This is a genomic window from Hyphomonas sp. CACIAM 19H1 (assembly GCF_003325995.1).
Classification (GTDB): Bacteria; Pseudomonadota; Alphaproteobacteria; order Caulobacterales; family Hyphomonadaceae; genus Hyphomonas; species Hyphomonas polymorpha.
The window spans coordinates 2,846,794-2,903,134 of the sequence record NZ_CP016437.1 but is presented as its reverse complement, the minus strand read 5'-3'; the positions used below and the strand labels follow the sequence as shown (position 1 = coordinate 2,903,134).

52 protein-coding genes and 2 tRNA genes (2 of these 54 running past the window's edge) are annotated in these 56,341 nt (G+C 62.6%); 29 read left to right on the top strand and 25 right to left on the bottom strand.

Translation table 11 applies throughout. The features are described from left to right. Both BBF93_RS13435 and ctrA read left to right on the top strand, forming a co-directional pair. Nucleotides 1-320: the 3' portion of an AAA family ATPase gene (locus BBF93_RS13435; protein ID WP_035599637.1), read on the top strand. Its footprint begins 517 nt before the window's first position; the window shows 320 of its 837 coding nt (coding positions 518-837); its start codon lies off the left edge, out of view; the stop codon is at nt 318-320. 134 nt (nt 321-454) lie between these two features. After that, complete coding sequence (gene ctrA / locus BBF93_RS13430; RefSeq protein WP_035599634.1) at nt 455-1,168, top strand: response regulator transcription factor CtrA; 714 nt, start codon at nt 455-457, stop codon at nt 1,166-1,168. A 98-nt stretch (nt 1,169-1,266) separates the two neighbouring features. Here the strand turns inward: ctrA and rnhA are convergent, their stop codons facing one another. From rnhA to BBF93_RS13405, 5 genes are read right to left on the bottom strand one after another with little or no spacing between them, the layout of a single operon-like run. Continuing rightward, nucleotides 1,267-1,716 (bottom strand): ribonuclease HI, encoded by a 450-nt coding sequence (gene rnhA, locus BBF93_RS13425; RefSeq protein ID WP_035599815.1) that lies wholly within the window; start codon nt 1,714-1,716, stop codon nt 1,267-1,269. 43 nt (nt 1,717-1,759) lie between these two features. Then, the gene (locus tag BBF93_RS13420) at nt 1,760-2,350 is read right to left on the bottom strand and encodes a hypothetical protein (protein WP_035599632.1); all 591 of its coding nucleotides are present in this window, start codon (nt 2,348-2,350) and stop codon (nt 1,760-1,762) included. Further along, complete coding sequence (locus BBF93_RS13415) at nt 2,347-3,333, bottom strand: homoserine kinase (protein ID WP_035599630.1); 987 nt, start codon at nt 3,331-3,333, stop codon at nt 2,347-2,349. The genes BBF93_RS13420 and BBF93_RS13415 overlap by 4 nt, the downstream gene beginning before the upstream one ends. A gap of 11 nt (nt 3,334-3,344) precedes the next feature. After that, entirely contained in the window at nt 3,345-4,844 is a 1,500-nt protein-coding gene (locus BBF93_RS13410; protein ID WP_035599627.1) for an MFS transporter, read from the bottom strand. Nucleotides 4,845-4,883: 39 nt separating this feature from the next. Continuing rightward, entirely contained in the window at nt 4,884-6,380 is a 1,497-nt protein-coding gene (locus BBF93_RS13405; RefSeq protein ID WP_035599625.1) for an MFS transporter, read from the bottom strand. A gap of 272 nt (nt 6,381-6,652) precedes the next feature. Between BBF93_RS13405 and BBF93_RS13400 the strand changes: the two genes are divergently transcribed. Further along, a complete protein-coding gene (locus tag BBF93_RS13400) occupies nt 6,653-8,236 on the top strand; it encodes an ABC-F family ATP-binding cassette domain-containing protein (RefSeq protein ID WP_114106264.1) in 1,584 nt (527 codons plus the stop codon). On the opposite strand, the gene radC is transcribed toward BBF93_RS13400, so the two are convergent. Both radC and map read right to left on the bottom strand, forming a co-directional pair. Then, complete coding sequence (gene radC / locus BBF93_RS13395) at nt 8,229-8,975, bottom strand: DNA repair protein RadC (protein WP_114106263.1); 747 nt, start codon at nt 8,973-8,975, stop codon at nt 8,229-8,231. The genes BBF93_RS13400 and radC overlap by 8 nt on opposite strands. Nucleotides 8,976-9,144: 169 nt before the next feature. After that, a complete protein-coding gene (gene map / locus BBF93_RS13390) occupies nt 9,145-9,969 on the bottom strand; it encodes a type I methionyl aminopeptidase (protein WP_035599621.1) in 825 nt (274 codons plus the stop codon). 103 nt (nt 9,970-10,072) lie between these two features. Here map and BBF93_RS13385 point away from each other — a divergent pair, with 103 nt between their 5' ends. From BBF93_RS13385 to BBF93_RS13370, 4 genes are all read left to right on the top strand, one after another. Further along, nucleotides 10,073-11,386, top strand: coding sequence for a serine hydrolase (locus BBF93_RS13385; RefSeq protein ID WP_162786569.1), 1,314 nt, complete (start codon nt 10,073-10,075; stop codon nt 11,384-11,386). Then, nucleotides 11,383-12,141, top strand: a complete 759-nt coding sequence (locus tag BBF93_RS13380; RefSeq protein ID WP_035599617.1) for a molybdopterin-binding protein — start codon at nt 11,383-11,385, stop codon at nt 12,139-12,141. Before BBF93_RS13385 ends, BBF93_RS13380 begins: the two co-directional genes overlap by 4 nt. 99 nt (nt 12,142-12,240) lie before the next feature. Beyond that, a complete protein-coding gene (locus BBF93_RS13375; protein WP_114106261.1) occupies nt 12,241-12,726 on the top strand; it encodes a hypothetical protein in 486 nt (161 codons plus the stop codon). A 78-nt stretch (nt 12,727-12,804) separates the two neighbouring features. Further along, nucleotides 12,805-13,587: an enoyl-CoA hydratase gene (locus BBF93_RS13370; protein ID WP_114106260.1), complete on the top strand. Its 783-nt coding sequence runs from the start codon at nt 12,805-12,807 to the stop codon at nt 13,585-13,587. Between the two features lie 92 nt (nt 13,588-13,679). On the opposite strand, the gene BBF93_RS13365 is transcribed toward BBF93_RS13370, so the two are convergent. Continuing rightward, nucleotides 13,680-14,456, bottom strand: coding sequence for a class III extradiol ring-cleavage dioxygenase (locus tag BBF93_RS13365; protein ID WP_199288412.1), 777 nt, complete (start codon nt 14,454-14,456; stop codon nt 13,680-13,682). 173 nt (nt 14,457-14,629) lie between these two features. On the opposite strand from BBF93_RS13365, the gene BBF93_RS13360 reads away from it, so the two are divergent. Further along, nucleotides 14,630-15,841, top strand: coding sequence for an acetyl-CoA C-acetyltransferase (locus BBF93_RS13360; protein WP_035599610.1), 1,212 nt, complete (start codon nt 14,630-14,632; stop codon nt 15,839-15,841). A 212-nt stretch (nt 15,842-16,053) separates the two neighbouring features. Next, nucleotides 16,054-16,263: a cold-shock protein gene (locus BBF93_RS13355; protein ID WP_035599606.1), complete on the top strand. Its 210-nt coding sequence runs from the start codon at nt 16,054-16,056 to the stop codon at nt 16,261-16,263. Nucleotides 16,264-16,349: 86 nt separating this feature from the next. Here the strand turns inward: BBF93_RS13355 and BBF93_RS13350 are convergent, their stop codons facing one another. The 5 genes from BBF93_RS13350 to BBF93_RS13330 form a co-directional block, all read right to left on the bottom strand. Further along, nucleotides 16,350-17,015 (bottom strand): DUF2490 domain-containing protein, encoded by a 666-nt coding sequence (locus BBF93_RS13350; protein WP_114106258.1) that lies wholly within the window; start codon nt 17,013-17,015, stop codon nt 16,350-16,352. Between the two features lie 124 nt (nt 17,016-17,139). Then, nucleotides 17,140-18,585, bottom strand: a complete 1,446-nt coding sequence (locus BBF93_RS13345; protein ID WP_051612608.1) for a DASS family sodium-coupled anion symporter — start codon at nt 18,583-18,585, stop codon at nt 17,140-17,142. 59 nt (nt 18,586-18,644) lie between these two features. Beyond that, nucleotides 18,645-18,730, bottom strand: a tRNA-Leu gene (locus BBF93_RS13340). A gap of 147 nt (nt 18,731-18,877) precedes the next feature. Beyond that, the gene (locus BBF93_RS13335) at nt 18,878-19,504 is read right to left on the bottom strand and encodes an FMN-dependent NADH-azoreductase (protein WP_114106257.1); all 627 of its coding nucleotides are present in this window, start codon (nt 19,502-19,504) and stop codon (nt 18,878-18,880) included. Nucleotides 19,505-19,646: 142 nt separating this feature from the next. Continuing rightward, complete coding sequence (locus BBF93_RS13330) at nt 19,647-20,927, bottom strand: FAD-dependent oxidoreductase (RefSeq protein ID WP_114106256.1); 1,281 nt, start codon at nt 20,925-20,927, stop codon at nt 19,647-19,649. Nucleotides 20,928-21,111: 184 nt separating this feature from the next. Between BBF93_RS13330 and BBF93_RS13325 the strand changes: the two genes are divergently transcribed. Next, nucleotides 21,112-22,680, top strand: a complete 1,569-nt coding sequence (locus BBF93_RS13325) for a HAMP domain-containing histidine kinase (protein WP_162786568.1) — start codon at nt 21,112-21,114, stop codon at nt 22,678-22,680. Nucleotides 22,681-22,682: 2 nt separating this feature from the next. On the opposite strand, the gene BBF93_RS13320 is transcribed toward BBF93_RS13325, so the two are convergent. Beyond that, nucleotides 22,683-23,549 carry a pirin family protein gene (locus tag BBF93_RS13320; protein ID WP_035601857.1) on the bottom strand — a complete coding sequence of 289 codons (867 nt, stop codon included), beginning with the start codon at nt 23,547-23,549 and terminating at the stop codon, nt 22,683-22,685. Between the two features lie 120 nt (nt 23,550-23,669). On the opposite strand from BBF93_RS13320, the gene BBF93_RS13315 reads away from it, so the two are divergent. After that, the gene (locus BBF93_RS13315; RefSeq protein ID WP_114106254.1) at nt 23,670-24,980 is read left to right on the top strand and encodes an amidohydrolase family protein; all 1,311 of its coding nucleotides are present in this window, start codon (nt 23,670-23,672) and stop codon (nt 24,978-24,980) included. A gap of 93 nt (nt 24,981-25,073) precedes the next feature. On the opposite strand, the gene ald is transcribed toward BBF93_RS13315, so the two are convergent. From ald to BBF93_RS13300, 3 genes are all read right to left on the bottom strand, one after another. Then, on the bottom strand, nt 25,074-26,195 hold the full coding sequence (gene ald / locus BBF93_RS13310) for an alanine dehydrogenase (protein WP_114106253.1): 1,122 nt from the start codon (nt 26,193-26,195) through the stop codon (nt 25,074-25,076). Between the two features lie 158 nt (nt 26,196-26,353). Further along, nucleotides 26,354-27,025, bottom strand: coding sequence for a TorF family putative porin (locus BBF93_RS13305; protein ID WP_233349129.1), 672 nt, complete (start codon nt 27,023-27,025; stop codon nt 26,354-26,356). Between the two features lie 197 nt (nt 27,026-27,222). After that, complete coding sequence (locus BBF93_RS13300; protein WP_114106252.1) at nt 27,223-28,035, bottom strand: SDR family NAD(P)-dependent oxidoreductase; 813 nt, start codon at nt 28,033-28,035, stop codon at nt 27,223-27,225. A 174-nt stretch (nt 28,036-28,209) separates the two neighbouring features. Here BBF93_RS13300 and BBF93_RS13295 point away from each other — a divergent pair, with 174 nt between their 5' ends. After that, complete coding sequence (locus tag BBF93_RS13295; RefSeq protein ID WP_114106251.1) at nt 28,210-28,632, top strand: BLUF domain-containing protein; 423 nt, start codon at nt 28,210-28,212, stop codon at nt 28,630-28,632. On the opposite strand, the gene BBF93_RS13290 is transcribed toward BBF93_RS13295, so the two are convergent. Then, nucleotides 28,629-29,579 (bottom strand): hypothetical protein, encoded by a 951-nt coding sequence (locus BBF93_RS13290; protein ID WP_114106250.1) that lies wholly within the window; start codon nt 29,577-29,579, stop codon nt 28,629-28,631. The two genes, BBF93_RS13295 and BBF93_RS13290, sit on opposite strands and share 4 nt — an antisense overlap. A gap of 143 nt (nt 29,580-29,722) precedes the next feature. Here BBF93_RS13290 and BBF93_RS13285 point away from each other — a divergent pair, with 143 nt between their 5' ends. From BBF93_RS13285 to ribF, 4 genes are all read left to right on the top strand, one after another. Beyond that, nucleotides 29,723-30,289, top strand: coding sequence for a hypothetical protein (locus tag BBF93_RS13285; RefSeq protein WP_114106249.1), 567 nt, complete (start codon nt 29,723-29,725; stop codon nt 30,287-30,289). Nucleotides 30,290-30,322: 33 nt separating this feature from the next. Beyond that, entirely contained in the window at nt 30,323-31,174 is an 852-nt protein-coding gene (locus tag BBF93_RS13280; protein ID WP_035601842.1) for a TIGR01459 family HAD-type hydrolase, read from the top strand. Nucleotides 31,175-31,279: 105 nt separating this feature from the next. Next, the gene (locus tag BBF93_RS13275) at nt 31,280-31,711 is read left to right on the top strand and encodes a MaoC family dehydratase (RefSeq protein ID WP_035601839.1); all 432 of its coding nucleotides are present in this window, start codon (nt 31,280-31,282) and stop codon (nt 31,709-31,711) included. Beyond that, nucleotides 31,711-32,637: a riboflavin biosynthesis protein RibF gene (ribF, locus tag BBF93_RS13270; RefSeq protein WP_114106248.1), complete on the top strand. Its 927-nt coding sequence runs from the start codon at nt 31,711-31,713 to the stop codon at nt 32,635-32,637. Before BBF93_RS13275 ends, ribF begins: the two co-directional genes overlap by 1 nt. Before the next feature lie 15 nt (nt 32,638-32,652). Here the strand turns inward: ribF and BBF93_RS13265 are convergent, their stop codons facing one another. Beyond that, entirely contained in the window at nt 32,653-33,759 is a 1,107-nt protein-coding gene (locus BBF93_RS13265; protein ID WP_114106247.1) for a helix-turn-helix transcriptional regulator, read from the bottom strand. Between the two features lie 1,173 nt (nt 33,760-34,932). On the opposite strand from BBF93_RS13265, the gene BBF93_RS13260 reads away from it, so the two are divergent. The 9 genes from BBF93_RS13260 to BBF93_RS13220 all read left to right on the top strand — a co-directional run bounded on the left by BBF93_RS13260 (nt 34,933) and on the right by BBF93_RS13220 (nt 45,839). After that, nucleotides 34,933-35,187, top strand: coding sequence for a hypothetical protein (locus BBF93_RS13260; protein WP_114106246.1), 255 nt, complete (start codon nt 34,933-34,935; stop codon nt 35,185-35,187). A 320-nt stretch (nt 35,188-35,507) separates the two neighbouring features. After that, on the top strand, nt 35,508-38,525 hold the full coding sequence (gene ileS, locus BBF93_RS13255; protein WP_114106245.1) for an isoleucine--tRNA ligase: 3,018 nt from the start codon (nt 35,508-35,510) through the stop codon (nt 38,523-38,525). Between the two features lie 225 nt (nt 38,526-38,750). Further along, a complete protein-coding gene (lspA, locus tag BBF93_RS13250; protein WP_114106244.1) occupies nt 38,751-39,287 on the top strand; it encodes a signal peptidase II in 537 nt (178 codons plus the stop codon). Nucleotides 39,288-39,321: 34 nt separating this feature from the next. After that, nucleotides 39,322-39,819, top strand: coding sequence for a DUF3035 domain-containing protein (locus BBF93_RS13245; RefSeq protein ID WP_035601824.1), 498 nt, complete (start codon nt 39,322-39,324; stop codon nt 39,817-39,819). 61 nt (nt 39,820-39,880) lie between these two features. Then, nucleotides 39,881-41,239 (top strand): pitrilysin family protein, encoded by a 1,359-nt coding sequence (locus tag BBF93_RS13240; protein WP_114106243.1) that lies wholly within the window; start codon nt 39,881-39,883, stop codon nt 41,237-41,239. Next, nucleotides 41,239-42,630, top strand: a complete 1,392-nt coding sequence (locus BBF93_RS13235) for a pitrilysin family protein (protein WP_035601818.1) — start codon at nt 41,239-41,241, stop codon at nt 42,628-42,630. The genes BBF93_RS13240 and BBF93_RS13235 overlap by 1 nt, the downstream gene beginning before the upstream one ends. Nucleotides 42,631-43,029: 399 nt before the next feature. Next, a tRNA-Val gene (locus tag BBF93_RS13230) sits at nt 43,030-43,105 on the top strand. Nucleotides 43,106-43,209: 104 nt separating this feature from the next. Then, nucleotides 43,210-44,256: an META domain-containing protein gene (locus BBF93_RS13225; protein ID WP_114106242.1), complete on the top strand. Its 1,047-nt coding sequence runs from the start codon at nt 43,210-43,212 to the stop codon at nt 44,254-44,256. Nucleotides 44,257-44,321: 65 nt separating this feature from the next. Further along, nucleotides 44,322-45,839, top strand: a complete 1,518-nt coding sequence (locus tag BBF93_RS13220) for an NAD(P)/FAD-dependent oxidoreductase (RefSeq protein WP_233349127.1) — start codon at nt 44,322-44,324, stop codon at nt 45,837-45,839. Nucleotides 45,840-45,993: 154 nt separating this feature from the next. On the opposite strand, the gene BBF93_RS13215 is transcribed toward BBF93_RS13220, so the two are convergent. From BBF93_RS13215 to BBF93_RS20080, 3 genes are all read right to left on the bottom strand, one after another. After that, nucleotides 45,994-46,839: a crotonase/enoyl-CoA hydratase family protein gene (locus tag BBF93_RS13215; protein ID WP_114106240.1), complete on the bottom strand. Its 846-nt coding sequence runs from the start codon at nt 46,837-46,839 to the stop codon at nt 45,994-45,996. A gap of 79 nt (nt 46,840-46,918) precedes the next feature. Beyond that, entirely contained in the window at nt 46,919-48,142 is a 1,224-nt protein-coding gene (locus BBF93_RS13210; protein ID WP_162786567.1) for an AGE family epimerase/isomerase, read from the bottom strand. After that, nucleotides 48,139-48,417, bottom strand: coding sequence for a PilZ domain-containing protein (locus BBF93_RS20080; protein ID WP_162786566.1), 279 nt, complete (start codon nt 48,415-48,417; stop codon nt 48,139-48,141). Before BBF93_RS20080 ends, BBF93_RS13210 begins: the two co-directional genes overlap by 4 nt. A 382-nt stretch (nt 48,418-48,799) precedes the next feature. On the opposite strand from BBF93_RS20080, the gene BBF93_RS19565 reads away from it, so the two are divergent. From BBF93_RS19565 to BBF93_RS20075, 4 genes are all read left to right on the top strand, one after another. Then, nucleotides 48,800-48,985 (top strand): hypothetical protein, encoded by a 186-nt coding sequence (locus tag BBF93_RS19565; protein ID WP_157532909.1) that lies wholly within the window; start codon nt 48,800-48,802, stop codon nt 48,983-48,985. Nucleotides 48,986-49,298: 313 nt separating this feature from the next. Beyond that, complete coding sequence (locus tag BBF93_RS13200) at nt 49,299-51,014, top strand: nitrogen regulation protein NR(II) (protein WP_162786565.1); 1,716 nt, start codon at nt 49,299-49,301, stop codon at nt 51,012-51,014. Nucleotides 51,015-51,525: 511 nt separating this feature from the next. Continuing rightward, nucleotides 51,526-52,575: a mannose-1-phosphate guanylyltransferase gene (locus BBF93_RS13195; protein ID WP_162786564.1), complete on the top strand. Its 1,050-nt coding sequence runs from the start codon at nt 51,526-51,528 to the stop codon at nt 52,573-52,575. 137 nt (nt 52,576-52,712) lie between these two features. Next, on the top strand, nt 52,713-53,090 hold the full coding sequence (locus BBF93_RS20075; RefSeq protein WP_370454383.1) for a VanZ family protein: 378 nt from the start codon (nt 52,713-52,715) through the stop codon (nt 53,088-53,090). On the opposite strand, the gene BBF93_RS13190 is transcribed toward BBF93_RS20075, so the two are convergent. The 3 genes in view from BBF93_RS13190 to BBF93_RS13180 are tightly spaced (each overlapping or abutting the next) and all read right to left on the bottom strand, a layout consistent with a single transcriptional unit that may run on beyond the window. Then, nucleotides 53,046-54,446 carry an O-antigen ligase gene (locus BBF93_RS13190; protein ID WP_114106235.1) on the bottom strand — a complete coding sequence of 467 codons (1,401 nt, stop codon included), beginning with the start codon at nt 54,444-54,446 and terminating at the stop codon, nt 53,046-53,048. The genes BBF93_RS20075 and BBF93_RS13190 overlap by 45 nt on opposite strands. Continuing rightward, nucleotides 54,443-55,558, bottom strand: a complete 1,116-nt coding sequence (locus tag BBF93_RS13185; RefSeq protein WP_114106234.1) for a hypothetical protein — start codon at nt 55,556-55,558, stop codon at nt 54,443-54,445. Before BBF93_RS13185 ends, BBF93_RS13190 begins: the two co-directional genes overlap by 4 nt. After that, nucleotides 55,548-56,341, bottom strand: partial view of a polysaccharide biosynthesis tyrosine autokinase gene (locus BBF93_RS13180; protein WP_114106233.1) — the 3' portion only. 1,471 nt of this gene lie beyond the right edge of the window; only the last 794 of its 2,265 coding nucleotides appear in the window; its start codon lies off the right edge, out of view — the gene reads right to left on this strand; it ends in the stop codon at nt 55,548-55,550. The genes BBF93_RS13185 and BBF93_RS13180 overlap by 11 nt, the downstream gene beginning before the upstream one ends.

Below are 56,341 nucleotides of genomic sequence, written 5' to 3'. Positions count from 1 at the left end.
CCTCGATGACCGATGCCTACGCCTTCATCAAGGTGCTGCGCGGCTATGCCCCGTCGGTTGAGCCGCTGATCTGCATCAACCAGGCCGATACGCGCGCGGCGGGTCAACGTACCTATGAAGCCATTGCGCGCGCCTGCCAGACCTTCCTCGGTTTCCGGCCTCGCCTTGCAGGTACGGTCATGCGCGACCCGAAGGTTCGCGATGCAATCCGGTGTCAGAAGACGCTGATGTCAATCGATCCCCAGGCCCAGCCTGTTCAGGATGTGATCGCGGTGGCCCAGGTCATGATGGGCCAGGCCTCCGCAGAGCTTGGCAACTGATCCGTTCAGGGAAAGTGAATCATTTCGTCTGTGGTCCAACGCTTTTTTAATACCTGTTAATAAAGGTACGTTAGGATTCACAATGTTAACCAAAACAGCTACGACTGACTTTAAGATGATTCGGGAGACGAGCGATGCGCGTCCTGCTAATTGAAGATGATCGGGCGCTGGCCCGTTCGATCGAGCTGATGCTCAAAGCCGCTGGCTTCAACGTCTATCTCACTGATCTGGGGGAAGACGGCGTTGATATCGGCAAGGTCTACGAGTTCGACATGATCCTCCTGGATCTGTCGCTGCCTGACATCACAGGCTTTGAAGTTCTCAAGCAGCTCCGCATGAGCCGTGTGAACACGCCCGTCATGATCCTCTCGGGCAATCCGGACATTGAAGCCAAGGTGAAAACCCTCGGCTACGGCGCGGACGACTACCTCACCAAGCCGTTCAACAAGGACGAGCTGATCGCCCGCATCACCGCCATTGTGCGCCGCTCCAAAGGCCATGCCGAGAGCGTGATCCGCACGGGCGAGATCCTGGTGAACCTCGACGCCAAGACGGTCGAAGTGGAAGGCGAGCGCGTCCACCTCACCGGCAAGGAATACGCCATGTTCGAGCTGCTTTCCCTGCGCAAGGGAACGACGCTCACCAAGGAAATGTTCCTCAACCACCTTTATGGCGGCCTCGACGAACCAGAGCTGAAGATCATCGACGTCTTCATCTGTAAGCTGCGCAAAAAGCTGCAGCAGGCCACCGGTGGCAACCACTATATCGAAACCGTCTGGGGCCGTGGCTATGTGCTCCGTGATCCGCGTCCCGGCCAGAAGGCTGGCGAGATCGAGGAAGCCGCCTGAGCTTCCGTTGAGATTTGAAATTGAGCGCCCGGAAAGCCAGACTTTCCGGGCGTTTTCATGTCTGTTGACAGAGTATCGGCAGGCAGAGAAAGCGGCGGCTATTTCCGCCCGCGCGCCTCATCGGTGCCTTTGCGCGCGAGGGCGTCGGCGCGCTCATTGCCTTCGTCGCCATTGTGGCCCTTCACCCATTTCCAGGTGATATCATGGCGTTTGCAGGCTTCGTCCATCGCCATCCAGAGCTCCTGGTTTTTCACCGGCTTCTTGTCGGCGGTTTTCCAGCCATTGCGTTTCCAGCCCTTGATCCATTTGGTCAGGCCGTCCTTCACATAAGTGGAGTCAACATTGAGCGTGACCTTGGACGGACGCTTGAGGGCGTTCAGCGCTTCGACCACAGCGGTCATTTCCATCCGGTTGTTGGTCGTCGCCGGATCGCCGCCATAGAGTTCCTTCTCATGGCCGTTCCAGCGGATCAGCGCGCCCCAGCCACCGGGCCCGGGATTCCCGCTGCAGGCGCCATCGGTCCAGATTTCGATTACATCATCAGTCATCATCGCGAGGTGCGGGGCTTCGGCGCCTGCGTCAAGGCGGGCTTTAGAAGACGCTTACATCCAATTGCGTGAGTTGCCGGGCCGGCTGCACGATCGTGTGGAAAAGAAAGCCGCAGAAGGTGCCGGCGACGCCTCCGATGGAAGCCCCCCCAACCAGCGCGCCGAGGCCGGAGGCGAAGCTGTCGGTCAGCCCGAACAGGCAGGTTGTCCCGCCAACAAGAAAGGCGCCCCAGATGGCCCCCCAGCGAAGATAGGATTTCACCCCGGCGATACGCCGATAGGGAAAGCGGGCAACGGAAAGTCCCATCACAATTGCGGCGGCAGGGATGGTGATGAAAAACAGAATGAAATTCAGCGCTGAAAGCTGGGCTGCCAGCAGGAAGCCGCCGCCGAACTCCCCGGCGCCTGTTGGCGGTCCTGCGCCCATGCCGCCGAGGCCCGTAAAGATGGCGCTCAGCGCCAGCACCAGAAAGCCGATAATCGCGACGGACAGGCAGGCAACGAGGGCGCACAGGAAAACTGCCAGCTTGACCCGTTTGAAGCGCCTGGGCTGCATATCCAGGGTATAGGTGGGCGCCGCCTCAGCGGGCGCGGGCGTCTTGCCTTGCGGGTCGGAAGCTGTGTTTTCCGTCATGCCCCATAGCCCTCGGCGGTTTCCATCTTGCGATGGAAAGCCAGCCGAGCGGCGTATTCAAGGGGGTTTTTGGGCCGCACGAGGGCGCCCGCCGGTGTAGACGTCCAATCGGCAAGCCGCGTCAGGAAAAAACGCATCGCTGAGCCGAGGCAGAGCGCGGGCAGCGCTTCAAGCTCTGCGGCCTCCAGCGGACGCACGGACTGATAGCCCGCGATCAGCGCCGAACCTTTGGAGAAATTGTATTCCAGCCGCGAGGCGTCCGTCGCGTTGCCTTCTTCGAAGGCCCAGGAATTGAGGCAGACGGCGAGATCATAGGCGAGCGCGTCGGTGCAGGCGAAATAGAAGTCGATGGCGCCCGTGAAGGTGTCGCCCAGGAAGAAGGCATTGTCCGGGAAGAGGTCGGCGTGGATCGTGCCGCGTGGCAGGTGATCTGAGAAGGCGCGGGCGGCATTGATCCTGACGAAGCAGGCATCGACCTCATTTGAGAGGCCCGGCTGCAGCGCGTCGGCATTGCCCGCGCAGCCCTCCCACATGCGACGCCAGGAGGCGGGCCCGAGCGCGTTTTCGCGGCGCCCGTCAAAGCCTCCCAGCGCCAGATGCATCCGCGCGAGCCCTTCGCCCAGCGAGCGGCATTGCCTCGCATTCGGCCGCTTGGGCGAAAGCCCCTCAAGGAAAGTGACAATCACGGCCGGCCGGCCTTCCAGCGTGCGCAGCGCCTCTCCATCCCGGCCCATCACGGGCTGCGGGCAGGGAAAGCCCTGCGCGGAAAGATGCTGCTTGAGGCCAATGAAGTAAGGCAGGTCAGCCGCGTTCACCCGCTTTTCAAAGAGGGTGAGAATGTAGCGCCCTTTGCGGGTCTCCAGATAATAGTTTGAATTCTCGACGCCCTCGGCAATGCCCTTGAACGCCAGCGCCTCGCCGAGGTCATACTCGGCGAGGAAGGATGAGAGCGCTTCGTCTGAAACCTGTGTGTATACCGCCATAGGCGGCGCCCTTACGCAGTTTTCGGCAGCATGTCACGATGCAGTGTTTTGCCGGCCAGCAGGTAATGGATCGCTGCCCAGCCATAGAGCGTGGCAAAGATGATGATCGACCACTGCAGGCCGCGCGCATCGGCGTCGCGGCAGGCCGCAACCTGATCTGCTGCCAGCCCGGTTACATCCTTGCACATCGACAGTGTGAGCCCGAGATCATTCCCGCTGAGCATCATGGTCTTGAGGCCGGTGGACAGGAAACCGATCAGCGTTGGGCCAAGGCCGATGCCGATCAGATTGACCGCGAACAGGGTGATCGCCACCGCCGTGGCCCGCGTGCGGCTGTCCACAACGCCGGCAGAGACGGCATACATCGGCCCGAGATAGAAATAGTGCAGTGTGGCGGCCAGCATCAGCGGCGGGATCATCAGCGGCACGGTGGGGCTGAGATAGCCGAGCCAGTAAAGCGGCACCGACAGGCCCATGCCGAGGGCGGGCATCCAGGAAAGCGCCGTCGGGTAACGCACCGACAGCTTGTCAGCGAGGAAGCCGGACAGGAACACGCCCAGGGCTGCCATGAGGCCGAGCACCAGGGAGAAGATCAGCGCGGCCTGCGTCAGTGTCAGGCCATGTGTGCGCAGCAGGAAGGATGTGGAGAAAGCGGCGACGCCATATCCGGCAAAGGAAGCAATCGCAGCGCCGGCAACGACATGAACATAGGTCGGCTTCTGCATCAGATCCTTGAGCACGGTGCCGAACCCATCGGGTACAGCTTTGCGGGGCGCGCCCGGAGGGTCCGAATAGCCGCGCGGTGGTTCTTTCACGGTGAAGAAAAGAATGAGGGCAAACAGAACGCCGGGCAGGCCCACGGCAATGAACGCGATCCGCCAGCCCTCAAGGCTGTTCCAGTCAACCAGGCCTTGCGCCCAGGTCCAGCCCCATGAGCCCAGAAGGTTGTAGACGTTTTCGCCCGTCACATAGTCGTTGATCGGACCGGCCGAGAGGCCCGCTAGCATGCCGCCAAGGGGCACGCCCAGCGCATAGATCGAGGCGGCCGTCGCGCGGCTGGTCGGCTTGAAATAATCCGCGATCACCGACTGGGCCGGCGGCGTGCAGCCGGCTTCGCCCACGCCTACCAGCAGACGGAAGATGAACAGCGTGAGGAAGCTCGTCGCAAAGCCGCACATCACCGTCATCAGGCTCCACAGGGTGAGCGAGATGACAATGATCATCATCCGGCTGCGCCGCTCGGCGACACGCGCAATCGGAATGCCGAGCGTGGTGTAGAAGATCGCGAAGGCGAGCCCCCCGAGAACGCCCATATGCCAGTCTTCAAGCTGCAGGGAGAGCTTCATCGGTTCGGTCAGGATCCCGAAGATCGACCGGTCGATGAAGTTGAAGATGTAAACAATGAGAAGTGAAGACAGCACATATCCGCGGTAAAGCGGTGTCCCAAAACCGGTGAGATAGCCCGGCTGGGTCGTAGCGCTTGTCTGGCTAGGGGTGGCGGCGTCGGTCATTCGGGTCTCCACGAATAGTCAGGCAAATTTTGCGGATTTTCAGATCGCAGGGCTCCAGCGGTCCTTAAGGAAGGTGCGGGAGGCGAGGAAGTAGAATGCGGCGGCAACCACGAAGAACAGCACCGTGGCCACCATCGACTGACGCAGGCCTTCGGCGTAGGCCGAGCAGAGCGCCGGGCCGAGCTCTCCGAGCTCTGCCATACGGCTGGCGCAGAAGCCGGGATTGAAGGTGGTAAAGGCTTCTTCCAACCCGTTCCTGCGGATAATTCCGCCCATGAAGGCGCTGCTCATCATGCCGGTAAACATCGGGCCGAGACCGTTGCCGATAAGGCTGACGATCAGCAGGAGGACTGAGACCGTTGTGGCGCGCGAGCGCGGGCTGACGATGGCCGTCGACACGGTGTATTGCGCGCCGAGATACGCGTAGTGTGCAATGGCCGCGATCATCCACATCCAGAATGCCATCGTCAGCGACGGCGTCATGAAGGCGGCGATATAGGCGGGAATAGCTACCAGCAGGCCAACACCAGGAAGCCAGGCGACCACCGCCGGAAAGCGCGGAGACAGTTTTTCTGACAGGAAGCCACCGAGGAATGTGCCGAACGCGGCGACGGCTGCGAGCGGCGCGCCATAGCGGATGGCCGCTTCCGAAACGCTGACGCCATGCACGCGCATCAGGAACGGCGCCTGGAAGCTGATCAGGCCATAGCCGACGAAGGCAACGAAAGCGGCGCCCAGCGACAGCGTCCAGAAGGTTGGCTTTGCGCTGAATTCCCGGAAGGCTTCAAAGAACCCGGCCTTCTCGACCGGCGCTTTGCCCTTGGGGTCTGAATAGCCGCGCGGAGGCTCGCGCGTGGTCAGCCACAGGATCAGGGCAACAAGAATGCCCGGCGCCCCGACAATCACGAAGACCAGGCGCCAACCTTCCACCTCTTCCCAGTTGATGCCCGAGAAGAGACCGCCAAGGCCAATCGAGGCCAGGAAGTTGCCGAAATCGGGCCCCTGCAGACCCGCGAGCGCGCCGCCGAAAAGCTGAGCCATCACCCCGCCGATGGTCACGCCCATCGAATAGATGCCGATCGCATTGGCGCGGCTCTTTGGGGGATAATAGTCTGTGATGATCGAGTTGGCGGGCGGCGTACAGCCGGCCTCGCCGATCGCGACGCCCACGCGGAAGAGAAGCAGCCAGATGAAACTCGCCGCCAGGCCGCAAAAGACGGTCATCACAGACCAGATGACCACGCACAGCGAGATGATGAAGACGCGGTTGCCCCGGTCGGCCCACATGGCGATCGGTATGCCCATCAGCGCATAGAACAGCGCGAAAGGCGGCCCGGTCAGCAGACCCCACTGCGTATCGGTCAGCGAAAAGGTGTTGATGATCGGCTGGGCGACGACGGTAATCACCGTTCGATCGATGAAGTTCAGCGTGTAGATCAGCGTGAGGGCAATGAGCACATAGGAGCGGTATGGCTTGCTGCCGAAACCGGTAATGTGGCCGTTGCCAGTTTCAGCCGCGTCTGCGGATGCCGTCATGTGTCGCTCGCCTCCCAGGGAAACGCGCTTCTGCCGGCGCGCCGTTTGATGACCGAACGGTAACGGCCCCGTCGCGCCCTGCAAGTGTTATCGTGAGGGAAGGCGCAGAGGGAGCCTCTTCATTTCCGCCAGACGCGAGTTGAACTTTTCGTGAGCGATGCCTATCTGAGCAACCTTGCAAAGAATTCCACAGCCAAGCGTGAGGCCCTGCGTCATGAACGACCACCGGAAAACGACCGCCCTCGGATCAGTTTACCGGAAGAGTTCACACCATGCCCGCCTCCATAACCTTCGCCTCGCTAAACTTTGCCCTGCCTGACGGCCGGGTTCTTTTTTCAGACCTTAGTTTTAGTCTCAATCAGGAACGCACAGGGATTGTTGGCCGCAACGGCGCTGGCAAATCCACTCTGCTCAAGCTGATTTCCGGCGCGCTGAGCCCTGCGTCAGGATCGGTCACGGTCGCCGGCACGACCGGTGTGCTGCGCCAGTCTTTTGAGCCCTCTCCGGAGGAGACCCTCGCGGGCCTTTTTGCGGTAGAGACTGCACTTGCCTGTCTCCGGCGTATCGAGGCGGGCGCCGGTACCGAGACCGATTTTGCTGAGGCCGACTGGACGCTGGAATCGCGGCTGGCTGAAACGCTGGGCCGCGCGGGCTTGCAGGGCGTGGGATTGGAGACGCCACTCGCCACCCTGTCGGGAGGTCAGCGAACGCGGGCAAGCCTTGCTGCGCTCATTTTTGCAGAGCCCGACTTCCTGCTGCTGGATGAGCCGACCAACAATCTTGACCGTGAGGGACGCGCCGCTGTGGCAGAGCTGCTGGCCGGTTGGCGCGGCGGCGCCGTGGTGGTCAGCCATGACCGGGAACTGCTTGAAAACATGGATGCCATCATCGAGCTGACATCACTCGGCGCGGCGCGCTATGGCGGGGGATGGAGCAGCTATGAAGCGCAGAAGGCGCGCGAGCTCGCAGCCGCCCAGCAGGATCTGGCGCATGCAGAACGGCGCGTCGAGGAGGCCGGAGAAAAGGCGCAGACCGCCGCCGAGCGCAAGGCAAGACGCGATGGCGCAGGCAGCCGCAAGGCCGCCAAGGGCGGTGCGCCCCGCATTTTGCTCGGCACACTGAAGAACAGGGCGGAAGATTCTTCCGGAGCGCTGGGACGTCTGGCCGAGAGACAAAAGGCCGAGGCGGAGGAGGCCGCAACCGAGGCGCGCGGCCGGGTCGAAGTGCTTCAGCCCTTCATTGTGAAACTCGCCCCCACGGGTCTTCCGCCGAATAAAGAGGTGGTGCGCGTTGCCCGACTTGTGGCGGGATATGATGCGGACCGCCCCGTAATCCGTGATCTGTCATTTGATCTGCGAGGGCCTGAGCGGGCGGCGATCTCCGGGCCGAATGGAGCGGGCAAGTCCACCCTGCTCAAGGTCACAACCGGCGCCCTGCCGGCGCTTTCTGGCGAGGCGCTGGTCCACGTACCCTGGGCTCTGCTGGATCAGGAGGTGAGCCTGCTGGAGGGCGCCGGCACTATCCTTGACAACTTTCGGCGTATAAATCCGGAGGCGGATGAAAATGCCTGCAGGGCTGCGCTGGCGCGCTTCCGCTTCAGGGCGGACGCGGCGCTTCAGCCGGTGGCCACGCTGAGCGGTGGAGAACGCCTGCGTGCCGGCCTTGCCTGCGTCCTCGGCGGGGGCGCCCCGCCACAGCTTCTGATCCTGGACGAGCCGACCAACCATCTCGACATTGCGTCCCTGGAAACCGTCGAAGCCGGGCTGAACGCCTATGACGGCGCGCTGCTGACGGTCAGCCATGATGAGACCTTCCTGGAGCGCGTGGGCGTGACCCGGAAGATCAGTCTCAGATGAGGCCGGAAGTGCGGAAGCTGACAACGCCCGATGTGCCGACCACGAGATGATCATGCACGGAAATATCGAAAGGGCCGAGCACATCGATAATTTCGCGCGTAATCGAAATGTCTGCGCGTGACGGCTTGGGATCACCCGAGGGGTGGTTGTGAACGAGGATCAGGCTGGAGGCCTGAAGCTCCAGCGCGCGCCGGGCGATCTCCCGCGGGTAGACGGGCGCGTGATCCACCGTGCCATGGCCCATGATCTCGTCGACGATCAGCTGGTTCTTCCGGTCAAGGAAGATGACGCGGAACTGTTCGCGCTTTTCATGCTGAAGTTCCCGCCGGACATACGCCACCAGGGCGGACCAGGATGAGATGATTTCCCTCGCCTTGATCTCTTCGCGCGCCGCGCGGGAATGAAGCTCGGCAATGGCCTTGATGTAGGCCGCCACCGTTTCCCCCACGCCGGGCACTTTCAGAAGGTCTTCGGCAGGCGCCGCGAGAATGGCCGAGAGGCAGCCGAACTTCCTTTCGAGTGTCTTGGCAATCGGCTTCACATCCCGGCGCGGAATGAAAGCCATCAACAGCACTTCGAGGATCTCGTAATCATCCAGGGCGCCGGCGCCGCGGTTCAGCAGTTTCGTCCGCAGCCTGTCCCGGTGGCCCTGCCAGTGAGGCTTGTCGGCTAGGGCTGGTGCAATGAAAAGGCCGCCGGCCTCATTCAATCCGTCTGCGGATGAAACTTCTGAACTCATAGTGTCAGCACGCGCCCTTCTCCCGGCAGGTATGGAATGTGCTGCCCATGGACAAAGCGATGATCCAGCACGCGAAACGTGCTGGAACATTTCACGAACATTTGAGTTCGTCAAGTAGTTGCAAAAGGTTCAGCGGGGGCTTTCCCAAGGACAACCCAAGGGTATGGGCCTATCCCAGCTTCACCTTGAAAGGCTCATGCCAGCCTTTGGGCGAGGCGGAGAAAATCTCCACGCCCGTTTCGGTCACGCCGACGGAATGTTCAAACTGCGCCGAAAGCTGACGGTCGCGCGTCACAGCGGTCCAGCCATCAGGCAGGATCGCCGCGTCGCGCCGGCCAAGGTTCAGCATCGGCTCGATGGTGAAGAACATGCCGGGTTTCAGCTCAGGGCCGGTGCCCGCTTTGGCGGAGTGGACCACGTTGGGCTCGTCATGGAAAAGGCGCCCCAATCCATGGCCGCAGAAATCATCCACCACTGAATAGCGGTTGAGCCGGGCAATCTCGCTGATCGCGCCGCCGATGTCGCCAAACCGGGCGCCGGGTTTGACGGCGGCAATGCCCGCCATCATGGCTTCATAGGTCACTTCCATCAGGCGTTCAGCTTTGCGCTTCACCTCGCCCACGCCGTACATCCGGCTATGGTCACCGTGCCAGCCGTCCAGGATCAACGTCACGTCGATATTGGCGATGTCACCTTCCTTCAGCGCCTTCGGGCCGGGAATACCATGGCAGATCACATGGTTCACCGAAATGCAGGAGGCGTGGCGGTAACCCCGATACCCGATGGTTGCCGAAACGGCGCCGTGATCCTGCACGAACTCGCGCACAAGCGTATCCAGACGCTCGGTCGTTACACCGGGTTTCACTTCGGGAACCAGCATGTCCAGACATTCGGCGACGAGGCGGCCCGCGCGGCGCATCCCCTCGAAGCCTTCGGCGTCGTGAATGCGGATGTCGCCCGTGCGCATGGGCAGGAGAAGATTTGTATCGTTCATGCCCGCAATATGGCAGTCCGGGCCCCGAGATTCCACTCCCTTCTTGCCGAACACGCAGACCGCTGCCAGTTATCACCGCGACATGGCATGGGAGAGAGCGGGCATGAAGCGGTTCAAGGGACAATTCATGGGGGGCATACTGGCCCTTGCCGGGGCGGTTTTGGCCGCCTGCGCCAGCGCGCCTGCGGGTCTCGAACCAGCCGCGCTGACGGCGCCCGCCGCCGAAGCCCGGCCTGCCTTCAGCGCGGAGGGAATTGCCGCCCTGGAAGCCAGAATGGCCTCGTATGTTGATGGCGGAACTGTAAAAGGCATTGCCACACGCCTGATCCAGGATGGCGAAATCATTTCCGATTTCCGTCATGGCATCCGCCGCCAGGCGGACGGCGCCCCGGTGGAAGAAGATACCATCTGGCGGATCTATTCGATGTCCAAGCCGGTCACCGGCGTCGGGCTGATGATCCTCTGGGAAGAGGGCAAGTTCCAGCTGGACGACCCGATCACCAAGTACTTCCCCGAATTTGAAGGGCTGCAGGTGTTCAAGGGCATGGATGCCGAGGGCAAGCCGATCCTTGCCCCGGTCAGCCGCCCACCTACGGTGCAGGAGCTGATGAGCCATACGGCAGGGTTTGGCTATGGCCTTGCCCCTGGCAACTATGTCGACGATCGCTTCCGCGAGCTGGAGGTTTTCCAGTCGCCTGACGCTGATGAAATGATCCGCCGCGTGGCCACCATCCCGCTGAAGCATGAGCCGGGCGTGACCTGGGATTACTCCATTTCGGTAGACATTCAGGGCGCGCTGATCGAGCGCCTGTCCGGCCAGACGTTGGGCGAGTTTCTGCAGGCGCGCGTTTTTGCGCCGCTCGGCATGACCGATACTGCGTTCTTCGTGCCGGACGAAAAGTACGACCGGTTCTCCGACGTCTGGGGTCCGAACCCGGAAACGGGGGAGCTCGTCCCGCTGCCAATGCCGGGCTTTCAGTATCGCAAGGACACCATCGCCTTTGAAGGCGGCGGGCATGGCCTTGTGGGTACGCTCGGCGACTATGCGCGCTTCACCGATATGCTGGCCAAGGGCGGCACGCTGGACGGGGTTCAGGTGCTGAAGCCGGAAACGGTGCAGCTGATGGCGACCAATTTCCTCCCCGAAGGCGTTTTCATCGGCCACAATGGCACCACGACCGATCCCAATGCCGGCGGCGGTTTCGGGCTCGACTTTGCCGTGATCCTCAATGATGGCGAGGCCTATCCGAAAGGCGCCTTCATGTGGGGTGGCGCGGCGGGCACCTGGTTCTGGGTCGACCCTGTCAACAAGATCAGTTTCGTCGGTATGATCCAGGTATTCGGCGGATCCCTGGACCGCAGTATGCGGACGGAATCGGCCGAACTCGTTTATGATGCGCTTCAGGAGACCAAATGACCCAGCCCACTGCCGCCGTTCTGCTGATTGGGGATGAGCTGCTCTCCGGGCGCACCCGAGACATCAACCTGCAGCAGATTGCGCAATATCTGGAGCCGATCGGTATTCCTGTGCGGGAGTGCCGGACGGTGCCGGATATTGAGGAGGAGATCGTGGCGGCAGTGAACGCCCTGCGGGCGAAGTACACTTACGTCTTCACCACCGGCGGCATCGGCCCGACGCATGATGACATCACAGCGGATGCGATTGCGGCGGCCTTTGGCACGGGCATCTCCGAACACCCCGAGGTGCTGGCGGAAATGGCCGAGCGCTATAAGGCCATGAACACCGATTTCACCCCCGCCCGCCGCCGGATGGCGCGCATCCCGCACGGGGCAAAAATCGTGAAGAATCCCGTCTCTGGCGCGCCGGGGTTCCAGATGGAAAACGTCTTCACTATGGCCGGTGTGCCCCAGATTGCCCGCGCGATGCTGGAGGATATCGGCCCCCGCCTGGAAGGCGGCGCGCGGGTTCACAAGGTGCAGTTGCGCGGCCCTGGCCTGCGCGAGGGCGACCTTGCCGAGCCCCTCGGCGCTATCGCCAAGGCGTATCCGGACGTCTCCATCGGCTCTTACCCCTGGTATCTGGGGACGGGGGATAATGGCGTGGCGCTGGTGGCCCGGTCGACTGATACGGTCAGGCTGGAAACGGTGCGGGGCGAGCTTGAGGCGCTGATGCGGGGCCTGGGTGTGGAGCCCATCCCCGACCCGCTCTGACGACACATAAAGCGTGGATAAGGAGGCAAAAAAACGCCAACGATTCCTCCAACCACGCCGCAGAAAATTCCAACAGAACTCCAAGGGGGAGGAGAGTAAATGCAAGTCCTGACACGCGCGCCCGTCCTGTGGGCGCTTTTCGTGATGATGATCCTGTCCGGCGCCGCGTTCCAGGTTTTCGGGCTGGCGGTGGGCGGGGCGTATCTCGACATGGTCTCAGACCCGGCCGAGGTGCGGGCCCTGTTTGCGGCGCTGACGCCGGAGCAGAAGACTGCCCATTTCTGGGTGACGGTGCTGAACGACACCGTGTTCCCTTTGAGCTTTGGTCTTCTCTTTGCGGGCATGGCGCTGCGCTTCTTTGGGCGCTGGGGAAAGCTGGCGGCGCTGCCCGGTTTTGCCGTGCTGATCTTTGACCTGACCGAGAACACGGTTCAGGCCCTCGCCCTGGCCGGGGTGGCCGACGCGCTCGATACCAAGGCCTGGATCACGCCCCTCAAGTTTGGCCTGTTCTGGCTGGCTGCGGCGATTGCGATTATTGCGGCGCTGATTGGCGTCTTCCGCCTGGTGACCGGCCGCAAGGGCTGAGAGCCGACGCCGCGTCAGGCTTGGCGGGCCCATCTGCGCGCCGTAACACCTTTACTGACCATTTCCGGAGGAGCTTCCATGTCCGAACCCATCGTCCTGACCGAACGCCACGGCGCTGTCTGCCTTGTCACGCTGAACCGACCCGACGCGCTCAACGCGCTCAACCGCGCCCTGCGCGCCGAAATCGTGCGCGTGTTCACTGAGCTGAAAGACGATCCGGAAATCCGCGCTGTGGTGCTGACCGGGGCGGGCCGCGCGTTCACCGCAGGCATCGACCTGAAAGAAGCCGGCCAGACGGGCTTTGCCCTGGGCGCCGACGAGGACAGCAAGTCCATCAACATGCTGGCCGCGCTGGAAGCCTATCCCTGGCCGATCATCGGCGCGATCAACGGCTTTGCCATTACCGGCGGCTTTGAACTCGCCCTGATGTGCGATGTGCTGCTCGCCTCCGAACATACCCGTTTTGCCGACACCCATGCCCGCGTCGGCATTGTGCCGGGCTGGGGGCTCTCGCAGAAGCTTTCGCGCCTCATCGGCATCAGCCGCGCGAAGGAGCTTTCCTTCACCGGCAACTTCATCGATGCGCAGACCTCGGAGAAGTGGGGTCTTGTGAACCGCGTTTATCCGGCGGCGGATCTTGTACCGGCCGCACTGCAGATGGCGACGGAAATGACCTCGACCAATCCGGACCTGCTGCGTAAATACAAGGCGCTGATCGATGACGGCTTCGGCATGAATTTCGCCGCCGCCATGAAGGAAGAAGTGACCCGCTCGATCGACCATTCGAAGTCGGTTTCCGCCTCGGCGGTGGAAGAGGCACGCAAGCAGGTGACCGCGCGCGGGCGGGATCAGCAGGGGTAAGGTTTCCGGCTTCGCCGGCCCTCGCCTCCCACGCGCTGTGCGCGGGCCCTCATCCCAACCCCTTCTCCCAAGGGAGAAGGGGGTTCTTTGTGTCAGGCTGCAAATTCAAAAGCGTCCATCCTCAGCACGCTGAACGTTACGGACGTGTGCAACTGAGCCATGTGCGCACCCTTGCCAGCCGCGCCGAGGGCCACGAACAGCGGCAGGAAATGCTCCTCCGTCGGATGGTTGCGCGCGGCGTTGGGGGCGAGGCTGCGATAGTTCACGAGATCGTCGACGCGGCCTTCGGCCAGCGCCTGGTTCACCCAGTCACCGAAGGATTTTACCCAATCGGGCTCCGCATTCGGGCCGCGCCAGCTGACACTGCGCAGGTCGTGCGTGAGGCTGCCGCTGCCGAGGATCAGCACGCCCTCTTCGGCCAGAGGGCGCAGCGCCTCGCCAAGCCGCAGATGATGCGCCGGGCCAAGATGGGTTTGCAGGGAAAGCTGCAGCACCGGAATATCCGCCGCCGGAAAGGCGAGCTTCAGCGGCACCCAGGCGCCATGATCGAGGCCGCGCGCCGGATCGAGCGTTGCGGGCAGGCCCGCCCCGTCCAGCAGCGCCTTGATGCGCGCCGCCAGGGCAGGGTCGCCCGGCGCGGGGTATTGCTGCTGGTACATCACCTCTGGAAAGCCGCCAAAATCATGGATCGTCGGCGGGGCAGGCGCGGCGGTGATGCTTGGGGCAAGCGTTTCCCAATGCGCGGAGACGGCCAGGATCGCCTTCGGGCGTGGTAATGCGTTGCCCAGCTGCATCAGGAAGTCGCGCGCGGGCACATCATCGAAGATCAGCGTGGGCGAGCCATGCGATACGAAAATCGGCGGGGTCATCAGAGGAAGCCTCCTTCAATCTTGCTTCCCCTTAGGTAAGAGAGGTTTGCTGGCGGGAACAGGCCTGCTCCGGCCTGACTGTTATGCGGGCCTCGCATGAAAGATGCCGGGTTGCGCTGGGGCGCAGGCCGGGCTTAACAGGGGCGGACTTTGGATACTCCCGGGAGGAATGAATGCGCGATGTGGTGATTGTCGAGCCGGTGCGGACGGCGGTGGGCGGGTTTGGCGGCTCGTTCAAGGGCGTGCAGGCGCATGAACTCGGCGCGGCCGTCGTCGAAGGGCTGATGGCGCGCACGGGCCTGGCGAAAGACAAGGTCGATGATGTGATCTTCGCGCAGTGTTACCCTTCCATGGACGCGCCCGCGCTGGGCCGCGTGGTGGCGCTCGACGCCGGCTTGCCGGTGGAAGTGACGGGTATGCAGATCGACCGGCGCTGCGGCTCGGGCCTGCAGGCGATCATCAATGCGACGATGCAGGTGGCGACCGGCGCGATGGACTGCGTGATCGCGGGCGGCGCGGAGTCGATGAGCAACGCGCCTTTCTACTCCACCGGCCTGCGCTGGGGGCTTGGCCAGGGCAACATGACCATCAATGACGGCCTGATCACCGGGCGCCTCACCGCCGGCGGCAAACATTACCCCGTGCCGGGCGGGATGCTGGAAACGGCAGAAAACCTGCGCCGCGATTATCAGATCACCCGTGAGGCGCAGGACGAGTTTGCCGCTGCCTCTCATGCCAAGGCTGTGGCCGCGCAGACATCCGGCGTGTTCGGTGAAGAGATCATTCCGTTCACGGTCAAAGGCCGCAAGGGCGATACCGTGGTGGACCGTGATGAACACCCGCGCGCAGACTCCACGGTGGAGGTGCTGTCGAAGCTGAAGGCCATCCGCCTGAAGCAGGACGCCGAAGCCACCGTCACCGCCGGCAATGCCAGCGGCCAGAATGATGGCGGCTCGGCCTGCCTCGTGATGACGCGCGAGATGGCAGAAGCCAATGGCCTCAAACCCCTGGCGCGGCTTGTCTCCTGGGCCGTGGCGGGCGTTGGCCCGGCGGTGATGGGGATCGGGCCTGTTCCGTCTACGGAAAAAGCACTGAAGCGCGCAGGGCTTTCGCTGAAAGACATTGACCTGATCGAACTGAACGAAGCCTTTGCCGCGCAGGTGCTTGCCTGCACCAAGGCGATGGGCTTCTCGAAGGAAGACTATGCGCGCCTGAACGTGCATGGCTCGGGCATCTCGCTGGGCCACCCTGTGGGCGCAACCGGCGGGCGCATCCTGGCGACGATGCTGCGCGAAATGGATCGCCGCGGGGCGCGCTACGGCCTTGAAACCATGTGCATTGGGGGTGGGCAGGGGCTCGCGGCGGTGTTCGAGCGCGTTAACTGAAAATTCGGTCAGGCTCCGGAGCGTCCGGAGCCTGACAGTAATTTAAACTTGCATTCTGCCTGTGGATGGCGCATATGGCTGGCATCGACATTGGCCGGACGATCAGGCGCGTGCGCTCACCAGGGTGAGTTGCGGTTTCAGAAACTCTCCAAAATTCGATACGCAAGGGCTGGCACACTGTCAGTCCACATATGACTATGAGACTTATCTAAATGACCCAAGGTATCGTGAAGTTCTTCAACACCCAGAAGGGCTTCGGCTTCATTTCGCCCACCACCGGCGGCAATGACGTTTTCGTGCACATCTCGACGCTTGAGCGCTCGGGTATCGCCCAACTCAACGAAGGCCAGAAGGTTTCCTACGAAACCGCCATCGACAAACGTTCGGGCAAGCCTGCTGTCAGCTCCATCGAGCTGGTCTAACAGTTCTTCAAGGCAGACGCCTCGCCGTTTGCCTGACGTAATTGCGAAGCGCGCCTCCTCATCGGGGCGCGCTTTTCATTTGGGGCTCAGAAATCGCGTGAAACAGTGAGGACGAGGTGATGGTTGGTCTCGTCCGGGGCGCCGCGTTCGCTCTCGAACTGGTTCATATAGCCGAATTCCCAGCTTACCTTGTCGTTCATGTCCCAGACGAGCAGCAGCTGGCTGCGGGCTTCGGTGAAGCCGTCAGACTGGCCCCAGTCAGTATCGTTCAGTTCAAAGAACAGATCCGTACTCAGCGAGATTTCGAAGGGGGTGCCTTCGAGAGGACGCTTGACGCCGAACTCCTGGCGCAGCCGCCAGCCGGTATCGTCCCAGCCTTCACGGCGGCGTTCTTCCAGACGCGAGCGGCCATCAAATTCGAAGCCATAAGCTTCGCCGAAATCATAGCTCAGCTGTTGCCAGAGACGGTGTTCCTTCCGGTCCGGCCCCTCCTGGCGAACGCTGCCCCACAGATAGCCGCCGCTGATCTTGAATGTGTCATTCAGGCGATAGCCGATGCCGGGGCGCAGCTCGATCGTGTCGAGATCACCATCGGGCTGGTAGCGCAGATCCGCGTCAAGGGAGAGGCTGATAGCCCTGTTGTCGAAGGGTTTGGCCTTGGTGCTGGCGGCGGTCCATATCTGGTTTTCCGCCAGGGCAGGGCAGGCCGCAGCAAGGACCAGAGCGGTCAGGGCAATACAAGTACGTCGCATGCGGTGGCGTCTACCCCAACAAATCTGACACAATACTGACAAGCAGGCGCGCAACTAGGCGCGCGGAACATACGCGTCAATCGCAGTTTTGTGACATTTTCACTTCAGGGGTGTGCCGGCGGGGTCAGAGCCCGAAATACAGCGTAACGATCACCACGCAGGCGACGTTGAGCCAGAAGCCGGATCGCATCATGTGGCCGATGGAGAATTGCCGCATCCCGAACACCACGGCGTTCGGCCCGGTGGCGATGGGCAACATGAACGCACAGGAGGCCGCCATCGCGCACGGCAGGATCAGGCTGCGCACGTCTATGCCGGTTGCCTCTGCCAGCGCGCCAAGCACGGGCAGGAAAGTGGTCATCGCCGCTACGTTCGACATCACCTCGGTGAGGAAGATAAGGATGCTGACGACGATCAGGATCAGCACGATGGGCGGCAGGGCCGCCAGGCCTGCCAGTGAGTTGCCGAGCCAGCCGGCAAGGCCCGACGCCTGAACCGCCGCGGCCAGCGACAGTCCGCCCCCAAACAGCAGCACAACATCCCAGGGCACAGCCTTGGCATCTTCCCAGTTCAGCAGGGCCCAGCCGCCGGGCTGGTGCTCTGGCGCGCGGCTGCCATGGGGCACGAGGAACATCAGGATGGCCCCCATGATGGCGATGCCCATATCCGTCAGCCCGGCGAACAGGGGAATCATGACAAGCTGTTCCCGCGTGATCCAGGCAAGCGCAATGAAGCCAAACACGATGGCGACGCGCGTTTCGGGCGTCGTCATCTTGCCAAGCGCGTCGCGCTGGGTGCGCACTGTGGCGCCGGCAGCCCTGGCCGAGGCGGCGTCTGACTTGATGCCCCAGGTGAGGATCAGCCACGCCATTGGCAGCATGATCAGGACCACCGGAAGGCCGAAGCTCATCCATTCGCGGAAGCTGATATCAATCCCGGCATTGTCATTCAGCCAGCCCATGGCGATGAGATTGGTGGGCGTGCCAACGGGGGTGGCGAGGCCGCCGATGGAGGCGGAGTAGGCAATCCCGAGCAGCAGGGCGCTGCCAAGCCGGGCGCCGCCGCCCGCTGCCACGGCGACCGAGAGGGCAATCGGCGCCATCATCAGGGTGGTGGCCGTGTTGGAAATCCACATCGAGAGCAGGGCGGTGGCCAGCATGAACGCCCCGGCCAGCAGTTTCAGCCGCCCGCCTGACAGCATCAGCACATTCAGCGCAATGCGGCGGTGCAGGTGCCATTTCTCGATGCCGATGGCCATGATGAACCCGCCGAGCAGCAGCAGCACCACGGTATCGGCATAAGGCGCGGCAATCTCGCGGAGGCTTGCCACGCCTGTCAGCGGCAGAAGCGCCAGCGGGATCAGCGAGGTGGCAGCAATCGGGATCGCCTCGGTGGCCCACCAGATGGCCATCAGCACCAGGACACCAGCGACAAGCATACCGCCCCGTTCCAGTCCTTCGGGCGGCGGCAGCACGGCAATCAGGATGGCAAGGGCGGGCCCGGCAAACAGTCCCAGGCGGGCGGCAAAGCCGGGCTTCAGCGCGGCGGCCTGCCGGTCTCCTGTTGTCATTAATACAGTCCCCGCTTGTTTCGCTTCCCGACGCTACCGGTTTTTTGCCGGAGGGCAAATGGTGCCGGCGGCCGGACTCGAACCGGCACGGCCGTTGGGCCTAGGGATTTTAAGTCCCCTGTGTCTACCGTTTCACCACGCCGGCACCTTGGGAGGGAGCGTTAAGGCGCGCCTTCCGGCTTGGCAAGCAAGGGATGTCTTGCGCCCCCAAACGCAAGGCGCCCGCGCTCCGGGGCGGGAGCGCGGGCGCACGTCGCTGCGCGCCGGCAGGGGTGGCCGGCGGTGGGGGAGATCAGGCAGCGACGGTGGAGAAGGTGCGGGCGACCCTGGCAATCTCGGTTTTCGCGCCGGCAATCGCGGCATCGCGTGCTTCGGGGCCATAGCCGATCTTTTCAGCATGGATGAAGGTGACGTCCGTGATGCCGATGAAGCCGAGCAGGTGGCGCAGGTAGGGTTCCTGGAAATCTGCTGCAGCGCCGGGGCCTTCCGAATAGAGCCCGCCGCGCGAGGTGAGCACGATGACCTTCTTGCCTTTCAGCAGGCCTTCCGGGCCTGCCTCGGAATAGCGGAAGGTTTCACCGGCGCGCAGCACGAAGTCGAACCAGGCGCGCAGGGAGGTTGGCACCGAGAAGTTATACATCGGGGCGGCGATGACGATGGTGCCGGCGGCACGCAGCTCTGCAATCAGTTCGTCGGAAAGGGCGCGGGCTGCAAATTCCTCTTCGGTGGCAGGCGTGCCGCGTACCCCGGCAAGGTTTGCCGTGGTCAGGTGGGGCACAGGATTGCTGCCAAGGTCGCGGCGCACGACGGCCGTGTTCGGGGCCGCCTCAAGCGCGCGGCTGACCGTTTCCTCGATCAGGATGCGGGACACAGACGCGCCGGTATTAGCGCTGGAATTGATGACGAGAAGATTGGACATCGGATGCCTCCATTTGGCGTGTCGTTTCAACACCGCTGGAAATGGGGGCGGACGGGCGGCTTTGATCCCGCGGGCTCACGATAACATTTATGCAGGGACGTGATGAAAAACCGGTCCCTGCGGCCGCTCATGCGCTGAAGGATCAGGCGCTCTGCTTGAGGCTCGACAGCAGTTTGGGGGTCAGCGCCTTGTTGAAGCGGGAGATATTGGCGACCGACTCGTGCGAGAAGCTCGCGCCCGAATACCAGGACCGGGCCTGCCCCTGCATCGCCTGCATCCGGCCAAGAAGGCCGCCTTCGATGGCCTTGAGATTGAGGTGGGGGAAATAGCGCCAGTTCTTGACGTTTACCACGTTGACCAGGCGCGCGCCGAGATCGGCCAGATCCCGCTCCAGGAAGACGCGCAGTTCCGGCACCGTGTAATCGCCCGGAATCTGGCCGGTGACATAGAGATGGCCGCCGAAGTCCGGGCTGTGCCCTTCATAACGCGCCGAGATAAGCTGGCCGGGATAGGAGCCCGGCAGGAAAGCCTTCGAGAAGGAGCGGATGTCTTCCTCGGTGAACCAGTTTTCCACGACGATCAGCGAGGTGGCATAGCCTTTCCATGTCACCGCATCGGCCACGGCGCGTTCATCCGCTGTCGGATCAGTGACGAGGCGCGCCCAGTCATCCAGCGGAATGGTGCAGGCAAGGGCGCTGGCGGCGAGTTGTTGCCCGTCAGCAAAATGCAGCAGCGCTTCCTTGGGGCTTCGTTCGATCTTGGTGATCTGATGGGAGAGGCGCACATCGAAATCTTCCGCCAGCACTTCCCAGAAATTCGACCAGCCCTGTGAGGGCATGATCAGCTTGCCGGTGGCGCCGCTGATGATGGCGTGATGGTCTACCCACATCATCGCCTGGTAGATCGACACTTCATTCAGATAGCCATAGCCCAGCGCCGTTACGGCGCGGTACATCATGCGCATGATCTTGGGCAGTTTCTGCTCGGTCAGCCAGTCTTCGGCAGACATGGCCGCCTCGGCCAGCGCGCGGGGATCATCGGGGTTTTTCTTCAGCCGGCCGAGCAGGTTCTGGCGGCGTGCCAGATAGATCATCACCTGCTGAGGCAGGGAGGCGCCGGGGGCTTCGTTCACATAATCGCGCATGCCGGCGCCATCGACCGTTGTGCGCCGGAGCAGGCGGAAAGGCTTGCGCTGGCGGCGCATCCATTTCAGCACGTCCTTATAGGCGCCTGTGGCATAGCAGGTGCCCATCTCGGCAATCAGGTCGCCAAGGTCCATGCTGTCGGACTTTCCGCCGAGGCGGTCTGCCTGTTCGATCAGGGTGACCTGTGAATAACCTGTGAGCCGCAGATATTGTGCAAGCGTCAGCCCGCCGGGGCCTGCGCCGACAATCGCCAGGGAAGTTCGATCCGGCAGGCTCATAGATAGTTATTCTTCGGTTAACACGACCGTGAAGGTCGCACGCTTCGGGAAAAACCGATCTTCATCATGTCCTGTTAGTAACGCTCGCATGAAGATGTCGATAGGCCTGTCAGACGTTATACTTTTCCCGCTCATTGGGGTCGGGAGATTCAAGCGCCGTGAGACGCCTGATGTCCCTGCCTATATGCACCATCGTCTGGTGTCACTACTGACGGTGATGGGCTTTATCAACATCGTGAACTCTGCCGCGGTCGTGTTCACGCTGTATGGCGAAACAAATACTGCGCTTTTGTTTGGCTGGATGATTCCGGTGTGGGTGTTCGCGATTTCGCAGATCGCCTGGAGCCGCAGCCGCTGGGACCGTTCGCCGGCGCGCCCTGTTCGCGGACGCTTCCTGCGCCGCGCTGAAGTGGCCACCGGTGTGGTCGGTGCCTGGTGGGGCCTTTGTGTCATTCTGGCGCCGGCGGGCGATGTCGGCCTCAAAGTGTCGATGTTTGCCATCGTGTTTGGCATGTGTGCCGGCGTGGTGGCCGTTGTTTCGCCGGTGGCGAACGTGGCGGCCCGCTTCCTGCTCGGCGCGGCGACCACGGCAACTGTCGGATTTTTCCTGGCGCCCGTGGGCCTGCCGGCCACAATCGTGGTGCTCGGCCTTGTTCTGACGCTGGCCTCGGCTTTCGCCAGCCTCAACGCCTATCGTAACCTGCTGATGGAGATGGAGGCCAAGCGCCTCGCCGCACAGAACCACGAACAGCTGCTCGATGCTGTGACCGCGATCCCGGAAGCGTTCGCCATCTATGATGCGGCCGGCAATGTGATCATCCAGAACGCTGTTCACCAGCGCTGGTTCCCCAAGGGGCTGGACAAGACGGATTTCCGTCCGGGAACGGACATGCGCAAGCTGGCCGATGTTGGCGGCGTGATGCGGTCCTGTGTGCCGACCAGTTCGGGTGGCCGTGTGATCATCCACACCGATGTTTCCAAGATGGACGATCTTCGTCAGGAGGCGGACGAAGCCCGCCGCGATGCCGAAGAAGCCCGCCTGGCTGTGGAGCGCTTTGTGGGCTCGGTGACGCGCGAACTGCGCCTGCCGCTGCGCACCCTGCGCACGATTGCCTCGCGCTTTGAAACCCGCAGCAATATTCCTTTTGACGACAAAGAGATCCGCCTTGCGGGCGGCAAGATGGTGAGCTTCGCGGACCAGGCGCTGAGCCTCGTGGATGAGGTGCTCTCCATCACGCAGGGCGGCGACAGTGTGGTTGACGGCGCGGACGTGTCGCTGAAGACGACGCTCGCGCAGGTGATCACGCAGAAGCATTCGGCGATCACCACGCTGGGCGTGGAGATTGACGAGCCCAGCGGTCAGGACGCGATGATCGACAGCGCCAAGGCGGCCCGTGTGCTGTCGCGGGTATTCTCGGCGGTTCTGCTCGAACTGGGCCAGGTGTGCCGGGGCGGCGGATCGCTGCGCGTGCGCTGCGGGGTGCGCGGTGAGCAGGGCTGGGTGTCCGTCGAGGCGGCAAAACTGGCCAATGGCACGCTGCAATCGGAACTGACCGAGGATTATCTGTCGGAAAGCTCTGAGAACCGGCTCGTCTGGCGCGCGCTGATGCAAACCATCGGTGGACAGATCGAAATGCGCGAGGCACGTAACGGATCGATCGTGTACATCCTGAAGTTCAACACCAACGCCACCTCGACCAAGCAGGGCGACGCCGAAGCGCTGGCCCGCCCGCATTCCGGCCGCGCTGCCTGAGGTCAGCCCTCGGGCAGGGGCGTGAATTCCTGATCATCGCCATCGGGCAGTTTCATGCGGCCCTGCTTCCAGTCTTCCTTGGCCTGTTCCAGGCGTTCCTTGGACGAAGACACGAAGTTCCAGAAGATGAAGCGTTCGCCGACAGGTTCGCCGCCGAGCACCATCACGGTTGACGCTTCATCTGCGGTCACCACGACGTCGCCCTTGCCGAGCACGGCCATCTGGCCCGCGCCGATCTTCTGGCCGGCCACGTCCGCGCTGCCGCTGGCGACATAGACTGCGCGCTCAGGATACTCATCCGGCACTTTGCGGCGGGCGCCTGTCTCCATTTCCCAATGCATATAGAACATCGGGGACCGGGTATTTACCCGCGCGTCGAGGCCCTCCGCTTTGCCGGCGATCAGGCGCCCCTTGAGGCCGGTCTCGTTCCAGACCGGCAGGGTGTCAGCGGGGTGATGCCAGAAGCCGGGATCGATTTCCTCGTCCTCCGTCGGCAGGGCGACCCAGGCCTGGATGCCGTGCATATGGGCGCCGTTCATCCGGGCATATTCGAGACGTTCAGAATGGGTGATGCCCTTGCCGGAAGTCATCCAGTTGACGGCGCCCGGCTGGATTTCCTGTTTGAAGCCAAGGCTGTCGCGATGGGTCATCGCGCCGGAATAAAGATAGGTGACTGTCGAGAGGCCAATATGCGGGTGGGGCCGCACATCCAGCTCGCGCGGGATGCCGGGGGCGAAATCCACAGGGCCCATCTGGTCGAAGAAGATAAACGGGCCGACCATCCGGCGTTTGGCGAAGGGCAGCACGCGGCCCACTTCAAAGCCGCCGCCGAGGTCTCGCGTGCGCTTGTCGATGATGAGTTCGATCATGATAGGCCTCCCTTGTCTGGCATCAGTGTAGCCCACATGGGCGCGATGATGAGGTTTTTCTCGCCGCGTGCGTCTTATATGAGTTATGTCAAATCTGTTGATCCTGGGAGGACTTATCCAATGACCCTATCAAGGCGCTTCCTGCGCACGGCCGCCATCGCGGCATTTGCCGTCGTGGCTACATTTCCGGCAGCAGCTGAAACCGTCATCATCCATGCCGGCAAGGTGCTGGATGTGCCGGGCAATCCGGTGCGCGGGGCGACCACGATCACGGTCACCGATGGCAAGATCGTCTCCCTGGAGAATGGCCACAAGGCTGCGCCCAACCGTTCGGTGCGCGTGATCGACCTGAAGGACAGCTTCGTACTGCCCGGCCTGATCGACAGCCACGTTCACCTGACCTCCGACACCGGCGGCATTGCCGGCCAGCTGGAAGGCGTGACCCTTTCCCCGGCCGCCCAGGCTTTCGATGCCTGGACCAATGGCATGAAGACGCTGAACGCCGGCTTCACCACCGTGCGTAATCTGGGCGATGGCGACGGGGCCGTGATGGCCCTGCGTGATGCCGTCAAGGACGGCCAGGTCATGGGGCCGCGCATCCTCGATTCGGCCGCCTCCATCTCCGTTTCCTCCGGCCATATGGATGGGTCGCTGGGCTTCCGGGACGATCTGCGCCCCTTCTTCAAGGCGGAAGGCAACACCTGCGACGGCGCGGAAGACTGCCGCCGCGCGGTGCGCCTGCAGGTGGCGCGCGGGGCGGACGTGATCAAGCTGGCGACGACCGGCGGGGTCAACAGCCGCATCGGCGCGGGCCTTGGCAAGCAGATGTTCGAGGACGAGGCGGATGCCATCGTCGCCACGGCCAAACTGTTCGGCAAGAAAGTGGCCGCCCATGCTCACGGCGCAGACGGCATCCGCATCGCGCTGGAAGCTGGCGTCGACTCCATCGAGCATGGCACCATCCTTGATCCGGAAACCATTGAGGTCTTCGTCGCATCCGGCGCCTATTACGTGCCGACGCTTTCGACCGTGAACGGATATATCGAGCGGATTGAAGCCAACCCCGACGCCTATGAGCCCGATGTGCGCGCCAAGATCGATTGGCGCATCGGCATTACCGGCAAGAGCCTTGAAGTGCTCCACCCGAAAGGCGTTCCGATTGCTTTTGGAACCGACGCCGGCGTATCCAAGCATGGCCGCAATGCCGATGAGTTCGAACTGCTGGTCCGCTTTGGCCTGACGCCGATGGAAGCCATCGAGGCCGCCACCGTCAACGCGGCAGACCTGCTTGGCGTGTCCGATATTGCCGGCACCCTGGAGCCGGGCAAGAGCGCCGACATCATCGCCGTCAAAGGTGATCCGCTGGCGGACATCAAGGTTCTCAAATCCGTGAACTTCGTGATGGCCCGCGGCCAGGTGGTCAAGCAATAAGCTTCTGCCGCTGGCAAAGGCTCCTGCCAGCGCAAAAGAAAGACCCCGGACAGAAGCGTCCGGGGTCTTTTTGTTTTTGCAGGCGGCTGATGATCAGACGACGGTAAGCCAGTCAGGCCGCACATATTTCTCGCCCAGATCCCGCGCGACGAGCTTATGCGCGATGGTGCCCTGATCCACCGTCAGGCCATTTGCCAGATGCTTGTTGGCATTGATCGCCGCGCGCGCGCCACGATTGGCAATCTGCATCACGAAAGGCAGCGTGGCATTATTCAGCGCATAGGTGGAGGTGCGCGGCACCGCGCCGGGCATGTTGGCCACGCAATAGTGCAGGATGCCGTCCACCTCATAGATCGGATCATCATGCGTGGTCGGACGGCTTGTCTCGAAACAGCCGCCCTGGTCAATCGCGATGTCAACCAGCACCGAGCCGGGCTGCATTGTGGAAAGCTGCTCGCGGCTGATCAGCTTGGGCGCCGAGGCGCCGGGGATCAGCACCGCGCCGATCACAAGGTCTGCATCCTTGATGGCTTCGGCCAGGGAGTGCGCGGTGGAGTACATCGTGTTGACCGTGCCCCGGAACTGTTCGTCGAGTTCGCCGAGGCGGTCATTGTTGCGGTCGAAGATCCAGACATCGGCGCGCATGCCCACGGCAATCTCCGCCGCATGGGTGCCCGAGACGCCGCCCCCGATGATGACGACCTTGGCAGGGGCCACGCCGGGCACGCCGCCCAGCAATATGCCGCGGCCCCGGCCCTTCGTGCGCATCAGCGCGCCGGCGGCCACCTGCATCGACATGCGCCCGGCCACCTGGCTCATCGGACGCAGCAGCGGCAGGCCGCCGCGCGCATCCGTTACGGTTTCATACGCTATCGCCAGGCAGCCCGAGTTCATAAGGCCCTTGGCCTGCACTGGATCGGGCGCCAGGTGAAGATAGGTGAAGAGGGTGTGATCCTTGGTGAGGCGCGCGGTTTCTTCCGGCTGCGGTTCTTTCACCTTCACGATCAGTTCGCTCTCGCCGAAAACGGCGTCCGCATCGGGCAGGATGGACGCGCCGATGGCGGTGTAGGCTTCGTCGGCAAAGCCGGATGCCACTCCCGCGCCGGCCTGGATGTTCACCTGATGGCCAGCGCGAACGAGTTCGCCAACGCTTTCAGGTGTCAGACCGACACGGGATTCCTGCTTTTTGATTTCTGTTGGAACACCAATTCGCATGTGCCTCTCCTTAGGGAAAGATCATGCCTATAAACCGCCTTTTGAGGCGGTTCTACCCCTGCGCAAAAGTCAGGCAAAAAGAAAACCGCGTGTGGAATCCGGGTAGGCCCACACGCGGTTTGAGATTTCAGGCCCGGTATTCTGAGCCTTCAGGCAGATTACATGGAGCGCGAGATGGTGAACACGACGCGTTCGTCAGCCAGGTTTGAGCCGTCGATGTCGGTATCCCAGTAGCGCAGGTCGAAGCCGAAGCCGAGGGCGGAGTAGGTGCCGCCGATCGACCAGTTGGTGTAGTCGTCGCCGTCGTCGAACTGGTAGTTACCGAGGCTGGCGTCCACCGAGAAGGCGTCCGTGAAGGAATAGCCCGTGGTGGCGTTCAGGTAGAGATTCTTGTTGTCGATGTCGTAGTAAGCTTCGCCGCCAACCGAGAGACCGCTTTCGAAGGAATAGCCGAGGGCACCCTTGATTTCGAGGAAGTCGAGATCGTCATCTTCCGTGTCCGGATAGGTGTAATAGATAACGCCCAGATCCCAGCTGATGCCGTTGGCGAGTTCGCCAGCCAGACCGCCATAGAAGTCCAGTTCGACGTTGGCATCGGAATCGCTGTCGAAATCGATGCTGGAAGCCCAGGTGCCAGCATAGAACATGCCGTTGGTGTAGTCGAAGCCGCCGGAGATGGCGAGGTCGCCGTTCGACTGCGAAACGCCGCGCCAGACATAGTCCGACGACAGAGCGACGTTGCCCGAGAATTCCCCCTGGGCGGATGCAGTGCCGGCCGCTGCCAACATGGCAGCAAGTGCGACACCTGCCTGATAAAACTTCATACGCATGCGTGTTAACCCCGTCTTGTGATCACGCTCCCGCTTGAGCGCCACGAACGAAGTTGCCGGTCTTTCCCCGCCTTGCCGATGCTGCCGCCACGCGAACACGCGTGAGAGGCATTTAATCGCACCGAATTTGGGCAGGCGGCGCCACCCATGCCTTACAATTGTGCGGCGCAGCGTCCAGAAATCAGGCAGTACCCGAGTCAGCGTGCCTTCAGCGGGGCATATCCAAGGTGCATCCCCGCATCCACCAGCAGGGTTTCGCCAGTTATGTGACGGGAAGCATCGGTAATGAGGAACAGCGCAGAATCGGCGATGTCATCAGGGCCGGAAGCCACGTTCAGGGGCACGGAAGCGGCGACCCCGGCTTCCATCTTGCTGTATTGCGCCTCGCTCATCGTGTCCTTGAACCAGCGGGTGCCGATAAAACCCGGGCAGACGGCGTTGACACGAATGGCTGGGGCGAGCGCCCGGGCGAGGCTGATCGTCATCGTATTGAACGCGCCCTTGGACGCAGCATAGGCCACCGAGGAGCCCACCCCCGCCACCCCGGCGATGGAGGAGACATTCAGCACAGCCGAGGCGCGGCCGGTCTGGCGGTGCGCCTCAACCAGCAAGTCCTTGGTTTTCTGAAGCAAAATGAAGGGGCCGGCGACATTGACCGAATAGAGATGCAGGAAATCCTCGCGGCTGAGCGCGTCGAGGTCGCTATGGTCGCGGGCATGTTTGGTGATGCCGGCATTATTCACCAGAATATCGAGCCGGCCTGCCTGGGCGGCGGCCTCGGCCAGCTTCTGGCAGCCTTCGTCGGTGGAGACGTCGGCCTGGACGAGGCGCGCCTGGGCGCCGGCGGCCTGGCAATCGGCCACGGTGACCTCTCCGTCGGCGATGGATTTGGTACAGTTGATAATGACGCTGGCGCCGCGCTCAGCGAGTTTCAGGGCTATGGAACGGCCCAGGCCGGTGGCTGAGCCGGTTACCAGGGCAGTGCGGCCTTCAAGATCGCGCGGGGTCATCTGTCGTCTCCATTATCCCTTGTTTTTCCTGAGGGTTTGCTGATCGCGCGGCCCTTGGGGAAGTCAAGGGGCCGCCGGCGCACGCGTGGCGAGAGCAGCACGGGGGATTGTTTGCAACCGGCTGTTGCCGCTTCTTTCTGGGAACCAGACCGTAGACCTATTCGTTCTATCTGCATGAGCAATGATCTGTTTCGCCTTATCTATGTGAGTACCGCTCGTCCCGGATTGTCGGAAGAGGATATGTTGAATGTTCTCAACGCTTCCCAGTCCAATAATGAGGAGCGCTACATCACCGGGTACCTCGTGCATAACGGGGGAAGCTTCATGCAGCTGATCGAAGGTCCGCGCGTAGAGGTTGAGGATATTTACGACCGTATCCTGAAGGACAAGCGCCATTCCGGCATCGTGCGCATTCTTGCCGAAAAGGCGGAGTCGCGGGCCTTCCCGCGCTGGTCGATGAATTACTTCCGCGTAGATAAAAGCGGACATAACGGGACAATGATGGTCCGCCGCGACGACCCCGTGGACAGTCTGATGGCGGCCGACGCCCCGCGCGACCTGATCCACACCTTCTCCAAATTCATCCGGCAGGGCTAAGCCCCCCGCCGGCCCCGGAGGAGCTTGGCAGCCGCGATGGCGAGGCCAACAAGGACAAGGCCGGCAATGAGCAGGCTGAGGGGCTCGGCGCCGAAAGTCTCGAAGTATTGCGTGTATCCATGGATCGCCAGGAAAACGACGGCGCTGACCGAAAGGAAGCCGCCGCGCCGGGCCGTGAAGGCGAGGGTGAGCGACAGGGCGGCCCAACCTATGGCGAAGATCCAGGGCGCAAGGCCGAAGGCGGGCTGTGCCGCGTCTTCATAGGGCCAGCGCGCGCCGCCCAGAACATCGCCCCAGAACGAGCCCACCCAGAAGGCAAAGTGAACCAGAATCAGGCTGGTGCGGGCCGCGACCGTGATCAGATTGGACCAGCTTTCCGGAACATGCCCGCGCAGCCGGTAGAGCCCGGCAGTGAGCAGGCCGAAGACGGCAATCGTCAACGTGGGTTCCTCGACGAAGAGGGCGTAGCTGGCGTGCCAGTAGCCGGTGCCAGAGCCAAAAACGGCACCCAGGGCGACCACGGCGAGCGCAGCCAGGAAGGCCGAGCGATACCAGATCGCGCCTGCCGTCAGCAGGAAGGTGATCAGCAGGGCGGGCTGGGTTGGGTGAGCCTCGCGGAACTCCCAGCCGACCCAGCCAGCCAGGCCCAGCGTGCCCATGAGGGCGAGCGCGGTTGCCAGCAGCGTGAAGCTCTCGCCGGTCATCAGGCGGCGCAGCGCCTCTGCCCCCGCGAGCGCGCCGAGGGCCAAGAGCAGCCCGGTGGCCGCATTGGGCACCAGCGCGATGGCCGCCACCGAAACGGCGATGGCCCCGAAGATCAGGAGCAGGTTGACCGCCAGGCCGCCCCGCCGGTCTGGCAGGGCCAGCGCGGTGAGCCGGGCGGCTTCCTCCGGCGTGATCTGAGCGGTGGCCTGCAGCGCGGAGAGATCGAGGCGGATGATGGACATGGGTTTGCTCCAAAATAGTGAGCGCTCACTAACATAAGCGAACCCGCTGGGCAAGGGTCTTCGGCGCGCCCTCCTTCCGGCCCGTCTTGATTTCGCCGGGATTTGGAGGCTCCCTGAGGGTGGACGCCATGTGGAGGGACGCCATGCGCCGGGTTTTTGCTGTTATCTCTGCCATCCTGCCCGCTCTGGCGGTGGCCTGTGTGTATGCCCCGGAAGGGGCGCCGCCACCGCAGCCCGTGACGCTTGCGGCGCCCGCGCCGGCACCCCCGGCGCATTTTGTGGCGCTGACGGCGACGCTGCCCCACGCACCCAGCGAGGGCCTGCCCCCCTCGGTGCTCGACCCCATTCAGGAGGGCGCCCCGCTGCTGCTGGACTTGACGCTTCTGCCGCCGCTGACCCCCTCGATCCGTCAGCCTGACGGCACCTACATCCTCGCCGAGAGCTGCGATTTCGGGGTGGTGGAGGCGGGCGCGGTCTCGTTGCCGACGGGTTCCTATCACATGCTGATCAATGCCGAGCTCGGCACGCCGTCGGCCAATCCGGCAAGCCTTCTGAGCTGCGAGTATGATCCCGCCCTGATGAGCGACGACTCCCCGGGTGCAAGCTGGCGCCTGAGGGGCTGTTTCCTGCCGCAGGCGGTATCCATCCCCACAGCCACGCTCTGGGCGCTGAGCCCGCTGCCGGCGAGTGCCTGTGGCATCGGGAATTGACCCGGCCGCGTGCCCGGCCTAGCTCGCTAGCCCATGACAGCTCCGCTTTTCCCGCCCGGCCTTGCCGGTCTCGCCAGCCGCTATGACACCATCCTCTGCGATGTGTGGGGCGTGATCCATAATGGCCGCGCCGCCTTCACAGAGGCGTGCGACGCGCTGGTGAAGTTCCGCGAAGGCGGCGGCCGGGTGTGCCTGATCACCAATGCCCCGGTGCCCGAAGCGCAGGTTGTGCGCTATTTCGAGCCGCTTGGCGTGCCACGCGAAGCCTTTGATGCCTGCGTCTCCTCGGGCGACGCAACCCGCTATGAACTCTCCCAACGGCCCGGCCAGACCGTCTGGCGCCTTGGCGGGGATGAAGGCTGGGAGCATGACCGCCACCTTTACGAAGGCCTGGACCTGAAGTTTCAGGACGATGCGGGCGCCGATCTCTTGCTGTGCATCGGCCTGCGGGACATGGCGAACGACCAGCCGGAGGACTACCGCGCAGAGCTGCGCGAAGGCGTGGAGAACGGCCTGCCGATGCTTTGCGCCAATCCAGACAAGCAGGTGCGCGTGGGCGGCAAGCTCTACTGGTGCGCCGGCGCGCTGGCCGATGTTTACGAGGATCTGGGCGGGGAGGTGATCTATCCCGGCAAGCCTTATGCGCCGATCTACAAGCTGGCGCTCGAACGGGTGGCCGCCATGGGCGCCCCGGCGCGCAATATCCTGTGCATCGGCGACAGCCCGGCCACCGATGTGCGCGGCGCCAGCGGACAGGGCTTCGACAGCCTCTATGTCGGCACCGGCCTGAAGCAGCATGGCGCTGATTTTGAAGCAGAAGTGACCGATCTGCTGGCCGATTACGGGGAAATGGCCACTTATGCGATGACGGGGCTCAGATGGTAAGCAAACCCTGGGCACCGCAGCGCCTCGCAGGCGAGCAGGGGTGACGGCGGCTTCTGCCCCGTGTAACGCACTTCAGGACACAGAATCAGGGAGTAATCCGGCCGCATGACCCAGTTCACCGGTTACAAATATGAAGACCTCGAGATCGGCCAGGCGCACGAAACAGTGCACACGATCACGGAGAACGACATCCAGCGTTTCGCCGAGGTTTCGGGCGACTATAACCCGCTGCACATGTCCGACGAGTTCGCCGCCAAGACGATCTTCGGCAAGCGCATCGCCCATGGCGCGCTGACAGCCAGCTACATCTCGGGCATCCTGGGCAACAATCTGCCCGGCCCCGGCGCAATCTTTGTCGGCCTCTCCATGCGCTTCAAGCGGCCGGTCCATATCGGCGACACCGTCACCGTGCGCGCCGAAGTGGCTGAGAAGCAGGACCGCGGTAACCGCGTCACCCTGAAGGTCGAATGCATTGTCGAAGGCAAGCGCGTCATCACCGGGGAAGCCGATGTGGTGGCTCCCAGCCGGGAGAAGTGATGGCAGTCTTTGCCGAATATCGCGGGCTGCCGGAAACGGCGCGGGGCGCGTCCATCGCGCTTGGCAATTTTGACGGCCTGCATGCCGGCCACCGCGCCGTGATGGACGCGGCGCGTATTGCCGGCCATGGCAGCTTTTCGGTGGCGACCTTCGAGCCGCCCCCGCGCGCCTATTTCCGCCCCGGCGACCCGCCTTTCCGCATCCTGCGGCCAGAGCGGCGCAACGACCTGATCCTCGCCGCCGGCGCCACCCATGTGTTCGAGCTGCCCTTCAATGGCGAGATGGCGGCGATGACCGATGAAGGCTTTGTCCGCCAGGTGCTGGTTGAGGGCCTTGGCGTGTCGCATGTCTCCGTCGGCTTTGACTATCGCTTCGGCCGCGGGCGGATGGGCCATGCCCAGCGCCTCGCCAGCCTCGGCCGCGCGCTGGGGTTTGGCGTGACCATTGTTGAGGAAGTGTCCGGCCACGGCGGCAAGGCCTCTTCCACGGCAATCCGTCAGGCCCTGATGGCCGGCGAGCCGGAAGTGGCCGCAGACTTGCTGGGCAGCCCCTGGATTGCCGATGGCATCATCGAGCCAGGCGAGAAGAACGGGCGCACCTTCGGCTTCCCCACCGCCAACATGGCGCTGGGCGATCTCATCCACCCGAAGATGGGCGTCTATGCCGTCCGCCTGCGGATCGAGGGGGAAAGCGAGTGGCGCGACGGCGTGGCCAATTTCGGCCGTACACCGACCACCGGCCTGCGCGACCCGCTGCTGGAAACCTTCATCTTCGACTTCAACCGCGAGATTTACGGCCAGCGCGTCGAGGTTCAGCTCATCGCCTATCAGCGTCCGGAACTGAAATTCCCCTCGCTGGATGCGATGATCGAGCAGATGCACAAGGACGCCGAACTGGCCAAGGAAATCCTCGCCGCCCGCCGCTGAAAGGCGAGGGCGGGTCTAGCTTCCTTCCTGCAGATGTTCCAGCTTGGCCACCAACTCAGCCTGGCGGCGCACACCCAGCTTTGCATAGAGGGCCTGAAGCTGGGACCGTACCGTGGGCAGGGAGACCCCCCGGCCGGTGGCTATGTCGGTTACGCTGACGCCGCGGGCCAGGGCAAGGGCGATGTCAGCTTCGGCGGGGGTGAGGTTGTACCGGGCACGGATTACGCTTCGGCGTTCTTCCAGCGTAGTCGCTTCCCGCAGGATGGCGAGCGCAGCGGGGCCGGTGCCCAGGCCCTCGCGCTCTGCCGGGAGGGGTTGAAGGTCCAGCATAGCGCTGCCGATAAACAGAGACAGTGGCGGGGCCTTCCCCTTGCCCAGCCTGGAGAGCCAGGCTTCCAGCGCGTCACGCGCGGCCCCGTCCTCCAGCTTCAGGCGTCCGCCTGAAAGGCGCAGGCCCTCTCCGCGTTCAGCAATGTCCGCGCCGCGGCGAGAAAGGCCGATCACCCTTCCATCTGCATTCAGAATGAACGCCGCTGCCTTCACCGCTTCAAGGGTGGCCAGCGTGGCGTGCACGGCGGCGAGACCAAGGGCGGCGCGTGTCTGCACGGCGGCCTGCAGGTAAGGGGCCAGCGCCATGAAGGTGCGCAGCGCGTCTGCATCGAAGATGCCCTGGCGCTTCGTGCGGCTGACCGAGGCGCGCACCAGCAGTTCCGGCGTGCGCAGCAGCACGATCTGGCAGTTATGCGAGAACCCGTGGGGATCGAACATCTCGGTATAGATGGGCGAGGCGGCGCGCTCGCCTGCGCTGACGAAATCCTGATCGGCGCGCAGCTGCATCACCGGCGCAGACTGCCCGATTCGCAGGCGCGGATTGGCCCGCATATTGGTCAGGCCGAAAGCCTCCACATCCTGCAGGAATTCCGGCGGTGTCTCGGTCAGCCGGTGCAGCACGATGTTCCCGCTACTGCTCAGCCCGATGATCTGCCCACTGCGCCCGCCACATGCCTCTGCAAAGGCCGTCAGGGCATCATCCCACCGGCCAGGCTCCACCACTGTTTCCAGCAGCAGGCTGCGCGCCGCTTCAAGGCGGCCTTCGGCAGAGGAACGGCCCGATCGCATCATCAATATTGATGATGCGGGATTACGCAGTTTTCGCAAGTATATCTTCGGATGCGCAGAAGACTGGAACGGGGGGACCGCATGAGGGAACGCAAAACGCTGTGGCAGAGCCTGCGGGGGATATTGTCGGCGCTGGCCTGTGCCAGCCTGCCGGTCCTGGCGACGTTCAGACCGGAGACAAGGGCCAAAGCCGGGCCGGATCTTTGAGAGGTTCTGAAATTCTACACTATCGACCTTGGCCGTTCACGGAGTGAACCTGAGGTGCCGATTGTGATAATCTGCATTTAGCATGGAGTGATGAATATGCGATCGTTTTTAGTTGGCAGTGAAAGCATCAAAACCCGAAATGCCTTTCTTGCTTGTGCCGCTGCATTGGCAAGTTTGATTGGTGTGCCGTCGGGGGTCGCCAGCGCTGACCCGGAAGGGAGGTTTAATGCCTATCAGACGACGCAGGGCTGCATATTCTACAACTATGAGTATGGCCCGCCAGAGACGGGCTGGTGGACCATTAGTTGGAGTGGGAACTGTAGTCGTGGACAGCCCATTTCCGGCAGCGGAGTTCTGACGTGGCGGAGCGAATACGAAAACTATGGCACGACAGTCTACGAGGGACGGCATACCGGGACAATGGCCGGTGGCGTCTGGGAAGGAGAAGTTCGCAAGGAAAGTCTCGAATCTGAGGATGGTGGGCCGTGGCTGGGGGCGTGGCGGTGCGGTGACGGTGGAGGCAGTCGATGCCATCCAGATTTCTATACCTATTCCGCTGGGTGTGCAGCGAAGTACAGATACAAACACAGGAACGAGCCTTATGAAGAGATAACATTCACTACAAAATGTCCGCCTCCTCCCGGACAAGTCAGTGGAAGCCCAAAAGCTGATCCGAGTGGGGCCACTCCGAAGCCAATTGAAGCGCCTCGGGCGGGCGATCGTGCGCCGGCTGCGACTAACTCGGGAGGAACAGATTACGACAGTAATTATGTCCCGTATGCGACTTCAGACGCCCTGGTGCCTGTGCCGAGCAATACTGGCTGTATCTCCGCAAAGTATGTCCGTCATTCTCTCGGATCGCATTATTTTGAAGTATCAAGCACCTGCTCCACGCCGGTTTTCTACGGTTTGGGACCAGCGGGTTATATTGAGAAACTGCGCGCGGCGTCTCAGTCGGAGCGACAGGCGATGAACTATGACAATGCGCTTTTCACCGGAACGATCAATTCTGGGGAAACCAGAGAAGAGCGCCACGACGAGGTTGAAAACGACACCGTAGGCCAGCTGCGCACTCCCAAAACGGTTCTCTTTGCCTGCAAGACTGAAAAATGGGCATCGCAAGAGGTCGGGATTTCGCTCAGCCGGGTTTACTTTGATCCTGATATGGGCGGGTGCATGGGCGTTCCAAACGTAAAGAAACCTTCGCCAGGCACCGGAAACTAGCGGGCCGGCACAGCGCCGCCAAATCCGCGCAGTCTGCTCTGCTTTGATGGATGTATCTTGGTATGTCTGGGAAGTGGGCGAATACTCCCCAGACTATGAAGACGGAGACGACTGGTAGGCGCCGCCGGGCAGGGGTGACAGCCCCCGCCCGTTCATGCTAACCGCCCGGACCATGGAAAAGGCACGGGCCCGCAAAATCATACGAATTAGCGGCCCGGCCGCCGTCTGAACCCTTGTTTCAGCGGTGGCCGGGTAAAGTTCGTTTGCCCCAATGATTTCAACCGGTGCCTCCGCTGCCCCCATCTGATCGACCAGACATCATGACCGAATCGACCGCCCCTGAACGCGATTACCGCGACACCCTGTTCCTGCCGAAAACCGAGTTCCCCATGCGCGCCGGCCTGCCCAAGGCAGAGCCTGAATGGATCAAGCGCTGGGACGCCCTCGGCCTCTATGAAAAGCTGCGCGCCGACGCAAAGGGCCGCGATCCCTTCATCCTGCATGACGGCCCGCCCTACGCCAACGGCCACATCCACCTCGGCACGGCGCTGAACAAGATCATCAAGGACATCATCGTCCGCTCCCACCAGATGCAGGGCTTTGACGCCTCCTATCTGCCGGGCTGGGACTGTCACGGCCTGCCCATCGAATGGAAGGTGGAGGAGGAGTTCCGCTCCAAGAACCGCCCGAAGGACTCTGTGCCCCCGGCCGAATTCCGCGCCGCCTGCCGCGCCTATGCCGAGCATTGGGTGGGCGTGCAGAAGGCCGAATTCCGCGCCCTCGGCATCGAAGGCGAATGGGACAATCCCTACCTGACGATGGCCTTCGAGAGCGAAGCGATGATCGTGTCGGAATTCCTCGACATGGCGATGAAAGGCGGCCTCGTCCGCGGCGCCAAGCCCATCATGTGGAGCCCCGTGGAACGCACCGCGCTGGCCGAGGCGGAAGTGGAATATCACGACCGCAAGGTGCCGGTGGTGTGGGTGAAGTTCTTCGTAACGTCTGCAGCACCCATGGAAGATTTTCCCGATCCTGTCGATTTCATGGAATCTGATCCGTCGGTTGTTATCTGGACGACAACGCCTTGGACTATTCCTGCCAACCAGGCAGTCAGTTTCAATCCCGAGATCAAGTACGGCCTTTATGAAGTCGAATCTGTAATCAGCGAGGAAGAGCTCGGGTTCGCGCCGTATGTGAAGTCGGGTGAAACACTGATTGTGGCAGACGCCCTCGCGCAAACGGTTATGGATAGCGCTAAAGTGAAGACCTTCAGGAAGGTCGGCGCCGTTGATCCGACTTGGTTGACGCTGGACCACCCGTTGGCGGAACTTGATCCATTCTTCCAGCATCCCATCCCCATGCTCGCCGGCGAGCATGTCACGGACGACGCTGGCACAGGCTTCGTGCACACCGCGCCCGCGCATGGTGAGGATGATTTTGAGGTCTGGGTCGCCTCAGGCCATACCACGCAGCAGATCCGCCAGATCGTCGATCCGGATGGGAGGTACACGGATGAAGTGCCCGAACCCCTGCGCGGTCTCGACATCATCGTCACCTCCGGCAAGAAGCGCGGCGAGGCGGGGAAGGCGAATAACGAAGTCATCCGTCTCCTCGCCGAGTCCGGAAACCTCCTCGCGCGCGGCGTCACCACCATCCGCGACGCCCATTCCTGGCGCTCCAAAGCCCCGGTCATCCGCCGCGCGACGCCGCAATGGTTCATCGCGATGGACAAGCCGGCGCATGGCGGCAAGACGCTGCGTGAGCTGGCCCTCAAAGGCATCGCCGACACCGAATTCTTCCCGCCCACGGGCCGTAACCGCCTGCAGGCGATGGTGGAAGGGCGGCCTGACTGGCTGATCTCGCGTCAGCGCAACTGGGGCGTGCCGATCACCCTGTTCGTCAACGCCAAGGGCGAGCCCCACACGGCTGCCCTCAGCAAGGAACAGGCCGACAAGCTCAACGCCAACATAAAGGCCGCTATCGAAAAAACCGGCGTAGACGGATGGTTCGCCACACCGGACGCTGACTTCTTTGAAGGCACCGGTGTCTCGCCCGAAGGCTGGGAGAAGGTGACGGACGTTCTGGACGTGTGGTTCGATTCCGGAACGACGCACGCCTTCGCCCTGCGCAAACGCGGCATCATCGACAACGCCACGGGGCAGGCGGACGTTTACATGGAAGGCTCTGACCAGCATCGCGGCTGGTTCCAGTCTTCCCTCCTGGAAAGCTGCGCCACGCGCGGCATGGCGCCCTACAAGAAGGTCGTCACCCACGGCTTCATCGTGGATGCTGACGGCAAGAAGATGTCGAAATCCATCGGCAACACGATCGAGCCCCAGCAGGTGCAGAAGGATTACGGCATCGAAATCCTCCGTATCTGGACGGCTTCGGCCGACTATATGGAAGACCTGCGCATCTCCGACGAGATCATCAAGGGCACCGTCGAAACCTACCGCAAGCTGCGCAACACGCTGCGCTACCTGCTCGGCGCGCTGGACGGGTATACGGCGCAAGAGGCCGTGGACGCCGCCTCAATGCCCGGCCTGGAGCGCTTTATGCTCCACCGCCTCGCAGACCTCGACGCCCAGATCCGCGCCGCCTATGCCAGCTTCGACTTCAAGCGCGTGATGACCCTGCTCATCAACTTCGTGAACGTCGAGCTTTCCGCGGTCTATTTCGATGTCCGCAAGGATTCGCTCTATTGCGACCCGTCCTTTGCCACCGCCAGCGGCTGGGACGCGGCCACCGCGCAGTGGGGCAACCGCCGCCGCGCCGCGCGCACGGTGATGGCCGCCACGCTGGAACGGATGCTCGCCTGGCTCGCCCCGGTGATGCCCTTCACCACGGACGAGGCCTTCGGCGAAAGCCACCTCAAGGGCGCGGCCCCCTCGGTCCACCTGCTGCAATTCCCCGCCACGCCCGAGGGCTGGCTCGCGCCGCAGCTGGCTGCCCGCTGGGAGAAGATCTTCGCCGTCCGCCGCGTCGTCACCGGCGCGCTGGAAGTTGAGCGCCGCGAGAAGCGTATTGGCGCCTCGCTGGAAGCGGCCCCGAAAGTCATCATCGCCGACAAGGCGCTGATCGACGCCTTCGAGGGGGAGAGCGCGGCTGACATCTTCATCACCTCCGGCGCAGAGCTGGTTTTGGCCGCCGAAGGCCCCTCCGGCGCCTTCACGCTGCCCGATGCCCCCGGCATCTGGGTCGTTCCGGAAAAGGCCACCGGCATCAAATGCCGCCGCAGCTGGAAATATTTCGACCCCGCCACGGCAGACCCGGCCTTCCCGGACATCACCCCCCGCGACGCGCTGGCGGTGAAAGCCTGGGACAAGGTGGCCGGGTAGGGGCAGGGAAGCCTCTCACCTCCCATTGCTGCGCAATGGGCCCCTCCTCTCCCAGAGGGAGAGGGGTTTGGACTTCGCCGCGAGCGCAACGCTAAGCCCCTCTCCCGCGAAGTGGGAGAGGAGGGGCCCGCGGCCACCAAAGGCCGTGGGAGGTGAGGGCCTTCCGCCCATTCCCCCTGCACAGAAGCGCTTGATCCGCCTGCCAGCCTCTGCAATCTCAGCAGCATGAAGCTATCGCCGCAGACAATCTGGCCCTTCGCGGTGATTCCGCTCGTTGTCCTGTTCGATCAGGTGACGAAATGGCTGATCCTGGCGGAGCCGCGCCTGAACGGGCTCATCTGCCTGCATGACAAGACCCTCTGCGGCAAAATCGCGGTTCCTGGCCCGGTTGATCTCTCGATGGTCTGGAACCGGGGCATGTCTTTTGGCCTGTTCCAGTCGGAAGGCATCATGCGCTGGGTCATGGCGGGCCTGATGGCGGCCATTGCTATCGGTTTCTTCTTCTGGCTGCTGCGCGCCGAAGGGTGCTGGCTGAAAGCCTCCCTGGCCCTCGTGGTCGGCGGCGCCATCGGCAATCTCATCGACCGGGTGCGCTTTGGCGCGGTGGTTGATTTCGTTGACGTAAACGAGCTGACGCTCGGTTACTTCCCCTGGGTCTTCAATGTGGCCGACGCTGCCATCACCATCGGCGCGATTCTCCTGTTTGTAGACCAGTTCTTACTTTCGCGCCCGAAACAGGCTAACAGCCTGAAGCAAGGTTAACCCACTCCAGTTCAAGCGGATCTCGTAAAGTCACATGAAAAAGACCCTCCCGCTCCTCGCCGCCGGCCTCGCTCTGGGTGTCACGGCGGCCTGCTCGTCCACCGGCAATGCCGGCACGGCCACTCCCGACGAGTTTCGCGTGGTCACCAAGCCGCCGCTTTCCATCCCCCCGAATTACAGCCTGCGCCCGCCTGCGCCCGGCACCACGATCCCGGCGGAAGTCGAAGTGGCCACCAGCGGCGGCACGTCGGCGTTCGGTTCGGGCCTGGGCCAGCAGGCCAGCGCTTCGGAACGGGCCCTCGTGGCAGCGGCCGGCGCCAATGCGGTCAATCCGTCCATCCGCGCCCAAGTCGACTGGGAAGAGACCAAGGCCATCCGCAAATCGCCCACGATTGCCGATCGCATTCTCTTCTGGCGCAAATCCAACCCGGAAGACGCCGCCTCTGCGGCGGTCGACAACGCTACCGGCGATCAGACGGTGACGATCGAGCAGGCTGGCGGCGGCCGCCGCATCAAACTGCCCGGAACCTGATGAATTCGGATGGGGGCCTTCGTGCCCCCATTTTTCTGCCCCTCCAGATCGGAGCTACCCCATGAAACGGATACTCGTCGCTGCAGGGCTCCTCGCCTTTGCAGTTGCTGGCGCTTCAGCCGAGCCGGCCACCGCGCCCAACACGCCGTCCAGCTTCACGCTCGACAATGGCATGCAGGTGGTCGTTGTGCCCGATCACCGCGCCCCCGTCGTCACGCACATGGTGTGGTACAAGGTCGGCGCCGCCGATGAGGCGCCCGGCAAGTCCGGCATCGCCCACCTGTTCGAGCATGTGATGTTCAAGCAGACCAAGAATATCGGCCCGGAGGAATTCACCTCCATCGTCCAGCGTTCCGGCGGCCAGCTCAACGCCTTCACCTCCTGGGACTACACCGCCTATTTCGAGCGGGTGCATAAAGACCAGCTCGGCAAGATGATGGAGCTGGAAGCCGAGCGGATGGTGAACCTCATCATCAATGACGACCCCAAAGGCCCGTTCATCGCCGAGCGCGATGTGGTGAAGGAAGAGCGCCGCCAGCGGATCGAGAACAGTCCCGGCGCGCTGCTTCAGGAAATGGTGCTCAACGAGTTCTGGAAGGGCCACCCCTACGAGATCACGGTTATCGGCCTGATGGATGAAGTCGCCGCGCTCAGCCCGCAGGACGGGCTCGATTTCTACAAGGAATATTACAGCCCGGAGAACGCCATCCTGGTAGTCGCCGGGGATGTGACCGAAGAGGACGTCCGCGTCCTGGCCGAGGAGCATTACGGCCCTATCGAGCCAACCGGCCAGGCCCACAGCGCCCGCAAATGGCAGCCCGTTGCCCCGCTCGCCGAGACGAAGCTGATCACCCATTCCGATCCCAAGGTGCGCCAGCCCGTCTGGAGCCGCTATTATCTGGGCACGTCCTTCAAGCGCGATCCGGAAACCGCCCTTGCGCTGGAGGTTGGCCTTGAAGTGCTCGGCGGCGGCATGACCAGCCGGCTCTACCAGTCGCTGGTCGAACAGCAGAAACTGGCCATCAATATAGCCACCTTCGCCTGGACCACGCTGCATGATGAAGGCCCGGCCGTGATCTATGGCACGCCGGTCAGCGGCGTCAGCCTGGAAGATCTGGACGCTGCCGTGATGGCCGAGATCGAGAAGATCCTCGCCGATGGCTTCACCGAAGCCGAAGTCGTCCGCGCGCGAAACAAGCTGGCCGCTACCGCCATCTACCAGCAGGACAGCCAGTCCTCGATGGCCAACCATTACGGCGCCAATCTCGCCCTCGGCTTCACGCTGGAAGAGATCGCCGCCTATCCCGACGAGGTACGGCAGGTCACGCCCGAGCAGGCGCTGGCCGCTGTGCGCGCCGTCTTCGGCGCCGACAAGAATTACATCACTTCCCATCTTCTGCCGGCCGAAGGAGACCTCTGATGTTGAAACTCCGGCTTTTCTCCGGCGCGGCTGCCGCGCTTCTGATCACCGCCTGCGCCGGCACGCCTGCGCCGCAGGCTTCCCTCGACGCGGCCCCGGCGACGCCCGCGCTCGCCGTTGATGTCTATGATGGCGATTTTGTCGATATCCAGCAGTTCACCACCCCCGGCGGCGTATCGGTCTGGCTGGTGATGGAACCGTCAATCCCGATCGTCTCGGTACAGATGGCCTGGCGCGGCGGCTCGGTGGCGGATCCGGATGGCCTGGAAGGCCTCGGCCAGGCGGTTGTCTACGGCATGAATGAAGGCGCCGGCGATCTCGATTCGCTCGCCTTCCAGACGGCCATGGAAGAACTGAACATGAGCTTTGGCTGCTCCAACGGCACCGAATGGACCAGCTGCTCGGCCACGATGCTGTCAGAAAACGCGCCCGCCTCGATGGCGCTGGTCGCCAGCGCGTTGACGGCGCCGCGCTATGATGAGGGCCCGTTCCAGCGCTTCCTGCGGGAGCAGGAAGTCGGCCTGAAGACACGCGAAACCTCGGCGGGCTATCTCGTCTGGCGTGCCCAGTCCCAGGCGCTTTATCCAGATCATCCCTTCGCGCGGGAAGTGACGCCCGAAAGCCTCGCTGCGCTCACCCCGGAGCTGGCCCGCAGCCATATGCGCGCGCTGATGCGAAAGGACGGCCTTCTTGTCACCGCCGTCGGTAACATCACCCCGGAAGACCTTGCCCCGCTGATCGACACCGCCGTCGCCGCCCTGCCGGAGACAAGCGAGATCCCGGCGGTTGCCCCGGTCACCCTGCCGGATACGGCCGCTGCCGATCCCGTCATCGTGCCGCTGCCCCAGCCGCAGAGCCTTGTGCGCTTCATCGGCCCGGCCATGGACCGGGCAAACCCCGACTATTTCCCCGCCTATGTGCTGAACTACACCTTCGGCGGCGGCGGCTTTGAAAGCCGGCTGGTGAAGACCCTCCGCGTCGACAAGGGCCTCACCTATGGCGTCAGCTCCAGCATCGACCCAAACCCCTCCTTCACCGTCTGGTCGGGCGGGGGGCAGACCAAGAATGAGAGCGCCGGCGATTTCATCACCGGCATTCGCGACGAGATGCAGAAGTTCATCGATGGCGGCGTAACCGAGGCGGAGCTCTCCGATGCCAAGGCCTATCTGATCGGGTCCTATCCGCTCGGCTTTGACTCCAATGCCAAGATCGCCAGCAACATCATGTCCGTCCGCCAGGATGATCTGGGCGTCGACTATTTCGACCGCCGCAATGCCCTGATCGAGGCCGTCACCCTCGAAGACGTAAACCGCGCCGCCGCCACCTATCTGGCGCCCGGCCGCTACAGCTTCTTCGTCGTGGGCGAGCCTCAGGGCCTGACGGCAGAATAAGGCCTGCCTGAAGCAGAACGTGCGCCCCCCTTCCGCGTGCGGGAGAGGGGCGCCGTCAATGGCAGAAACTGTCCCCAGCCTGTCCGGATTTGTCCGGAATTGTCCGAAACTGTCCGGATTTGTCCAGGAGGTGTCCGCGCCTGTCCGCCCCCGTCAGGGGGAGAGACGCGCCGTTATCCACGCCCCTCAGCAGCCTGAAACCTCGGCCCCGCCGGCCATCCCGCCGCCGCGCAGCCGTCCTTATCCGCCAGTCTTCTGCAGCGGTTAGACTCTCCCCCATCAGAAACGGGATTTTCCGGCGAAATTTCAGCCAGCAGTCTTTCTGGGGAGGGGGCAGACCAGAGCCGCAAACCGCACTTGCCTTCCGGGCATGCTCCCGGCTAAGAGGGCGTCTCGGTGGGGCGATTAGCTCAGTTGGTAGAGCGCCTGCTTTACACGCAGGATGTCGGCGGTTCGAGCCCGTCATCGCCCACCATTTTCCTTCCGGTGCGGGCCTGTTTTTGCCTTGGTTGTGTCCCAGGGTTGACGCTGGCGCAGTCTCAGTCAGGCTATGTTGCGCGCAGACTGGAGGAATACGCCATGAAACTTTCCCACCTTCTGATGGCGGCGGCGGCGCCGCTGATGATTGCCGGTTGTGGCGGTCCATCTCCGGAGGGGCCGGGCGATGCGGATGCTTCGCTCGCCTTCGGAACTGATTATGACTGCAACGGGTTCACCGTCTCTCTCGGTATTCTGGACGAGGAGGCAGTGCTGCGCGCCAAAGGGAAAGAATACCGGCTGACCCCGGTTGAGGCCGCTTCCGGCGCCAAATATGCCGCCGAGGGTACGCCGGAAACCTCGTTCTGGAACAAGGGCGAAGAGGGCCTGCTGATGCTGGAGGGCGTGGAATATCCCGGCTGCACACAGGCGGGCGGCTATGGCGATCCGGCAGAGGTAATCGATACCGGGGATCTCGGGATCGGCCGCGCGCAGGTCTGGACGGCGCGGGGAAATGAGCCGGGCTGGACGGTGGCGCTGGACGGGACGACGCTGACCTACACCTATGCCTATGGCGAAGGCCAGTATGACGCGCCCCAGCCGGAGGCCGAAGCCATCGAGGGCGGCAAGCGCTATGCGACCGCCGATGGTGTGCTGAGCGTGACGGTGCTGGACAAGGTGTGCGCCGATGACATGAGCGGGATGCCCTATCCCCAGACGGTGACCGTGCAGATGGAAGACGCGCGGGTGCAAGGCTGCGGTGGCGACGTGAATGACCTGCTGGCAGGCGCATGGGACGTGATCGAGGTGAATGGGGCGCCGGTGATGCCGGATGTGGTCATCACGGCGATCTTCGAAGCCAATACGCCGCCAAATCCGGAGAATCCGGGGCAATTCGTGCCGGCGACGGGCCAGGTGGGCGGCAAGGCCGGGTGCAACAGCTATGGCGCCGAATACACTGTCTCCGGTGAAGGGCTGGTGATGGGCGATGCAACCTATACCGAGATGGCCTGCCCGCCGGATGTGATGGCGCAAGAGGCGGCATTTCTGGACGCGCTGGGCAAGGTATCGATGATCAGCTTTGATGCGGGCGGAGAGATGGAACTGCGCGACCATGAGTTCCGGCAGCTCTATCTCCGGCGGCAATGACGCCTGACCCGCGGGCACCTGTTGACGGCCCGGCCAGCGCTCAGCAATCCTGCCGGTAATTATGCGTGAAATCACGCAGCCACTGGGAGGAATTGCAGGCGATGGATACGACCGTCAGCAAGAGCACGACACGGATTGCGATACTCGGCGCGGGCATGAGCGGCCTTGGCGCAGCGGCCAAGCTGAAGGAGGCGGGCTATAGCGTTATCGACATTTTCGAGAAGTCAGGCGGGGTAGGCGGCACCTGGCGGGACAACACCTATCCGGGCTGCGGCTGCGATGTGCCCAGCCACCTCTATTCCTATTCCTTTGAGCTCAATCCCGACTGGGATTACAAATGGTCTCTCCAGCCGCAGATCCTCAAATATTTCGAGGACTTTGCCGACAAATATGATGTGCGCCGGCATTGCCGCTTCAATACCGAGATCACCGATTGCCGCTGGAACGATGCGGCCAATACCTGGACGCTGACCGACCGGGCGGGGAAGACGTATACGGCCGATGTGCTGATCTCCGGCCTTGGCCAGCTGAACATTCCGCATACGCCCAATTTCCCCGGACTTGATGCGTTCAAGGGCGCGGCCTTCCATTCGGCTCGGTGGGATCATTCGGTGGATCTGAAAGGCAAGACCGTGGCCGTGATCGGCAATGGTCCGAGCGCGGTGCAGTTTGTGCCGGAGATCCAGAAAGTGGTCGGCAAGATGCTGAGCTTCCAGCGCTCGCCGGCCTGGTGCCGCCCGCGCGGGCAGCGCGCGTATGACGCGAAAGCGAAGAAATACTTCGCGGGCGCAGACTGGCGGATCAACTGGTATCGCTGGCGCATTCGGGCGTTTGCCGATTTCGGCTTTGGCGCCTTCCTGCAGAAGTCTCCGATGGGGCTGGCGAACTCCATGAAGAAGATGTGCCAGAAGCATCTTGAGGACCAGGTGAAAGACCCCGTTCTGCGGGAAAAGCTGACGCCGGATTTCGAGCCGGGCTGCAAGCGTATTCTGATTTCGGACGATTATTATCCTGCCCTCTGCCAGCCGAATGTTGAGCTGCTGCGCCAGGGTATCAAGGCGGTGACGCCGGACGGCGTGATCGGCGAGGATGGCCACGAATACAAATGCGATGTGATCATCTGGGCGACGGGCTTCCAGTCGACCGAGTTTCTCACGCCGATGGAGGTTTATGGGCGCAATGGTCTCAGCCTCAACCAGGCCTGGAAGGATGGCGCCGAAGCCTTCAAGGGGCTGGCGGTTTCCGGCTTCCCGAACTTCTTCATGCTGTACGGGCCCAATACCAACCTTGGCCACAACTCCATCATCCTGATGGTGGAGCATCAGATCCACTACATGATCCAGTGCATCGACAAGATTGCCGAGAAGGGCGTGGCGGCCATCGATGTGACGCCTTCTGCGATGACGGCGTATAATGTTCGTGTACAGAGCGAGATTGCCAAGACGGTCTGGGCGTCGGACTGCCATAGCTGGTACAAGAACGAGGCCGGCAAGGTGACCAATAACTGGTATGGCAAGACCACCGACTACAAGAAGGAAACCCGGCATCCGGACTGGACGGATTTCGAGGTGGTGGAGGGGTAGGCGCTCACCTCCCCCGCGCTTTGTGCGCGGGCCCCTCCTCTCCCAGAGGGAGAGGGGTTTGGACTTCGCCGCGAGCGCAACGCTAAGCCCCTCTCCCGCGAAGTGGGAGAGGAGGAGCCCATTGCAAAGCAATGGGAGGTAAGGGCCTTCTTGGTTACATCGGCTCGGTGCGGATGGGCGCGAGGTCCGGGTAGACCGGCTCGCGCTTTTCGGCGCGGGCGGCGAAGGCTTCGGCCATGTGCGGCGGGGGGAACATCGCGGTGTTCCAGAGGCCGATATAGTCCAGCGTTTCGGCGGTGGTGTGGTCGCGCCCGTAATTGATGAGGACTTTCGAGCCGGTGACGGCGAGGGGGTTTTTCGAGGCGATTTCGCGCGCGGTGGCGAGGACGCCGGCGAGAAGCTCTTCATGCGTGTCGTAGATGTCGTTCACCAGGCCGATTTCCTTGGCCTTCGCCGCCTCTATCTTGCGGCCGGTATAGGCAAGTTCCTTGACCCAGCCTTCGGGAATGTAGCGCTGGAGGCGCGGGAAGGTGCCAACGTCTGCGGTCATGGCGATGTTGATCTCCATGATGCAGAAATAGGCGTCTTTCGTGCACCAGCGGATGTCTCCGGCGGTGATCATGTCGATGGCGCCGCCGATGACCGCGCCATGGCAGGCGAAGAGAACGGGCACGCGGGCGTCTTCAAGGCAGTTGAAGGAGGATTGGATGGCCTTGACGTTCAGCCGGAAGGCCTCGGCCATCACATAGCGGTCATGCTCGGCAGCCGGGCGGGGGCTGGTGAAGACGGACGTGTCCATGCCGGCGGAGAAGTGTTTCCCGGTCGACGAGATCACGATGACGCGGGCGAGGGCGTTATTATCGATGGTGCGGACGATCTCGGGCAGCTCGTTCCAGAAGGCCTTGTTCATCGTGTTCATCGCCTCGGGACGCGACATCTGGATGTGGGCGACCTTGTCCTCAATGGTCACCTTGAAGGCTTCGTATTTGTCTTTCAGCATGGGTGTCTCCTCCGTTTGGGGAGAAGTGTAGCAGGCAGGCGCGGCGCGGCGAGGGGTGACGCGGGGGGAATGGGCGGGGCTATTCCGGAGCCAGCCGGAGGATTTCGCAGAAGGCCAGCAGGATATGGTAGAAGGTTGAGGCAGGGGTTGTGGCTGTCTGAAGCCTTCCGTCCTGAGTGAAGGCGTCCACCCACAGGCCTTCTGGAACGCATGGGCCCAGATGGAACCGGAAGAGCGCGCTGCAGGCACTTTCGACCTGGGGCCAGGGGGAGGTTCCGGTGACCTCGTAAAGTCCGAGCCAGCCCTTGATCCGCTCCGTGTTTGGCCAGGTTCGCGACTGGGTGTCGAGCTGTTTTCCCGTATGGTCGACGGCGTTCAGGGTGAGGCCGGAGGTCTGGCAGACGCCCAGCGTTTCGGCGGTCAGCACCAGATCATGGATGAGGCCTGAATGATCCTCCCCTGTCAGAAGCTGATGCTGCGCTAAAATCCAGGCCCATTCGAAATGATGCCCAGGCTCGATCCGTATGGCGCCGCAAGCTTCAGCGATTGGCTGGAGGCCGTCGGTGAAGAATTCGGGGAGGGCTTTCGACTGGGGCTGGTAGAGGCGTTGCACGAACAGATCTGTCAGTTCACGCGCAATACGGATGTGATGGCGGGCGGGTATCACGGTTTGAAGCTTCAGGACCGCTTCGAGCAGATGCATATGCGGGTTCTGCTGCCGGGGAAGGGTGGGCGGAAATGTGTTGTGGAATCCCGCTTCTGATCCGTGCCGGAAAAGATTTTCCACAAGGTCCAGCGTCTGGTTGGCATACTCCAGGGCGATCTGCCGGCCCGAGGCTTCCAGATACCAGGCAAGGCCATAGAGGCAGAACGCAAAATCGTAGAGATCAGGGGTGAGGTCGAGAGGTATCCCTTCAGCGCTCGCGGTGCGGCACCAGCCTCTGTCTGCGCCCATCCACAACTTTGTGGTCATGTAGCTGAAGACCTGATCTGCGGCGTCCAGCGCGCCGCGGAGGCCCAGCAGATGCGCCTGGCTGAAGACGTAGAGCTGGCGCCCGCACACCCGTGTCCGACGCGTGGCGGGAACGTGCTTCAAGGCGGCGCCATCATATTCCAGCAGTTCGACCGGGCCACCATGTAGGGGATCGATGCCGTGCGCGATCCAGAACGGAAGCGCGCGCTCATATGTCCATGCCCGGACGGTTTTGAGGGTATGGGGCGCAAGCAAGGTGAATGTCTTGTCCTGGATGGCGGAACCGGTTGGGGAGGCGGAAGGAAGAGACCGGGGGTCTCTGCCGGTCATGCCTTGCGCAGGCGGGCCCCGATCATCACGCCTCTCTGCCAGGCGACCTCGCATGGAATGATGCGCGGCGTGGACGAATTCGGTGTCGGAATTTCAAGTTCAAACAGCTTCGGGCACGGCCAGGGAATGCCGAGTCTCAGACAAGCGCCGCCCTTCGAGACGTTTATAATTTGTACATCCATGGATGATCGCGAAAAATTGAACAGGATACGTCCGCTTTTGAGCGTGCGGCGGCGAGGCCAAAGGCGGCGATTCCCGGCGGCGGCCGGGAACATATCGCGCGCACTGTGCGTTAGAATCCTACTTGGCATGGCAGTCCTGAGAATACGGGTTCCTCGAGGCGCTTTGCGCCAATGCACACCCTGATCTTCAGCGCTTCTCCAAACAAGCTGACCGGATGGGTAACCCGCTTGCGGGAGTCCAGAATTCCACAGGCCTGAAACAGTCTCAGGAAAGGTTTATGAAATACGTAGACGGAGGGAATTTCAATATCCTCCCCATATGGGCTATCCGGAAGGATGGGCCCGGAAGGATTGTTTCCATGCTAGGGTTGCACTTGGAAATTAGGTCGGCCATCCCGATTGCGTGAATTGCTGCTGCTGCTACAGCTGCAGATTCATAGGCGGATAACTGGTTCTCTGTATCAGGGAGATGCGAATGACCGAGAACCTGTCTTTTTCAATCTGCAAGAGCTGGCAGTTTTCGTCGAATTTGTCAGTGGAACTGTCTGTTCCTTCAGCGTTTTCAGAACAACAGCTTGCGGATGAAATCCGAAATCCGTTGTCCTGCGAGGGGCCTTTTCTGGCGGGGCCTTCGAAGCCTGTGGGGAAACTGCATGGCTGAAGGAGCGCCAACTGAATGTTCTGGAAGGGGCGGTTTGCCCGAAATTCCAGCGGCAGGGATTTGCACGTCCCCGGAGCGTTCACGCATTAATGCACGGTTATCCATTGGTCCCCATGCCCCGGCTCGCCAGCTGTGCGGCGGACGTACGTGACGGGGAGGGTGCATTATCGCCAGGTTGCGCTTTCACCTGCCAAGACGGCGCGTTCCATTTCGCGACAAGTGGCACAGATTGCGATCCTGTGCGGCGAACATACTGGCGTGGAGTTGGGGAACCCTGAAGCGCTTGGCGCAGGAGGGGGGAGCGGCTCAGAAGTTGGACATTCCGGCTGCTGGGGGATCTTCGTTGGCCAGTGGGCTCCGGCGGGAGCTGCAGGCAAGTAAAACGGAAGCAATTGTTCTGCAGGCCATTGGGCCGCTGATGACGGCAGATATCGGGAGCAGGGCGGTTGTACTTCAGGCAACGCTGCGGAAGCTTGCCCGTCTGCTGTCCATTCAGAAGTTCAGTCTGTGGATAACCTGCCAGGATGGCTTTTTCTGCTCCGAGGAAGAATGGAGCGAAACAAACTTCCAGCGCCGCCTTGTGCCTCGCCGCTGGATTCACACGGACGTGTTCGGGCCGGACTGGGACCGGCTGCTTGCAGGGGAAGCCGTCCCTCTTGGCATCTCCGAAGACATGCCGCCTGCCCACCCGTTGAGGTCTCTCGTCAGAGACGATCCCACCAGATCGCTGATTGCCGTTCCTGTTCTGCGGAAAGGTGAGGTTCGAAGCCTCGTTCTTATAAAGGTTTCCAGAAAGCGAAGGCAGCTTCTGCTGCGTGAAGCCATCTCGCTGAAGACAATTGCCCATGTGCTCGATGGTCTTCATGAATCCGGTGATGCCGGGCAGGCGGGAACATCCCATCTCCGGCATTCGCCCGGCGTGGCCGAACCGGCGCATCCGTTTCTGCCAAAGGGAGATGAGATGAAGCTTTCGGGCGGGCAGCCGATGATGGCCGGCCGGACATTTCACCACGAGAAGAGGCCGGGGCCCGGCAGGCAGTCTCCTGCTCCTGGGCCGGGAGGTCATTCGGGAAGGGCGCCAGGAATGCCCCTGAATCGAGGGCTGTGGGTCAATCAGGACAAGCGTAGGGCAGCGGAAGCCGGGGAAAGAACCGACGGCATGGCGGCATTCATGTTACCGCTATGGAAGCGCGCCAAATTCCTGGAAGCGCCTGGTTGGCCAGAAGGTGATGTGCTGGGCGCCGGTGCGATGAGCTGGCAGGCAACATCGGCGGGGCAACCGGCCGGCGGCGCGGGATTGCACGATCAACTCGCCCGCGAGCTCGCTCATGATTTCAACAATGTGATCGCCTCGATTGCAGGTTCTGCGGCGCTGATTGAGATGCGGCCGGAAGAAGACGTTGTCTCTCATGCGCAGCGGATCCTTCAGGCGGCGGATCAGGCTTCCGGACTGGTAAGGAAGATCCTGGAAAAAGATGTGCAGTCCAATCAGTCCGTGCCGATCCGGTTCTGCGAAAGTGTCAAAGAGGCCTCTGCCATCGTAAAACCCACGCTGCCGGACGATGTTGTTCTGGAAGTGATTTGCCACGCTGGCAATGACTACCTCAGGGTCGAACCGACGGAATTCTTTCAGGTTATCCTGAACCTCGTCGTCAATTCACGGGATGCCTTCCCGGCGGGGCAGGTGGATCGATGGATCCGGGTATCAGGATTTGCCGCGTCAACCAGTCTGATCCGTGGGAAGATGGCCATTGGATCGATAGACTCCCGGCGCCGCTATGTATGCCTGGAAGTATGCGACAATGGCTGCGGCATGGAAGCCTCGGTGGCGGACAAGATGTTCCACCCCTATTTCACGACCAAAGGGGTTGATGGCACCGGCCTGGGCATGGCGATCGTCTCCCGCATTGTACGGGGACATGAAGGTGCGATCCAGATTGATTCTGCGTTGGGGGCGGGAACCCGCGTCAGGATATTCTGGCCACTGATGGAATTTCAGAACGAGAGCGGGGGCGACCCAATGTCATGAAGCCGCCACCCGTGGGCGCCCGATAGAGGGCCGCTGCAGCCTTCAGGCCCTATCCTGGCCTGCAACTTTCATGTTGCCCGAAGTCTGCGGGAAAGCTTCGTCCGCGAGCCTGCCTTTACGGGTTGCGCTGGCCCACCAGGCGCCCGCCAGAAAGCCGATTGTTCCGCTCACCCATATCAGTCCGATAGATACGACTAACGACATGCTGGTTTCCTCCGCCTGACAACCTGACATCGACCCAATCCTACCATCGCGCGCATGTTCATAACCATCATCCGTATGGGGTACCTTTTATGGGCTATCGATGGGGGGCAGGCGCCGCCTAGTTGATCACACCCGTGATGCCGGACCTGTTGCCGGCTTGGGGCGGCTCACTGGCCAGGGGCTCACCGGCGCCAGAGGCGGCTGGGGGTATCTCTGTGCCGGCGGGCCGTATGGATGAAGGAAAGGGCACGCAGACCATATGGAACAGCGCGGGGAACTGGCAGGGGACAGATTATTCCCGGTGATCATGAGTGGAGGCGCTGGCAGCCGGCTGTGGCCACTGTCCCGCAAGGCGCTGCCCAAACAGTTCGTCCGTGTGGCGGGACAGCCATCCCTGCTCGAGCAGACCGCCAGGCGATTGAAGCTCGGCAGCGAGCGGTTGGCGCTTGCGCCACTTTCAGTCATCTGCGGCGCCGGGCAATCAAGTTTCGTTCTCAGCCATCTGTCCGTTTCGGGAATGATCCCGGAGCGGGTGATTGTCGAGCCGGAAAGCCGCAATACCGCCATGGTAGCGGCGCTGGCGGCTCTTTCCGTGGAGCGGGCTGCACCGGGAAGCCTGGTGTTGCTGATGCCGGCCGATCACCATATGAGCCGTCCGGAAGGGTTCTGGGATGCCGTCTGTGCCGGGGTCAGCGCCGCGCAGGACGGGCGGATGATCGTCTTTGGGATTGATCCGGCGGGGCCCCATACGGGGTATGGCTATATCCGGCGCGGCACGCGGATATCGAACGGTGTTCATGACGTTGCGCAATTTCGGGAAAAACCCGATCGCCAGTCGGCCGAAGCATTTGTTCTCTCGGGCGAATATTTCTGGAACTCCGGCATATTCCTGTTCAGGTCGGATGTGCTGATTGAAGCGTTCAAGCAGCATGCGCCCCAGGTGCTGGAAGGCGCCCGGAGAGCCCTTGATAGCGCCGGCGGCGAGGGGCCGGTCATGATTCTGGAGAGGGAGGCCTATGAAGGTGTTCCCTCGCAGTCTCTGGATGTGGCCGTCATCGAGAAGGTTTCGAACATGGCGGTTGTCCCATCGGTTTCAGCCGGATGGAGCGATATCGGGTCATGGTCGAGCTTTTGCGAGCACTATCCGGTCAGTACGGGTACGGACAGGGTGATGCTTATGGAGTCCGAGGGCTGCGTGGGGATCAGTGACGGCCCGCTGATTACCGGAATCGGACTGACCGATCTCGTCATTGTTGCCGACAAGGATGTGGTTCTTGTCCTGCCCAAGGGGCGGGATCAGGATGTCCGGTCTCTCGTGACCGCCATTGGCGACAGCTGCTACAGAGACCGGCTCTGAGCCCGCCGGAGGAGGCGCGCCGTTCTGACCCGATCACCCAGGAACAGGCGCTAGCCGGAAAGGCCGCTCAGCCGGGGGAGAGCTGGCTTGCCGCGCGGTGGTTCTGGCGGCTCGCGCTGTGCCTGTCTGCCGGCATCGTGCTGTTCTTTGCGTTCGGGGACGGGGTGGCGCAAAATCCCCGAAACCTGTCTTTCCCGACAGACAAGATCCAGCATGCCATCGGATTTTATGTTCTTACGCTGACGGTTCTGGGCGCGTTTCCGCGACGGCCATGCTGGCTTCTTGCGGGAACGGTATTGCTGCTGGGCGCGGCGATTGAGCTTGTGCAGCCCTGGGTGGGCCGTCAGGGCTCTCTGGAAGATGTTCTGGCAGATATGGCGGGTATCGTCGCAGCGGTCCTGCCTTGCTGGATCAGAGGGCGCGAGGGGCGCACAGTGGCGCTGTCACCGAGCGAAGGAATGCCCGACACGTCAGAGAACGACGCCCCTGGCTTTCTTTCTCGTCTCGGGCGGTAGGTTCGCTGCAGGGGCCTTTTCTGGCCGGAAAAACTGGATGAAGACCAGGGCCGCGCCGAGCACCAGCAGCGCGGGTGTGCGGGCGGGATAATCCACAAGACTGTGGAGCAGTATGACGAGAACCGACACCGAGGCAGCCCGCCGCAGGCTGCGGCACCCATCGTCGGGCTGTGTCCAGATGCGAATGGAGGCGATGCTCCACACAAGCAAGGTAACGGCCATCAGCAGGCAGCCGGTAAGGCCCATCTCGACAGCGATCTGGAGGTATTCGTTGTGTGCATGGTTCACATAAACGCCGGTTACGAAGGAGGGATCTTCATACAGGGCGTAGGCGGATGAAAATGTGCCAGATCCTGTCCCGGTTATCCAGTTGTCCCTGAGGATGTCCACGCTCTGTTGCCATATCCTTTCCCGCCCATCCTGCGAGAGGGTCATATCCGCGAGGGCGGGAACGGGGAGCCGGGAACTGTTCAACAGCGCCGCGGCGCCAATCACCACGGTGGACAATACGATCAGCAGGCCGGCCCGACCGGCATGCGGGCCTCTTCTGCCGCGCCAGACAGGAAAGCACAGGATCATGACAGGGAGAAGCAGCGCCAGCCCGGCCCGAGAACCGGTAGCCCATACGCCGGCTGCCAGGAGAAGAATGGCGGCGAGCAGCACGAGGCGGCGCCCGGCATTGGCGTCGCCTTCCTGCCTGGCGTTTGAATGGAAGCTCGCCAGCGCGGCAGCCATCGGCATACAGACCAGCAGGAAGGTGGCCTGATGGTTCTGGTTGGCAAACAGGCCGGAGGCGGTGTGGGGCGGGCCGAGCTGGTGAATATCCGGAAGGGCCAGTTCAGGCGCGGCAAGCTGCAGAAGACCGGCCACGCTGGCGGCGGTGCCCGCGATGACGATGAACCAGACCAGCCTCAGGATGCCGGATCGGCGGGTTACCGGAACGAGAAGGAGCAGCATTGCCATCGCCGGAAACATCCGGAGGAGGCCCTCGAAGGTGGCTTCCGGCGAGAGGGTAGGGGGCAAGCGATCTGGCGGCGGGGCGCCGAGAAGGTCAAAGCCCTGCAAAAGCCGGTCTCTGACGGGGAGCGCAGACCAGAGCTCGGCCGGCAGAGGGATCAGTTGCAGGACTGCCAGAGCCGCAAAGTGAAGCAGGACGAGGAAAGGGCCAGAGATGGCCTCTGATGACCTGCGCAGGGCAAAGCACGGAAATGCCAGGATCAGGACCAGGACAAGACCGGTATAGCCGAACCAGGCCGGAGGCCAGGGAGTTGGCCGGCTCGCGCCGCCGAAGATGAGGCAGAGCGCCAGATACGCCGCAGCAGGCACAAAAGCGAGAAGAGAGAGGGCAGGCTTCACGGCAACCGGGCGGCGGAAGGATCCCGCGTAAGGGTCACGCGGGAAATGACGGCTTGCAGGGGCGCAGGGAAAGTGCCTCCTATCCCGCTCAGGCTGAGGCGCTGATAGGGACAATCAGCCTGCGGAATGGTTACCTCGATTGAATGGCGCCGGGTTGCCGAAGACAGGTCCTGGATGTCGAGGCGCTGCAGGCCTGGGCCCTTGGCGCAACGTATTTCCCATCTGAGGTATCCGCCATCAAGGGTGCTGCTTCCGGAGAGTTCTGTGGCGAGTGTATAGGAGCCAGGGGATAGGGCCAGAATCTGCCAGGCAAGCCAGGTGTTGCTGCGGCCGGAGAACCGGACGGCCAGGCCGCCCTCTGGCTCAAGCCGTGTTTGGGAGCGATTGGCCGTCCAGGTGAAAGGCGTGGGCAAGCCCAGCCCGCGGAACTCTCCATCGACAGGTGTGGTCAGCCCAGTCCGCATTTCCGGCGGCACGAAGGACAGGAAGGTGATGTAGGCTTCATCCCAGGCGCCCCCGGCGATCAGCCGGTTGAGGAGACGGCTTTGCCGGCTGGGAAAATGCGTGAGAATGGCGGCGAGGTGACGGGTATCTGCCTGCGTCTCCAAAAGCCGGTCTGCCACTTCCCGTCCCCAGGGCGGCTGCTGAGAGAGGGCAGGGAGAAATGCGCCGGCATGGCCCGGCTCGGCTGCGATCTGGGTGATCAAGTCTAGATAGATGCTGCGCCGGGCCGGATCGAGGATGTAGAGGCGTGTGAGCGCGGTCAGCAGGCCAGGCATATCCTGCCGGCTCTGGGCAATATCCAGCCGGATAAGCCAGGCGGACCGGCTACGCGGATTGCGCAACTGGATCGCATCTGCCAGCCGGCCGGCCTGCTCTGTCCCTGCAGCAGATATGGCCAGGGCGATATAGGGACCGGTGTCCAGCGGCTCGGCAGCTGCGAGGGTGGCGAGACGATCCGTGTCCTGCGCATTGGCGGGCCCTGATGGGGAAAGCTCGCGTGTGCCTTGTCTCAGTTCGGCCATCCGGGGGGCAGAAAACAGGGCAAAATGGACCGATAGCAGCGCCAGAAGAAACGCTGAGACAGCCAAAACGAGCCGGCTAGCCAGCATCGGCTGGCGGGTCCCTGGTGTCGCCGCCGCGTGTCTTGAACCAGCCTATCTCACGCACGCGCCGGCGCGAGCCGCGAGCGGATGGGGCATAGTCGAAGGCGCCAGGGCCGTAGGTGGTATAGTAATAATCATAGTCATACCCCACCTTGCGTGCATCGAACTTGGTAAGGATGGCGCCCGTGATCCGGGCGCTGGTGGATTTCAAACGGTCTAGTGAGCGCAGAATGGCGGTCCGGCGAGCGCGGCTCGCCTGCACCACAAACACTGTGGCATCACAGGCATTTGCAAGGATCGGACTGTCAGCAAATCCAAGCACGGGCGGGCAGTCGACAATGACAAGGTCAAAGGATTGGCGGCTTTCGTTCAGGATGTCGAAAAGTTTCTGACTGGAAAGAAGTTCTGCAGGATTTGGCGGAACGCGACCGGCGGGAAGAAGGAACAGGTTTTCCTCCTCACCCGAAACAATCTGGGAGGACAGCGTGGCATTGGAGGCCAGAAGACCCGACAGCCCGACCGATGTTCCGTTGTCAGTGGCGAAGGAGGGCCTGCGCATGTCTGCATCAATGATCAGGACACGGTAGTCTGAGCGCGCAAAGGCCAAGGCGATGCCCACGCAGCAGGTGGACTTTCCCTCGCCGGGACTGTTGCTCGTCAGGGCAATGCTTCGCGGGACACCGGCGCTGGTGCTGAACAGGAGGTTGGCGCGGATGGAGAAGAACCCTTCGGCCAAAGGATTTCGCGCATCCCTCAGCAGCTCGGTGATCATGTCTGCCTTCCCCTTCG

Bases quoted from the DNA above. Each gene is read 5' to 3' on its own strand.
- ctrA (WP_035599634.1), top strand. From the start codon at position 455: ATGCGCGTCCTGCTAATTGAAGATGATCGGGCGCTGGCCCGTTCGATC.
- rnhA (WP_035599815.1), bottom strand. From the start codon at position 1,716: ATGACTGATGATGTAATCGAAATCTGGACCGATGGCGCCTGCAGCGGG.
- BBF93_RS13420 (WP_035599632.1), bottom strand. From the start codon at position 2,350: ATGACGGAAAACACAGCTTCCGACCCGCAAGGCAAGACGCCCGCGCCC.
- BBF93_RS13415 (WP_035599630.1), bottom strand. From the start codon at position 3,333: ATGGCGGTATACACACAGGTTTCAGACGAAGCGCTCTCATCCTTCCTC.
- BBF93_RS13410 (WP_035599627.1), bottom strand. From the start codon at position 4,844: ATGACCGACGCCGCCACCCCTAGCCAGACAAGCGCTACGACCCAGCCG.
- BBF93_RS13405 (WP_035599625.1), bottom strand. From the start codon at position 6,380: ATGACGGCATCCGCAGACGCGGCTGAAACTGGCAACGGCCACATTACC.
- BBF93_RS13400 (WP_114106264.1), top strand. From the start codon at position 6,653: ATGCCCGCCTCCATAACCTTCGCCTCGCTAAACTTTGCCCTGCCTGAC.
- radC (WP_114106263.1), bottom strand. From the start codon at position 8,975: ATGAGTTCAGAAGTTTCATCCGCAGACGGATTGAATGAGGCCGGCGGC.
- map (WP_035599621.1), bottom strand. From the start codon at position 9,969: ATGAACGATACAAATCTTCTCCTGCCCATGCGCACGGGCGACATCCGC.
- BBF93_RS13385 (WP_162786569.1), top strand. From the start codon at position 10,073: ATGAAGCGGTTCAAGGGACAATTCATGGGGGGCATACTGGCCCTTGCC.
- BBF93_RS13380 (WP_035599617.1), top strand. From the start codon at position 11,383: ATGACCCAGCCCACTGCCGCCGTTCTGCTGATTGGGGATGAGCTGCTC.
- BBF93_RS13375 (WP_114106261.1), top strand. From the start codon at position 12,241: ATGCAAGTCCTGACACGCGCGCCCGTCCTGTGGGCGCTTTTCGTGATG.
- BBF93_RS13370 (WP_114106260.1), top strand. From the start codon at position 12,805: ATGTCCGAACCCATCGTCCTGACCGAACGCCACGGCGCTGTCTGCCTT.
- BBF93_RS13365 (WP_199288412.1), bottom strand. From the start codon at position 14,456: ATGACCCCGCCGATTTTCGTATCGCATGGCTCGCCCACGCTGATCTTC.
- BBF93_RS13360 (WP_035599610.1), top strand. From the start codon at position 14,630: ATGCGCGATGTGGTGATTGTCGAGCCGGTGCGGACGGCGGTGGGCGGG.
- BBF93_RS13355 (WP_035599606.1), top strand. From the start codon at position 16,054: ATGACCCAAGGTATCGTGAAGTTCTTCAACACCCAGAAGGGCTTCGGC.
- BBF93_RS13350 (WP_114106258.1), bottom strand. From the start codon at position 17,015: ATGCGACGTACTTGTATTGCCCTGACCGCTCTGGTCCTTGCTGCGGCC.
- BBF93_RS13345 (WP_051612608.1), bottom strand. From the start codon at position 18,585: ATGACAACAGGAGACCGGCAGGCCGCCGCGCTGAAGCCCGGCTTTGCC.
- BBF93_RS13335 (WP_114106257.1), bottom strand. From the start codon at position 19,504: ATGTCCAATCTTCTCGTCATCAATTCCAGCGCTAATACCGGCGCGTCT.
- BBF93_RS13330 (WP_114106256.1), bottom strand. From the start codon at position 20,927: ATGAGCCTGCCGGATCGAACTTCCCTGGCGATTGTCGGCGCAGGCCCC.
- BBF93_RS13325 (WP_162786568.1), top strand. From the start codon at position 21,112: ATGCACCATCGTCTGGTGTCACTACTGACGGTGATGGGCTTTATCAAC.
- BBF93_RS13320 (WP_035601857.1), bottom strand. From the start codon at position 23,549: ATGATCGAACTCATCATCGACAAGCGCACGCGAGACCTCGGCGGCGGC.
- BBF93_RS13315 (WP_114106254.1), top strand. From the start codon at position 23,670: ATGACCCTATCAAGGCGCTTCCTGCGCACGGCCGCCATCGCGGCATTT.
- ald (WP_114106253.1), bottom strand. From the start codon at position 26,195: ATGCGAATTGGTGTTCCAACAGAAATCAAAAAGCAGGAATCCCGTGTC.
- BBF93_RS13305 (WP_233349129.1), bottom strand. From the start codon at position 27,025: ATGCGTATGAAGTTTTATCAGGCAGGTGTCGCACTTGCTGCCATGTTG.
- BBF93_RS13300 (WP_114106252.1), bottom strand. From the start codon at position 28,035: ATGACCCCGCGCGATCTTGAAGGCCGCACTGCCCTGGTAACCGGCTCA.
- BBF93_RS13295 (WP_114106251.1), top strand. From the start codon at position 28,210: ATGAGCAATGATCTGTTTCGCCTTATCTATGTGAGTACCGCTCGTCCC.
- BBF93_RS13290 (WP_114106250.1), bottom strand. From the start codon at position 29,579: ATGTCCATCATCCGCCTCGATCTCTCCGCGCTGCAGGCCACCGCTCAG.
- BBF93_RS13285 (WP_114106249.1), top strand. From the start codon at position 29,723: ATGCGCCGGGTTTTTGCTGTTATCTCTGCCATCCTGCCCGCTCTGGCG.
- BBF93_RS13280 (WP_035601842.1), top strand. From the start codon at position 30,323: ATGACAGCTCCGCTTTTCCCGCCCGGCCTTGCCGGTCTCGCCAGCCGC.
- BBF93_RS13275 (WP_035601839.1), top strand. From the start codon at position 31,280: ATGACCCAGTTCACCGGTTACAAATATGAAGACCTCGAGATCGGCCAG.
- ribF (WP_114106248.1), top strand. From the start codon at position 31,711: ATGGCAGTCTTTGCCGAATATCGCGGGCTGCCGGAAACGGCGCGGGGC.
- BBF93_RS13265 (WP_114106247.1), bottom strand. From the start codon at position 33,759: ATGATGCGATCGGGCCGTTCCTCTGCCGAAGGCCGCCTTGAAGCGGCG.
- BBF93_RS13260 (WP_114106246.1), top strand. From the start codon at position 34,933: ATGAACTATGACAATGCGCTTTTCACCGGAACGATCAATTCTGGGGAA.
- ileS (WP_114106245.1), top strand. From the start codon at position 35,508: ATGACCGAATCGACCGCCCCTGAACGCGATTACCGCGACACCCTGTTC.
- lspA (WP_114106244.1), top strand. From the start codon at position 38,751: ATGAAGCTATCGCCGCAGACAATCTGGCCCTTCGCGGTGATTCCGCTC.
- BBF93_RS13245 (WP_035601824.1), top strand. From the start codon at position 39,322: ATGAAAAAGACCCTCCCGCTCCTCGCCGCCGGCCTCGCTCTGGGTGTC.
- BBF93_RS13240 (WP_114106243.1), top strand. From the start codon at position 39,881: ATGAAACGGATACTCGTCGCTGCAGGGCTCCTCGCCTTTGCAGTTGCT.
- BBF93_RS13235 (WP_035601818.1), top strand. From the start codon at position 41,239: ATGTTGAAACTCCGGCTTTTCTCCGGCGCGGCTGCCGCGCTTCTGATC.
- BBF93_RS13225 (WP_114106242.1), top strand. From the start codon at position 43,210: ATGAAACTTTCCCACCTTCTGATGGCGGCGGCGGCGCCGCTGATGATT.
- BBF93_RS13215 (WP_114106240.1), bottom strand. From the start codon at position 46,839: ATGCTGAAAGACAAATACGAAGCCTTCAAGGTGACCATTGAGGACAAG.
- BBF93_RS13210 (WP_162786567.1), bottom strand. From the start codon at position 48,142: ATGACCGGCAGAGACCCCCGGTCTCTTCCTTCCGCCTCCCCAACCGGT.
- BBF93_RS20080 (WP_162786566.1), bottom strand. From the start codon at position 48,417: ATGTTCCCGGCCGCCGCCGGGAATCGCCGCCTTTGGCCTCGCCGCCGC.
- BBF93_RS19565 (WP_157532909.1), top strand. From the start codon at position 48,800: ATGACCGAGAACCTGTCTTTTTCAATCTGCAAGAGCTGGCAGTTTTCG.
- BBF93_RS13195 (WP_162786564.1), top strand. From the start codon at position 51,526: ATGAGTGGAGGCGCTGGCAGCCGGCTGTGGCCACTGTCCCGCAAGGCG.
- BBF93_RS13185 (WP_114106234.1), bottom strand. From the start codon at position 55,558: ATGCTGGCTAGCCGGCTCGTTTTGGCTGTCTCAGCGTTTCTTCTGGCG.